The 57,671-nt window shown below is 70.5% G+C and carries 49 protein-coding genes, 1 pseudogene and 1 riboswitch (2 of these 51 running past the window's edge); of the genes and pseudogenes, 16 read left to right on the top strand and 34 right to left on the bottom strand.

Features of this window, described 5'->3' with window-relative positions; translation table 11 throughout:
* The 5 genes from AAFF41_RS34855 to AAFF41_RS34835 all read right to left on the bottom strand — a co-directional run.
* Positions 1-2,390, bottom strand: the 5' end (the start) of a protein-coding gene (locus AAFF41_RS34855; protein ID WP_343325170.1) for an amino acid adenylation domain-containing protein. The gene continues 5,407 nt to the left of window position 1, outside the view; 2,390 of the gene's 7,797 nt are visible here — the first part of the coding sequence; the start codon lies at positions 2,388-2,390; the stop codon falls past the left edge of the window.
* Positions 2,391-2,649: 259 nt separating this feature from the next.
* Positions 2,650-2,988 (bottom strand): antibiotic biosynthesis monooxygenase family protein, encoded by a 339-nt coding sequence (locus AAFF41_RS34850; protein WP_319748485.1) that lies wholly within the window; start codon positions 2,986-2,988, stop codon positions 2,650-2,652.
* Positions 2,979-4,355 carry an FAD-dependent oxidoreductase gene (locus tag AAFF41_RS34845; protein WP_319748484.1) on the bottom strand — a complete coding sequence of 459 codons (1,377 nt, stop codon included), beginning with the start codon at positions 4,353-4,355 and terminating at the stop codon, positions 2,979-2,981. The genes AAFF41_RS34850 and AAFF41_RS34845 overlap by 10 nt, the downstream gene beginning before the upstream one ends.
* 66 nt (positions 4,356-4,421) lie before the next feature.
* Complete coding sequence (locus AAFF41_RS34840) at positions 4,422-5,456, bottom strand: isocitrate/isopropylmalate dehydrogenase family protein (protein ID WP_343325169.1); 1,035 nt, start codon at positions 5,454-5,456, stop codon at positions 4,422-4,424.
* 7 nt (positions 5,457-5,463) lie between these two features.
* Positions 5,464-6,138, bottom strand: coding sequence for a thioesterase II family protein (locus AAFF41_RS34835; RefSeq protein ID WP_343325168.1), 675 nt, complete (start codon positions 6,136-6,138; stop codon positions 5,464-5,466).
* A gap of 432 nt (positions 6,139-6,570) precedes the next feature.
* Here AAFF41_RS34835 and AAFF41_RS34830 point away from each other — a divergent pair, with 432 nt between their 5' ends.
* Entirely contained in the window at positions 6,571-8,157 is a 1,587-nt protein-coding gene (locus AAFF41_RS34830) for a (2,3-dihydroxybenzoyl)adenylate synthase (RefSeq protein WP_343325167.1), read from the top strand.
* A 118-nt stretch (positions 8,158-8,275) separates the two neighbouring features.
* Here the strand turns inward: AAFF41_RS34830 and AAFF41_RS34825 are convergent, their stop codons facing one another.
* Together AAFF41_RS34825 and AAFF41_RS34820 are read right to left on the bottom strand one after the other, a co-directional pair.
* Positions 8,276-9,604, bottom strand: a complete 1,329-nt coding sequence (locus AAFF41_RS34825) for a class I SAM-dependent RNA methyltransferase (protein WP_343325166.1) — start codon at positions 9,602-9,604, stop codon at positions 8,276-8,278.
* Positions 9,605-9,743: 139 nt separating this feature from the next.
* Positions 9,744-11,795 carry an APC family permease gene (locus tag AAFF41_RS34820; RefSeq protein ID WP_319748479.1) on the bottom strand — a complete coding sequence of 684 codons (2,052 nt, stop codon included), beginning with the start codon at positions 11,793-11,795 and terminating at the stop codon, positions 9,744-9,746.
* A 382-nt stretch (positions 11,796-12,177) separates the two neighbouring features.
* On the opposite strand from AAFF41_RS34820, the gene AAFF41_RS34815 reads away from it, so the two are divergent.
* Complete coding sequence (locus tag AAFF41_RS34815; protein ID WP_319748478.1) at positions 12,178-12,849, top strand: potassium channel family protein; 672 nt, start codon at positions 12,178-12,180, stop codon at positions 12,847-12,849.
* The gene (locus tag AAFF41_RS34810) at positions 12,849-13,526 is read left to right on the top strand and encodes a potassium channel family protein (protein ID WP_054237132.1); all 678 of its coding nucleotides are present in this window, start codon (positions 12,849-12,851) and stop codon (positions 13,524-13,526) included. Before AAFF41_RS34815 ends, AAFF41_RS34810 begins: the two co-directional genes overlap by 1 nt.
* A gap of 111 nt (positions 13,527-13,637) precedes the next feature.
* Here the strand turns inward: AAFF41_RS34810 and AAFF41_RS34805 are convergent, their stop codons facing one another.
* From AAFF41_RS34805 to AAFF41_RS34765, 9 genes are all read right to left on the bottom strand, one after another.
* Complete coding sequence (locus AAFF41_RS34805; protein WP_319748477.1) at positions 13,638-14,405, bottom strand: DUF3159 domain-containing protein; 768 nt, start codon at positions 14,403-14,405, stop codon at positions 13,638-13,640.
* Positions 14,406-14,408: 3 nt separating this feature from the next.
* Positions 14,409-14,807: an OB-fold nucleic acid binding domain-containing protein gene (locus AAFF41_RS34800; RefSeq protein WP_079090087.1), complete on the bottom strand. Its 399-nt coding sequence runs from the start codon at positions 14,805-14,807 to the stop codon at positions 14,409-14,411.
* A gap of 117 nt (positions 14,808-14,924) precedes the next feature.
* Entirely contained in the window at positions 14,925-15,608 is a 684-nt protein-coding gene (locus AAFF41_RS34795) for a response regulator (RefSeq protein WP_319748476.1), read from the bottom strand.
* Entirely contained in the window at positions 15,605-18,142 is a 2,538-nt protein-coding gene (locus tag AAFF41_RS34790) for a DUF4118 domain-containing protein (protein WP_343325165.1), read from the bottom strand. Before AAFF41_RS34790 ends, AAFF41_RS34795 begins: the two co-directional genes overlap by 4 nt.
* 171 nt (positions 18,143-18,313) lie before the next feature.
* Positions 18,314-19,012, bottom strand: a complete 699-nt coding sequence (locus tag AAFF41_RS34785; RefSeq protein ID WP_319748474.1) for an ABC transporter ATP-binding protein — start codon at positions 19,010-19,012, stop codon at positions 18,314-18,316.
* Between the two features lie 86 nt (positions 19,013-19,098).
* Positions 19,099-20,277, bottom strand: coding sequence for an alginate lyase family protein (locus AAFF41_RS34780; protein ID WP_319748473.1), 1,179 nt, complete (start codon positions 20,275-20,277; stop codon positions 19,099-19,101).
* A gap of 220 nt (positions 20,278-20,497) precedes the next feature.
* Positions 20,498-21,259, bottom strand: coding sequence for a DUF3710 domain-containing protein (locus AAFF41_RS34775; protein ID WP_054229932.1), 762 nt, complete (start codon positions 21,257-21,259; stop codon positions 20,498-20,500).
* A 1-nt stretch (position 21,260) separates the two neighbouring features.
* Entirely contained in the window at positions 21,261-21,785 is a 525-nt protein-coding gene (gene dut, locus AAFF41_RS34770) for a dUTP diphosphatase (protein ID WP_343325164.1), read from the bottom strand.
* Positions 21,782-22,366 carry a PaaI family thioesterase gene (locus tag AAFF41_RS34765; protein ID WP_319748472.1) on the bottom strand — a complete coding sequence of 195 codons (585 nt, stop codon included), beginning with the start codon at positions 22,364-22,366 and terminating at the stop codon, positions 21,782-21,784. Before AAFF41_RS34765 ends, dut begins: the two co-directional genes overlap by 4 nt.
* Positions 22,367-22,424: 58 nt before the next feature.
* Between AAFF41_RS34765 and AAFF41_RS34760 the strand changes: the two genes are divergently transcribed.
* Positions 22,425-22,886, top strand: coding sequence for a DUF3093 domain-containing protein (locus AAFF41_RS34760; RefSeq protein ID WP_054229929.1), 462 nt, complete (start codon positions 22,425-22,427; stop codon positions 22,884-22,886).
* A 191-nt stretch (positions 22,887-23,077) separates the two neighbouring features.
* On the opposite strand, the gene AAFF41_RS34755 is transcribed toward AAFF41_RS34760, so the two are convergent.
* From AAFF41_RS34755 to AAFF41_RS34740, 4 genes and pseudogenes are all read right to left on the bottom strand, one after another.
* On the bottom strand, positions 23,078-24,049 hold the full coding sequence (locus AAFF41_RS34755) for a hypothetical protein (RefSeq protein ID WP_343325163.1): 972 nt from the start codon (positions 24,047-24,049) through the stop codon (positions 23,078-23,080).
* Positions 24,050-24,062: 13 nt separating this feature from the next.
* Complete coding sequence (locus AAFF41_RS34750; protein ID WP_003997302.1) at positions 24,063-24,359, bottom strand: DUF4193 domain-containing protein; 297 nt, start codon at positions 24,357-24,359, stop codon at positions 24,063-24,065.
* Positions 24,360-24,751: 392 nt separating this feature from the next.
* A pseudogene (locus AAFF41_RS34745) lies at positions 24,752-25,998 on the bottom strand (sensor histidine kinase).
* A gap of 6 nt (positions 25,999-26,004) precedes the next feature.
* Positions 26,005-26,658 carry a response regulator transcription factor gene (locus AAFF41_RS34740; RefSeq protein ID WP_010983842.1) on the bottom strand — a complete coding sequence of 218 codons (654 nt, stop codon included), beginning with the start codon at positions 26,656-26,658 and terminating at the stop codon, positions 26,005-26,007.
* 416 nt (positions 26,659-27,074) lie between these two features.
* On the opposite strand from AAFF41_RS34740, the gene AAFF41_RS34735 reads away from it, so the two are divergent.
* Positions 27,075-27,248, top strand: a complete 174-nt coding sequence (locus AAFF41_RS34735) for a hypothetical protein (RefSeq protein ID WP_165854003.1) — start codon at positions 27,075-27,077, stop codon at positions 27,246-27,248.
* A 128-nt stretch (positions 27,249-27,376) separates the two neighbouring features.
* Here AAFF41_RS34735 and AAFF41_RS34730 read toward each other — a convergent pair whose 3' ends face one another.
* Complete coding sequence (locus tag AAFF41_RS34730; protein WP_343325162.1) at positions 27,377-28,192, bottom strand: inositol monophosphatase family protein; 816 nt, start codon at positions 28,190-28,192, stop codon at positions 27,377-27,379.
* Between the two features lie 8 nt (positions 28,193-28,200).
* The gene (locus tag AAFF41_RS34725) at positions 28,201-29,328 is read right to left on the bottom strand and encodes a ferrochelatase (RefSeq protein ID WP_319748468.1); all 1,128 of its coding nucleotides are present in this window, start codon (positions 29,326-29,328) and stop codon (positions 28,201-28,203) included.
* Between the two features lie 188 nt (positions 29,329-29,516).
* Here AAFF41_RS34725 and AAFF41_RS34720 point away from each other — a divergent pair, with 188 nt between their 5' ends.
* Both AAFF41_RS34720 and AAFF41_RS34715 read left to right on the top strand, forming a co-directional pair.
* Entirely contained in the window at positions 29,517-30,755 is a 1,239-nt protein-coding gene (locus AAFF41_RS34720; protein ID WP_343325161.1) for an MFS transporter, read from the top strand.
* A complete protein-coding gene (locus AAFF41_RS34715; RefSeq protein WP_319748466.1) occupies positions 30,715-32,034 on the top strand; it encodes a D-arabinono-1,4-lactone oxidase in 1,320 nt (439 codons plus the stop codon). Before AAFF41_RS34720 ends, AAFF41_RS34715 begins: the two co-directional genes overlap by 41 nt.
* Here the strand turns inward: AAFF41_RS34715 and AAFF41_RS34710 are convergent.
* Entirely contained in the window at positions 31,958-32,734 is a 777-nt protein-coding gene (locus tag AAFF41_RS34710) for a hypothetical protein (protein WP_319748465.1), read from the bottom strand. The two genes, AAFF41_RS34715 and AAFF41_RS34710, sit on opposite strands and share 77 nt — an antisense overlap.
* Before the next feature lie 471 nt (positions 32,735-33,205).
* On the opposite strand from AAFF41_RS34710, the gene sepH reads away from it, so the two are divergent.
* A complete protein-coding gene (sepH, locus tag AAFF41_RS34705) occupies positions 33,206-34,261 on the top strand; it encodes a septation protein SepH (protein ID WP_097224578.1) in 1,056 nt (351 codons plus the stop codon).
* Positions 34,262-34,373: 112 nt separating this feature from the next.
* On the opposite strand, the gene AAFF41_RS34700 is transcribed toward sepH, so the two are convergent.
* A complete protein-coding gene (locus tag AAFF41_RS34700; protein WP_343325160.1) occupies positions 34,374-35,225 on the bottom strand; it encodes a sulfurtransferase in 852 nt (283 codons plus the stop codon).
* 324 nt (positions 35,226-35,549) lie between these two features.
* Here AAFF41_RS34700 and AAFF41_RS34695 point away from each other — a divergent pair, with 324 nt between their 5' ends.
* A complete protein-coding gene (locus tag AAFF41_RS34695) occupies positions 35,550-36,353 on the top strand; it encodes a VOC family protein (RefSeq protein WP_319748462.1) in 804 nt (267 codons plus the stop codon).
* 20 nt (positions 36,354-36,373) lie between these two features.
* Here the strand turns inward: AAFF41_RS34695 and AAFF41_RS34690 are convergent, their stop codons facing one another.
* From AAFF41_RS34690 to AAFF41_RS34675, 4 genes are all read right to left on the bottom strand, one after another.
* Positions 36,374-37,021: a thymidine kinase gene (locus AAFF41_RS34690; protein ID WP_319748461.1), complete on the bottom strand. Its 648-nt coding sequence runs from the start codon at positions 37,019-37,021 to the stop codon at positions 36,374-36,376.
* Between the two features lie 61 nt (positions 37,022-37,082).
* The gene (locus AAFF41_RS34685; protein ID WP_343325159.1) at positions 37,083-38,270 is read right to left on the bottom strand and encodes an alkaline phosphatase family protein; all 1,188 of its coding nucleotides are present in this window, start codon (positions 38,268-38,270) and stop codon (positions 37,083-37,085) included.
* Positions 38,270-38,857, bottom strand: a complete 588-nt coding sequence (locus AAFF41_RS34680; RefSeq protein ID WP_054229916.1) for a DUF5998 family protein — start codon at positions 38,855-38,857, stop codon at positions 38,270-38,272. The genes AAFF41_RS34685 and AAFF41_RS34680 overlap by 1 nt, the downstream gene beginning before the upstream one ends.
* Positions 38,858-39,006: 149 nt before the next feature.
* Positions 39,007-41,826, bottom strand: a complete 2,820-nt coding sequence (locus tag AAFF41_RS34675) for a bifunctional acetate--CoA ligase family protein/GNAT family N-acetyltransferase (RefSeq protein WP_319748459.1) — start codon at positions 41,824-41,826, stop codon at positions 39,007-39,009.
* A gap of 178 nt (positions 41,827-42,004) precedes the next feature.
* Here AAFF41_RS34675 and AAFF41_RS34670 point away from each other — a divergent pair, with 178 nt between their 5' ends.
* On the top strand, positions 42,005-42,286 hold the full coding sequence (locus tag AAFF41_RS34670; protein WP_054229914.1) for an HPr family phosphocarrier protein: 282 nt from the start codon (positions 42,005-42,007) through the stop codon (positions 42,284-42,286).
* Positions 42,287-42,468: 182 nt separating this feature from the next.
* On the opposite strand, the gene AAFF41_RS34665 is transcribed toward AAFF41_RS34670, so the two are convergent.
* From AAFF41_RS34665 to AAFF41_RS34650, 4 genes are all read right to left on the bottom strand, one after another.
* Entirely contained in the window at positions 42,469-43,164 is a 696-nt protein-coding gene (locus AAFF41_RS34665) for a GntR family transcriptional regulator (RefSeq protein ID WP_060901134.1), read from the bottom strand.
* Positions 43,165-43,376: 212 nt separating this feature from the next.
* On the bottom strand, positions 43,377-44,141 hold the full coding sequence (locus tag AAFF41_RS34660; RefSeq protein WP_319748458.1) for a M23 family metallopeptidase: 765 nt from the start codon (positions 44,139-44,141) through the stop codon (positions 43,377-43,379).
* A 12-nt stretch (positions 44,142-44,153) separates the two neighbouring features.
* A riboswitch (cyclic di-AMP (ydaO/yuaA leader) is annotated at positions 44,154-44,314 on the bottom strand.
* 307 nt (positions 44,315-44,621) lie between these two features.
* Positions 44,622-46,010 carry a M16 family metallopeptidase gene (locus AAFF41_RS34655; protein WP_319748457.1) on the bottom strand — a complete coding sequence of 463 codons (1,389 nt, stop codon included), beginning with the start codon at positions 46,008-46,010 and terminating at the stop codon, positions 44,622-44,624.
* Entirely contained in the window at positions 46,007-47,347 is a 1,341-nt protein-coding gene (locus AAFF41_RS34650; protein WP_063818518.1) for a M16 family metallopeptidase, read from the bottom strand. Before AAFF41_RS34650 ends, AAFF41_RS34655 begins: the two co-directional genes overlap by 4 nt.
* Before the next feature lie 279 nt (positions 47,348-47,626).
* On the opposite strand from AAFF41_RS34650, the gene AAFF41_RS34645 reads away from it, so the two are divergent.
* The gene (locus AAFF41_RS34645; RefSeq protein WP_319748456.1) at positions 47,627-50,086 is read left to right on the top strand and encodes a DNA gyrase/topoisomerase IV subunit A; all 2,460 of its coding nucleotides are present in this window, start codon (positions 47,627-47,629) and stop codon (positions 50,084-50,086) included.
* Position 50,087: 1 nt separating this feature from the next.
* Here the strand turns inward: AAFF41_RS34645 and AAFF41_RS34640 are convergent, their stop codons facing one another.
* The gene (locus tag AAFF41_RS34640) at positions 50,088-51,242 is read right to left on the bottom strand and encodes a CobW family GTP-binding protein (protein WP_343326395.1); all 1,155 of its coding nucleotides are present in this window, start codon (positions 51,240-51,242) and stop codon (positions 50,088-50,090) included.
* 518 nt (positions 51,243-51,760) lie between these two features.
* Here AAFF41_RS34640 and AAFF41_RS34635 point away from each other — a divergent pair.
* Entirely contained in the window at positions 51,761-52,267 is a 507-nt protein-coding gene (locus AAFF41_RS34635) for a DUF6082 family protein (protein WP_319748455.1), read from the top strand.
* A 672-nt stretch (positions 52,268-52,939) separates the two neighbouring features.
* Complete coding sequence (locus tag AAFF41_RS34630; protein WP_054229908.1) at positions 52,940-53,176, top strand: hypothetical protein; 237 nt, start codon at positions 52,940-52,942, stop codon at positions 53,174-53,176.
* A gap of 150 nt (positions 53,177-53,326) precedes the next feature.
* Here the strand turns inward: AAFF41_RS34630 and AAFF41_RS34625 are convergent, their stop codons facing one another.
* Positions 53,327-54,523 (bottom strand): citrate synthase/methylcitrate synthase, encoded by a 1,197-nt coding sequence (locus AAFF41_RS34625; RefSeq protein ID WP_343325158.1) that lies wholly within the window; start codon positions 54,521-54,523, stop codon positions 53,327-53,329.
* Between the two features lie 98 nt (positions 54,524-54,621).
* Here AAFF41_RS34625 and AAFF41_RS34620 point away from each other — a divergent pair, with 98 nt between their 5' ends.
* From AAFF41_RS34620 to AAFF41_RS34610, 3 genes are all read left to right on the top strand, one after another.
* Complete coding sequence (locus tag AAFF41_RS34620) at positions 54,622-55,926, top strand: citrate synthase (RefSeq protein ID WP_319748453.1); 1,305 nt, start codon at positions 54,622-54,624, stop codon at positions 55,924-55,926.
* A 100-nt stretch (positions 55,927-56,026) separates the two neighbouring features.
* Complete coding sequence (locus AAFF41_RS34615) at positions 56,027-56,971, top strand: ferredoxin family protein (protein WP_343325157.1); 945 nt, start codon at positions 56,027-56,029, stop codon at positions 56,969-56,971.
* A 119-nt stretch (positions 56,972-57,090) separates the two neighbouring features.
* Positions 57,091-57,671: the beginning of a sensor histidine kinase gene (locus AAFF41_RS34610; protein WP_319748451.1), read on the top strand. It continues 1,225 nt past the right edge of the window; the window shows 581 of its 1,806 coding nt (coding positions 1-581); its start codon is at positions 57,091-57,093; the stop codon falls past the right edge of the window.

The following is a 57,671-nucleotide window of genomic DNA, read 5'->3' as shown; positions in this document are numbered from 1 at the left end:
AGCGGTCGCAGCCGGCTGTCGAGGACGTAGAGCGCGGTGTTCCAGATCGGGGTGCCGATCGGTATCGTCCGCGCCCCGGGCCGGTACTGCCACGCGGTGACGTCCACGGCTGCCTCGGTCGGCCCGTACAGGTTGTGCAGCGGCACGCCGAAGGTCCGGTGGAACCGCGCGGCCAGCTCGGCCGGCAGCGCCTCTCCGCTGCACACGACGCGGCGCAGACCGGTGCACGCGGCAGCCGTCTCCTCGGTGACGAACTCGGCCAGCATCGACGGGACGAAGTGCGCGGTCGTGACGCCGGCCCGCTGGATCACCTCGGCCAGGTAGTCCGGGTCGCGGTGCCCGTCCGGCCGGGCGACCACCAGGGTGGCGCCGGTGATCAGCGGCCAGAAGAACTCCCAGACGGACACGTCGAACGAGGCGGACGTCTTCTGCAGGACCCGGTCGGAACCGTCGAGCCGGAAGCGATCCTGCATCCAGAGCAGCCGGTTGACGATCGCCGCGTGCGTGACGACGGCGCCCTTGGGCCGTCCGGTCGATCCCGACGTGTAGATCATGTATGCGGGGTGGTCGACCCGGTGCGGGGCGGACCTGACGGGCTCTTCGGTGAGCGGGGCGTCGTCGACCATGACCACGGGGACGTCCGTCCGGGGCAGCCGGTCCGCGGTGTCCTTGACCGTCAGCAGCAGCGCGGGCCCGGCGTCGGCGAGCATGAACTCGACCCGCGCGGCCGGGTAGTCAGGGTCGACGGGGACGTAGGCGGCGCCCGCCCTGAGCACCGCGACCAGGGCGACGACCAGTTCCAGGGAGCGGGGCACGGCGACCGCGACGAACCGCTCGGGCCCGGCGCCGCGCTCGGTCAGCAGGCGGGCCAGCCGGCCAGACCGCTCGGCCAGTTCCCGGTAGGTCACCCGGGTGTCCTCGAAGGTCACCGCGACCGCGTCCGGGGTGGCGCGGGCCTGTCGGTCCAGCAGTTCGGTCAGGGTCGTCGGCGGTGAGGTCACCGTGGGTCCGGCGTACTCGGTGAGCAGCGCGCGGCGTTCGGCGGGGTGCAGCGCGGAGACGGTCCCGACCGGGGCGTGCGGGTTGGCGAGGGCCCCGCGCAGGAACGTCACGAACCGCTCGGCGAGCCCGGCGATGTCCTGGTCGTCGTACTCCGCGCGCGGCGCGTCGAAGCGGACGTACAGGTCGCTGTCGGCCCTTCCGTCGGTGTAGACGCAGACCATCACCTCGTCGATCACGCCGAAGGTGCCACCGGCGAAGTGGGCTGTGGCGCCCGCCAGGTCGAGTGCTTCGACGGAGGGGAGCACGTTGACGACCGCGCCGAACGGGCTGCGCGCGTCGCCGGCGTGGCCGGTGGCCCGTTTGATCAGGGATATGTCGTGCCGGGCGTGGCGCAGGACACGGCGCCGCTCCCGGCCGAGCGCCTCAGCCAGTTCCACGAAGTCGGCCGCGGGGTCCACCCGCGAGCGCAGCGGCACCCGGTTGGAGAGGAGGCCGAGCGAGCGGCGCAGTGCGCCGACGCGGTGATTGACGGTGATGGTCAGCAGCTGCTCGGACAGACCGCACATGTGCCGCAGGAACGCGGTGGCGGCCGAGGCGATCAGGTCGGGCACCGAGGTACCCGCCGCGGCGGAGGCGTGTTCCCAGGCGGCGAGTTCGACGGCCGGGACCGTCGCGGTGCGGGTGGCCATCCCCTGCGGTGCGGTGAGGCCGTCCCAGTAGCCGGGCCCCCCGGTGGGGGCGTCGGTGCCCGGACGGACACCGGCGGGCAGACGGGCGGCGGGCAGGTCTTCGGCGAGGTAGTCGCGCCAGAACCGCTCGGCGTCGGCGAACCGCTGCGAGTCCCGGTAGACGGCGTCCTTCGCCGCGGCGTCCCCCGCCGGGTTCGGGGCGCCCTCCGGCAACGCGGAGCCGGCGCGCAGCGCGCGGTAGATCTCGGCGATCCGCCGGGACAGCAGGGTGAGAACGCCGAACGCGTCGGTGAGGATGTGGTGGAAGACGAGCACGAGCAGGTGGCGGCCGGGGCCCAGCCGGATCGAGCCGATCCGCAGCAGCGCGTCCTCGGTCAGGTCGAAGGGCCGGCGCACGAGATCGGCGACGACGGCGCGGGCCGCGTCGGCGGGGTCGGCGGCGTCGCCGACATCGAGGCGGAACGGCTCCCACGCCCCGAGGTCCCGGGCGACCGGCCGCAGCCCGTGGTCGTCGCGGCGGAAGTTCACCTTCAGCGCGTCGGCTTCCGCCACCGCCGCCCCCAGGGCCGCGGCGAGCAGGACGGTGTCCAGGTCACCGTCGATGTCCCAGAGAGTCGCCACGTTGTTCGGTACGTCCGGAGTGAATTCCTGCGCGAGCCACATGGCTTCCTGCGCGGATGTGACGCCGGTACAACCCATCCAGATGCCCCCAGCAAAGTGGTTTCCTGGTCAATGGCCTCGCCGTGCCGATACTTGTCGCGGCCCATGCGCTCGAACAACTGGCATGAAAGATGTTCGCCAGAGATCGAAAAGGAATAGGCCAACACCCGAAACAACTCCGCCACACCGCCCCGGCCAACGTCCGTCCGGCCCGCTTCAGACTGCCCTCGGACATCTTTCGGTCACAGGTCCGCGCGTTCCACGCGTTCCACGCGTTCCAACGGCCGTAGTCCGCCTGCTAGCGCGGCCCCTCCGCCGCCGCGGCCGGGCTTTCGTTGCCGTGCGCGCTGGTCCGGACCACCTCGGCGACGGTCAGCTCGTAGGCGGCGTACCAGTGTTTCCTGCCCAGTCGCTGCGCCACCTGGTGCTCGGGGTCGCAGCGCCACTTGTCCAGCGTCTCCCCGTCCCGCCACATCATGACGGCGAGACGTTCGCCGTCCTCCCCGGTGTAGTGCTTGACCTCCACCGGGTCGGACCCGGCAATGGCGCGGACCCGCTCCTGCATCCGCTCCTCGGTGGCGTAGTAGTCCTCGCCGGCCTGCTCGGACAGGCGCGACTTGAACAGGATCACGAACATACGGAGTCCTCCGGGGTGGCGGTGGTCGGGGTGGGGGAAGGGATGCAGGCGCGCAGTCGGTCGTCGGACGCCGAGACCAGCTCGGTGCCGTACCGGGCCAACAGATCCGCCAGGAGCCGGTCCAGACGCTGGTCGTCACGCAGTACGGAGGCGTAGCTCTCCTCGGTGAAGGCGCACCGCTCGTACAGCGGAACGAACCGGTCGGGGAACAGCACCGTCAGCCGCCCGCGCAGCACCTCCGCAGCGGTCTCCTCGCGCGGTGGGCCGGCCATCGTGAAGTAGTGCCGGTAGGAGAGCCGGGAGATCGCGTCGGCGTCCTCGATCCGCGACTTCTCGTAGGCTGCCAGGCCCGCCGCCCGGTCCGCGGCGGCGTCGAGGCAGTCGACGAGGACCCGGGCGTCCTCGAAACCGCAGTTCATGCCGTGCCCCATGAAGGGCGCCATCGCATGACAGGAATCACCGAGCAGCGCGAAGGTGTCTCGCCAGACCCATCGGTCGCAGCGGACGGCCGTGAGGGTCGAGACGGCCTTGGTGGCGAGCTGTTCCGCGATGTCGGGGATGATCCCGGTCAGCTCGGGGAAGTGGGCGGCGAACGTCTCGTACAGGTCCTGGCCGCCGCGGGCCGCCGCGTAGGACGGGGCGGGGCCGTCGAGGCGCATGAACAAGGAGCCCGATAGCTTCCCCGACGGCAGGGGGTGCGCGGCGAACATCGCCTTCCCGGAGGGCCAGTAGTGCGTGATGGTCGGGTCCAGCCGGCCTGCCGGTACGTCGATCTCCTGGTAGGCCAGGTCCAGCGTGCGCACCTCGGCCCGGGTGCCGCGCGCCTCCAGGGCGGCCCGGGCGGCGGAGTGCGCGCCGTCGCAGCCGAGGACCCGGCGGCACGTCAGCCGGTGCGAGCCGTGCCGGTCCTCCACCACCACCGCGGGTTCGTCCAGGTCCACCGAGCCCACGCGCTGCCCGAAGCGGAGGCGCACACCGGGGGTCGCCTCGGCGGCGTCCAGCAGGATGTGGTGCAGCCGCCGGCGCTCCACCGCCCAGATGGGCTGTCCGTCCCGGCTGTAGGGGGTCATGCGCGTCCGGCCGTCGGGCAGGTGCCCGCAGCGTCCGTGCAGGGGGACGCATATGCGGCGCACGGCGTCCGCGACTCCCAGGTCCGACAGGGCGCGCCAGCCGCGCGCCGACAGCATCACGACCAGTGACCGGCGTTGTCCACCGGAGTTCCGCCTGGGGTCCGCCCGTTTCTCCAGCAGGGTGACCGGTCCGAAGCGGGGCGCCAGGTAGAGAGCCGTGACCACGCCCACCAGACCGGCCCCCACGATGACGGTCTCCGGGTTCCCGTCCGTGCGGTCCGTGTCGTTCGCGTTCATACCGTCCTTGCCCCTCGTCCGTTGCTCCGCCGGCGGTTGTCGGGTCGTGTCCGCGTCCGCACCTCGCTACGGCCGCCGCAGTTCCGTCAGGACCGCGGTGCCGGCCTCTTTCGTACTCAGGGACCCGCCGAGATCGGGGGTGACGCGGCCCGCCGCGACGGCCGCGGCGACCGCCCGGCGGACCGCGTCCGCCTCCTCGGTCCGGCCCAGGTGCTCGACCAGCAGGGCCACGGAGAGGATCGCGCCGAACGGGTTGGCGGTGCGGGTACCCGCGATGTCCGGGGCGCTGCCGTGCACGGGCTCGAAGAGCCCTTGTCCGGTCACGGGGTTGAGGTTCGCCGACGCCGCCACGCCGAGGCCGCCGGCCAGCGCGGCCGTGAGGTCGCTCAGGATGTCGCCGTAGGAGTTGTTGGTGACGACGACGTCGAAGGCGGTCGGATCGGTGGCCAGTCGCAGGGCGGCGGTGTCCACGTAGAGGTGGGACGTCTCGACGTGCGGGTGCCGTGCGATGGCCTCGCTCCAGCACCGCTGCCACAGCTGTCCGCCGTTGCGGACGGCGTTGGCCTTGTCGACGAGGCACACCGACCTGCGCGCCACGGAGAACGCGAACTCCAGCACCCGTGAGACGCCTTGGTGGGTACTGAGGTCCACGTCGATGGCGATCTCCTGGGGGGTACCGGTGCGCGTACCGCCGCCGATGCCGCTGTAGAGCCCCTCGATGTTCTCCCTGACGATCACGCAGTCGATCGGCCGGCGGGCCGGGTCGCGCAGCGGACTGAGCCTGTCGTGCAGGAGCCTGGCGGGCCGGTAGTTGACGTAGAGGTCGAGTTCGAGGCGCAGGGTGGTGAGGACCGTACGCACGTACGCGGTGTCGCTGAGCCGGGGGTCCCCGACCGCGCCGAGGAGCGCCGCCTGGCTGGACCTGATCCGGTCGAGGTCGGCTCCGGTCAGCGCGGTTCCGGTGCGCAGGTAGGTCTCCGCGTTGACGTGGTCCAGGACGTCCGTACGCGTCCCGAGGCGGAGGGCGTCGAGGACGTCCAGCGCCGGCTCGATCACCTCGGGACCGATGCCGTCACCGGGGATCACGGCGATGGTGGTCAAGGCCGCCTCACCTCGGGCCCTGGCTCAGCACGTCCGCGACGAGTTCCGCGACGTCGGTCGTCACGTGGAAGTGCCCGCCCGGCCGCACGGTCCCCGAAAAGCCGCCGGAGGTGACGCTCGCCCACCCCGCCAGCTGGTCCTGCTCCACCAGCGGGTCGCCCGCGCCGTGGTAGCTGCGCACGGGACAGGACAGCGGACGGGTGCCGGGGCGGGGCCGGTAGGTCGCGTGGGCCCGCAGGTCCGAGCGGATGACGGGCAGGAGGAGGTCGCGCAGCTCGGCGTTCTCGGCGACCGCGGGCTCGATGCCGCCCAGCGCGCACAGGGTCGACCAGAACTCGTCGTCGGGCGCCAGGTGGACACCCCTGTTGGTCATGGATCCGGGCGGCAGTGCGGCGGACACGCAGAGCGCCCGGGGTTCCTCACCGGCGTCCCGCAGCAGCAGGGCGGTCTCGTAGGCGACCAGCGCCCCGAGACTGTGCCCGAACAGCACGTGGTCGCCCGGCGGCAACCGCAGCAGCTCCGCCGCCACGCAGCCGGCCATCGCGGCCACGTCGTCCACGGGCTCTTCTCCGAAGCGGTCGCCGCGGCCCGGGTACTGGACGGCCATCAGCGACACACCGGGCGGCACCGCGGCGGACCACTCGCCGAAGGCGACTCCCGATCCCCCGAGTGCGGGAAGCACACCACCCGGACGCCGGCAGGGTCACCGGCGATCATCGACCGCACCCAGCCGCGTTCCCGTATCCGGCTCATCCACTCCGCCTTCCTGGCCGGCCGTCGTTCCGTCCGCACCATGTTTTCCACTCGCCGCCGATTCGCGGGGCCCTCGACAGATGTCGGCAAGAGATCGGGGCGCGGTGGAACGCGCCGCCGACGATGCCAAGGAACACAAGGACCGCGGGCACGCCGCCGCACGGCACCGGGCTCACCTCGCACGCGGACGCAGCACACCACCACACCGGACACCGCCCGCCACCGTGAGAAGGCACGCGCCCTCCACCCCGCGTCCGCCGTCCCGCGGCCCGGACGGACGGAGCGCACCCGCGGCTCCACCCGGACCTTCGCGCCCCCCTCGATCCACGCTTCGACCGACCCGCCGAAAGGGAACGCGATCATGCTTGACGGTTTTGTGCACTGGCCTGAACAGCTCGCGGCGGACCTGCGCCGGACAGGGGTCTGGCTCGGCCGGCCGATCGGTGACTTGTTGCACGAGTCGTGCGAACGGAACGCCGATCGCGTGGCCGTGGTGTGCGGCGAACGCCGGATGACCTACGCGGAGCTGTCCCGGCGGGCGGACCGGTTGGCGGGCGGCCTGATCGGACTGGGCATCAGGCCCCTGGATCGGGTGGTGGTGCACCTCCCCAACATCCCGGAGTTCGTCGTCCTGGTCTTCGCGCTGCTGCGGGCCGGAGCGATCCCGGTGCTGGCGCTGCCCGGTCACCGCAGGGCCGAGATCGCGCATCTGTGCGCTCACTCCGGGGCTGTCGCCTATGTGGTGAAGGACGAGTTCGGCGGGTTCGACTTCCGTACGATCGCCCGGGAGATCCCGTCGGTCCCGCACGTGATCGTCAGCGGCGACGGCCAGGAGTTCGTTTCGCTGGAGTCGCTGGACGCCCAGGACGTCGCGCTGCCCAGGGTGGACGCGTCCGACCCCGCGCTGTTCCTGCTCTCCGGGGGCACCACCGGACTGCCGAAGCTGATTCCCCGGACCCACGACGACTACACGTACGTCATGCGGGCCAGCGCGGAGGCGATGCGGGTGGGTCCGGAGGTGGTGTACCTCGCCGTCAACCCGGTCGCGCACCAGGCGGCCCTCGCCTGTCCGGGCGTGTTCGGCAGTCTCCTGATGGGAGGGAAGGCGGTACTCACGTCGAGCGTACGGCCCGACGACGTCTTCTCGCTGATCCGCCGCGAGGCAGTCACCGTGACCACGGTCGTGCCCTCGGTGCTGCGGCTGTGGGCCGATTCCGGACGACCGCCCGGCGAACCGTCCCGCCTGCTGATCCAGGTGGGCAGTGCCCCGCTCGACCCGGCCCTGGCGCGCCGCGCGGCCCAGGAGCTGGGCTGCCGGATCCAGCGGTGGTACGGCATCAGCGAGGGGCTGCTGACCCACACCCGGCTCGACGACCCGGAGGAGGTGGCCGTGAACACGGACGGCCGCCCGATGTCACCGGGCGACGAGGTCCGGATCGTCGACGAGTCCGGGAACCCGGTGCCCGACGGGGAGGCCGGCGAGATGCAGGTGCGCGGTCCGTACACGATCCGCGGGTACTACCGGGCTCCCGAGGAGAACGCCCGGTCGTTCACACCGGACGGTTTCTTCCGCACCGGCGACCTCGTCCGGCGCAGGCCGGACGGCAACATCATGATCGTCGGCAGGATCAAGGACGTCATCAACCGGGCCGGCGAGAAGGTCTCCGCGGAGGAGGTGGAGCGGCAACTGCGCACCCACCCCGCCGTGCAGGACGCGGCCGTGATCGGCGTGGCGGACACCGTGCTCGGCGAGCGGACGTACGCCTTCGTCGTCCTCAACGAGGCGGACGTCCGCCCGTCCGCCATGAAGGAGTTCCTCAGAGGCCGCGGCCTGGCGACCTACAAGATCCCCGACCGGCTGATTCCGATGCCGCAGCTTCCGCGCACACCGATGGGGAAGGTCGACAAGAAGGCACTGCGCGCACGGATCGCCGCGTCACGACGCTGACGGTGCCGGGGTGCGGGACGGATTCCGCGTCCGCTCCGCGCCTGCCTCGGTGGACTTCGAAGAACAGGTCGAGCATCCCCGGCCCGCCACGCCTCGGCGGTTCAGGACGACCAGCAGGTCAGTCGTCCTTCTTCACCGGCTCCAGGATCGCCACGCACTCCACGTGCGACGTCATCGGGAAGAGATCGAACGCCCGCAACGTCCGCACCTTGTACCCGCCGTCGCGGAAGTACCCGAGGTCGCGGGCGAGCGCCGCCGGGTCGCAGGCGACGTAGGCGATGCGGCGGGCGCCCAGGGAGGAGAGGTGCTCGACCGTCTTCTTGCCGGCGCCGGCGCGAGGCGGGTCGAGGACGATGAGGTCGACCTCGGTGATGCCGGTGCGCGGGAGGACCGACTCGACCTTGCCCTGTTCGATGCGGACCCGGTCGAAGGCGGTGAGGTTGTGCCGGGCGTCCTCGACCGCGCGCTTGCCGGCCTCGATGCCGAGGACCGCGCCCTTGTCGCCGAGGCGGTCCGCGAGGGCGCCCGCGAAGAGGCCGACGCCGCAGTACAGGTCGAGCGCCATCTCGCCCTTGCGCGGCATCAGGCCCTGCATGACGGCCTTGACCAGGGTGTCGGCCGCCATCGGGTGGACCTGCCAGAAGCCGCCGCTGCCGACACGGTACGTACGGCCGTCGGCCCGCTCGCGCACGAACGCGCGGCCGTGGACGCGGTGGATGCCACCGTCGTGCTCCTCGACGCGCATCACGGAAACGGGCTTGTCGAGTTCCACGAGGGGCAGGCGGGCGCCGGGGCGGGGCTCCAGGATGACCATGCGGTCCTGGGAGCCGGTCGCGGCGATCGCGTCGACCGAGGCCATGCCGGACCAGTCGCGCTCCTCGATGCCGAGTTCACTCACGCCCGGCGCCGCGATCATGCAGTGTTCGATGGGCTCGACCTCGTGCGAGCGGTGGCGGCGCAGTCCGGCGTTGCCGTCCGCGTCCACGGCGTATTGGACGCGCGTGCGCCAGGCCGGGACCTCGCCGGCGGGCAGCTTGTCGCCCTCGGCGGGCATCACCGTGCCGTCCCAGCCCGCCTCCTCGGGCGTGAGGCCCGCGAGCCGCTGCAGCTGCTCGGCGATGACCTCCCCCTTGAGGCGGCGCTGCGCGCCCGGCTTGGCGTGCTGCCAGTCGCAGCCGCCGCAGCGGCCGGGGCCGGCGTAGGGGCAGGGGGCTTCGACGCGGTCCTTGGAGGCCGAGAGGATCGTCACCGCGTCCGCGCGCAGGTAGCGCGCGCCCTCCTCGCCCTCCGTGACACGCGCGACGACGTGCTCGCCGGGCAGGGCGTGCCGGACGAAGAGGACCTGGCCCTCGGCCGTACGGGCGATGCAGTGCCCGCCATGGGCCACGGGGCCGATCTCGACCTCGTACTCCTCCCCCACCAGCGATTTCTTCGGTTCTGCCTGCATGGCGGGGTGACTCCAGATGCGAAAGGGGATGAGGAAGGGGTCGCGGAACCGCGAACGGCCGGACAACAGCCCACCAGTCTACGTGGACGTTGCCCGGCCGCTCACCACAAAGCTGTCAGCCCCTGCGGTGGCAGGGCCGTCAGCCCTTGGTGTTCGAGGACTCCTTCGGGCGCTCCTCCGCGGGACCCCGGCGCACCGCACCCGGCGCGTTCCACTCCTGCCGCTTGCGGGCCCGGTTCCTCGCGACCTCCGAGGACTCCAGCTGGTAGGGCACTGAGGTGACCATCACACCGGGCGTGAACAGCAGCCGGCCCTTGAGCCGCAGCGCGCTCTGGTTGTGCAGCAGATGCTCGTACCAGTGGCCGACCACGTACTCGGGGATGATGACCGAGACCGCGTCGCGCGGGGACTCCCGGCGCAGGCCCTTCACGTACTCGATGACGGGCCGGGTGATCTCGCGGTACGGCGAGTCGAGGACCTTCAGCGGTACGTCGATGCCGCGCCGCTCCCACTCCTCGCGCAGGGCCTTGGTCTCGGCCGGGTCGACGTTGACGCTGAGCGCTTCCAGGGTGTCGGAGCGCATCAGTTTGGCGTAGGCGAGGGCACGCAGGGTCGGGCGGTGGATCTTGGAGATCAGCACGACGGAGTGGACGCGGGAGGGGCGGACGCTGTCGTCGGAGGGGCCCTCGGGTGCGGCGATCTCCTCGGCGACGCGGTCGTAGTGCTTACGGATCGCGCTCATCGTCGCGTAGAAGATCACCATGCCGAGCAGGGCGACCCAGGCGCCGTGCGTGAACTTGGTGACGAGGACGACGACCAGCACAAGGCCGGTGAAGAAGGCGCCGAAGGCGTTGATCGCGCGGGAGCGGATCATGTGGCTGCGCTTGGCCGGGTCCTTCTCGGTGCGCAGGTGGCGGTTCCAGTGCCGGACCATGCCGGTCTGGCTGAGCGTGAAGGAGACGAAGACGCCGACGATGTAGAGCTGGATCAGCCGGGTCGAGTCGGCGCCGTAGATGACGACCAGGAGTGTGGCGGCGCCCGCGAGCAGGACGATGCCGTTCGAGAAGGCGAGGCGGTCGCCGCGGGTGTGCAGCTGGCGCGGCAGATAGCGGTCCTGGGCGAGGATCGAGCCGAGCAGCGGGAAGCCGTTGTACGCGGTGTTGGCCGCGAGGAACAGGACCAGCGCGGTGGCGGCCGCGAGCACGATGAACAGGAAGCTGCCCTTGCCGAAGACGGCCTCGGCGACCTGCGAGATCACCGGGTTCTGGACGTAGCCGGAGCCGATCGGGACGCCGTTGTGGATCAGGTCGGTGGCCGGGTTCTCGGCCATCCGAACCTTGGTCGACATGGCCAGGGCGATGATGCCGCAGAACATGGTGACGGCGAGCAGGCCCATCGCCGCGAGCGTGGTCGCGGCGTTCTTCGACTTGGGCTTGCGGAAGGCGGGGACACCGTTGGAGATCGCCTCGACGCCGGTGAGCGCCGCGCAGCCGGACGAGAAGGCGCGCAGCAGCAGGAAGACGAGCGCGAAGCCCGCGAGCCCCTGGTGCTCGGCCTTGATGTGGTAGCCGGCGGTCGGCGCGCGCATGGTGTCGTTCAGGACGAGCCCGCGGAAGGCGCCCCACGCGATCATGATGAAGACGCCCGCGACGAAGACGTACGTCGGAATCGCGAAGAGCTTTCCGGACTCCTTGACTCCGCGCAGGTTCATCAGCGTGAGCAGCACGATGACGACGACGGCGCACAGCACCTTGTGCTCGACCACGAAGGGGATGGCGGAGCCGAGGTTCTCGATGCCGGACGAGATCGACACGGCGACGGTGAGGACGTAGTCGACGAGCAGCGCGCTGGCGACGGTGAGGCCGGCCCTGGGGCCGAGGTTGGTGGTGGCCACCTCGTAGTCGCCGCCACCACTGGGGTAGGCGTGCACGTTCTGCCGGTAGGAAGCGACCACCGTGAACATCAGCACGACGACCGCGAGCGCGATCCAGGGGCTGAAGTGGTAGGCCGACACGCCCGCGATGGAGAGAACCAGAAGCACTTCCCCGGGTGCGTAGGCCACGGAGGAGAGCGGGTCGGATGCGAAGACGGGGAGTGCGATGCGCTTCGGCAGCAGGGTTTCCCCAAGCCGGTCACTGCGCAGTGCGCGCCCGATCAAGATCCGTTTGGGCACGTCGGTCAGTTTGGACACGCAGAGGATCGTAAGCGTTCGAACGGGGGGTCGCCCACCCGCCGCTCGACATCTGCTCTCCGAGTGAAAACGGGGAGGGGCCCCGTTGCGGATTCCGCGGCCTCACACTTCCGCATGCCTATATGACAAAGCCCCTGTTTGTCCCACTATGGAGGTTCCATGCACGTGACCGCTGAGCTCATCGGCGCCACCGCAGGACTCGTCGGCCTCGGAATCCTGACTCTTCTCAGCGTGCGCAGCTTCCATCGCCACTGATCCCCGAGAACGCACAGGCGAACGTGCACAAGAGGTGCCCCTGATCGACCGCGCGTGTGTAGCTTGGGCGGCGGTCTGAGACCCTGTTTAGCCTGAGCCGTAACCATTTACATTCGGAAGGACGGTCGTGCACATCGTCATCATGGGCTGCGGAAGAGTGGGTTCCGCTCTGGCCCAGACCCTGGAGCAACAGGGGCACACGGTCGCTGTGATCGATCAGGACCCCACCGCCTTCCGACGCCTGGGCTCCGGCTTCGGCGGCCGTCGTGTCACGGGAGTCGGCTTCGACCAGGACACCCTGCGCGAAGCGGGCATCGAGGAGGCAGGCGCCTTCGCCGCCGTCTCCAGCGGTGACAACTCGAACATCATCGCCGCCCGGGTGGCCCGGGAGATGTTCGGCATCGAGAACGTCGCGGCGCGCATCTACGACCCGCGCCGCGCCGAGGTCTACCAGCGCCTGGGCATCCCGACCGTCGCCACCGTCCGCTGGACGGCCGACCAGATGCTGCGGCGGCTTCTCCCCTCGGGTGCCGAGCCGCTGTGGCGCGACCCCACCGGCGGGGTGCAGCTCGCCGAGGTGCACGCCTCCGCCGCCTGGGTCGGCCACAAGATCAGCCGCCTCCAGGACGAAACCGGGGTGCGTGTGGCGTTCCTCACGCGGCTGGGCGAGGCGATCCTGCCCACCTCTCAGACGGTGCTGCAGGAGGGCGACCTGGTGCACGTGATGATGAGCACGGACGACGTCGAGAAGGTCGAGGCGTCGTTCGCCGAGGGCCCCGAAGAGGAGAGCGGTCACTGATGAGGGTCGCCATTGCCGGTGCCGGTGCCGTCGGTCGCTCCATCGCGGGCGAGCTCCTGGAGAACGGGCACGAGATTCTGCTGATCGACAAGGCGCCGACCGCCATCTCGGTCGAGCGCGTCCCGCAGGCGGAGTGGCTGCTCGCCGACGCCTGCGAGATCACCTCGCTGGACGAGGCGGCGCTGCAGCGCTGCAACGTGGTCATCGCGGCCACCGGTGACGACAAGGTCAACCTGGTCGTCTCACTGCTCGCGAAGACCGAGTACGGCGTCCCGCGCGTCGTCGCCCGCGTGAACAACCCGAAGAACGAGTGGCTGTTCAACGAGGCCTGGGGCGTGGACGTGGCGGTCTCCACCCCGCGTCTGATGTCGGCCCTGGTCGAGGAGGCCGTGAGCGTCGGCGACCTGGTCCGGCTGCTGCGCTTCAGCCACGGCGACGCGAACCTGGTCGAGCTGACCCTCCCGCCGGAGTCGGCCCTGGCCGGCACGCAGGTCGGCGACGTGGAGTGGCCCGAGGACACGTCCCTGGTCACGATCATCCGCGGCACCCGCGTCCTCACGCCCTCCCAGGAGGACTCCCTGGAGGCGGGCGACGAACTTCTCTTCGTCGCCGCCCAGGCCCGCGAGGAACAGCTCGAGGACCTGCTCTCGGTCCGCCGCGACGACGCGACGAGCTAGTCGGCTCCGACAGCTCCGATACGACGTCGGGGGCGCCCGGAGATCTCCGGGCGCCCCCGACGTCGTACGGGGAACTACGTGGTGCGGGGAACTACGTCGTACGGGGAACCCCTACGCGTCGCGGCGGTGACGGCCGGCCGTGGCCTCGTCACCGGACTCGTTCCCGAGGGCGGCCTTGCGCTCCTTCTCGGCCTGCTCCTCCGCCTCCATCTCGGCGAACACGTCGATGGGGGCGGGGGCCTTGGCCAGGAACACCCAGGTCAGCCAGACGGCGAGGAGGAAGGGCGGGATCTTCAGCGTGATCAGGACCCAGCCCAGTTGTGCCGTGTTGGCCCACCAGTAGAGCGGGAAGAGGATCGCGCACTTGGCGAGCAGGATCAGACCCCAGGCCCAACTGGCCTTCGCGTACGCCTTCTTGCGGCCGGGGTTGCGGGTGCGCCAGGAGAGGTTCTCCTTGAACACCGGACCGAGGATCAGACCGATCAGAGGCATGCCCGCGAGGGTCGTGACGATGTAGGCGATGGCCAGGCCGAGCGTGTAGAGCATGCCCGGCAGATAGAAGTCCTTGGCGTTGCCCGTCATCATCGCGAAGACCACACCGAAGGCGACGCCGAAGACGCCGCTGAAGGCGTGCTTGACGGTGCCCCGCATCGCGAGGCGGACCACGACCAGCAGCAGGGACACCCCGAGGGCGGCGATCGCCGACCAGTGCAGGTTCTTGTTGATCGTGAAGATGGTGACGAAGAGCAGGCCGGGCACCACCGTCTCGACCATGCCCCGCACGCCGCCGAACGCCTCGAAGAGTGCGGCCTCGGTCACCGCCCGCGCATCCTGCTGGGCGGCCTGGGCGTCTTCGGTCGGCTTGTCGAGCGACGTCACCGGCTACTCCCGTCCAAGGGGTCTGAGTTCGTACTTCGGATTGAACAGCACCCTACGGCCCCGGCTCATCGAGATCCGGCCCGAGGCGATCAACTTGCGTCCCGGCTCTATGCCCACGATGGAGCGTCTGCCGAGCCACACCACGTCCAGGGCGGCCGAACCGTCGAACAGCTCGGCCTCCAGGGCCGGGACTCCGGCCCGTGGGCGCAGAGTGACCGTGCGCAACGTACCAGTAACCGTGACGATCTGCCGGTCGTGGCAGTCACCGATCCGGGTACAGCCCGCGGTCTCGGAGTCCTCGCGCAGCTCCTCGGACTCCAGGTCCTCCTGGGACGAGGAGAGCCGGTCGATCATGCGCCGGAACCGGCCCGCCGGCTTTTCGGAACGAGGAACAGCACTCATACCGAAAGCGTACCGGGGAGCACTGACGTCGGATGAACGCGTGCGCCCACGAGTGCTCTTCCGCGCACCTGTACCCTTCCTGCACCCCTACCCACTGTGTACCCCTTCCCGCGGGGACTACTTCTCGAACCGGTATCCCATCCCCGGCTCCGTGACGAAGTGCCGAGGATGCGAGGGGTCCACCTCCAGCTTGCGGCGCAGCTGTGCCATGTAGACCCGCAGGTAGTTCGTCTCGGTGCCGTACGACGGTCCCCACACCTCCTGGAGCAGCTGCTTCTGGCTGACCAGGCGGCCGGTGTTGCGCACCAGCACCTCCAGCAGGTGCCACTCCGTGGGGGTGAGCCGTACGTCCCGTCCCTCCCGGTTGACCTTCTTGGCGGCCAGGTCGACCGTGAAGTCCTCGGTGTCGACGACGACGTCGTCCTCGCCGCCCCCGGTCGGCTCCGCGCGGCGCACGGCGGCCCGCAACCGGGCCAGCAGTTCGTCCATGCCGAAGGGCTTGGTGACGTAGTCGTCGGCGCCCGCGTCGAGCGCCTCGACCTTCTCGTCCGAGGAGTGCCGGGCCGAGAGCACCAGGATCGGCACCCGGGTCCAGCCGCGCAGCCCCTTGATCACCTCTACGCCGTCCATGTCGGGCAGCCCGAGGTCGAGAACGACGACATCGGGATGGCGGGCGGCGGCGAGCTGGAGCGCGCCGGCGCCGTCGGCGGCCGCGTCGACCTCGTAGTGCCGTGCCTTCAGGTTGATCACGAGGGCACGTACGATCTGCGGCTCGTCGTCGACCACGAGCACCCTGGTCATGAAGCCTGCCTTTCTGCTGTTGCCGTGGCCAGGTCGGGCAGGCTGTCCACCGCCCGGACCGTGAGCACCATGGTGAGTCCGCCGCCAGGCGTGTCCTCGGCGTTCAGTGTGCCGCCCATCGCCTCGGCGAAGCCGCGGGCGACCGCGAGGCCGAGGCCGACGCCCGCGCCGCGGGGAGCGTCGCCGTAGCGCTGGAAGGGCGCGAAGATGCGGTCCTTGGCCTCGTCGGGGACGCCGGGGCCACGGTCCACCACCCGTACTTCCACCCGGTTCGCCATGGCGCTCGCGGACACCAGGACCGGTTCGTCGATGGGGCTGTACTTGACGGCGTTCTCGACGAGGTTGGCGACCGCGCGCTCCAGCAGACCGGGGTCGACGGCGACCATGGGGAGCGTCTCGGGGATGTCCAGCTCGGCACTGCCCTCCGGTACGCCGCCCAGCGCCATCGGGACCACCTCGTCCAGGTCGATCTCGCGGATCAGCGGGGTGACCGTGCCGGTCTGCAGGCGGGACATGTCGAGCAGGTTGCCCACGAGGTGGTCGAGCCGGTCGGCGCCCTCCTCGATCGCCTCCAGGAGCTCCGCCCGGTCCTCCTCCGACCAGGCCACGTCGTCGGACCGCAGCGAGGACACGGCGGCCTTGATCGCGGCCAGCGGGGTCCGCAGGTCGTGGCTCACCGCGGCGAGCAGCGCGGTGCGGATGCGATTGCCCTCGGCCAGCTCCTTGGCCTGGTCGGCCTCGTGCTGGAGGCGCTGGCGGTCCAGGACGACCGCGGCCTGGGCGGCGAAGGCGGCGAGCACCCGACGGTCGGAGGCGGGCAGGACGCGTCCGGAGAGGGCGAGCGCCATGTGGTCGCCGACCGGCATGTCCACGTCCGCGTCCTCGGGCCGCTTCGGCGACCGGGGGCCCACGCTGCCCGCGCACGTCCACGGGTCGACGTCGCCGGCCCGCTCCAGCAGGGCGACGGACTCCATGCCGAAGGTCTCCCGGACCCGCTCCAGCAGGGCCTCCAGGCTGGTCTCGCCGCGCAGCACGCTGCCCGCGAGGAAGGAGAGGATCTCCGACTCGGCGCGCAGCCGGGCCGCCTGGTGCGTACGCCGGGCGGCGAGGTCCACGACGGAGGCCACGGAGACGGCGACCCCGACGAAGATCGCGATGGCGACGATGTTCTTCGGGTCGGCGATCGTCAGCCGGTGCAGTGGCGGCGTGTAGAAGTAGTTCAGCAGCAGCGATCCGAAGGCCGCCGAGGCGAGGGCCGGGAAGAGCCCGCCGAGCAGCGCCGCCGCGACCGTCACCGTCAGGAACAGCAGCATGTCGTTGGCGAGGCCGAGGTCGATGGTGTTCAGCAGCAGGGCCAGCGCCACCGGGCCGCCCACGCCGACCACCCAGCCCCAGATGATCCGGGAGCGGCCGAGCCGCGCGCCCCGGGCGACCGGTAGCCCGCGCCCCTTGGCGACCTCCTCGTGGGTGACGATGTGGACGTCCAGGTCGGGGCCCGACTCCCGGGCGACGGTGGCGCCGACGCCGGGCCCGAAGACGTACTGCCAGGTCTTGCGGCGCGAGGAGCCCAGCACGATCTGGGTGGCGTTCACCCCGCGCGCGAAGTCGAGCAGCGCGACCGGTATGTCGTCGCCGACGACGTGGTGGAAGGTGCCGCCCAGGTCCTCCACCAGTGTGCGTTGGACCGCCAGTTCCTTGGGCGAGGCGGAGGTCAGTCCGTCGCTGCGGGCTATGTAGACGGCCATGACCTCGCCGCCCGCGCCCTTCTCCGCGAGCCGCGCGGCCCGGCGGATCAGTGTGCGCCCCTCGGGACCACCGGTCAGCCCGACCACGATCCGCTCCCGCGAACCCCAGATCTTCGAGACCCGGTGCTCACTGCGGTACTCGGTCAGGTACTCGTCGACCCGGTCGGCCACCCACAGCAGCGCCAGCTCGCGCAGCGCGGTCAGGTTGCCGGGCCGGAAGTAGTTGGACAGCGCCGCGTCGACCTTGTCCGGCTTGTAGATGTTGCCGTGCGCCATACGACGGCGCAGCGCGGGCGGCGACATGTCGACCAGCTCGATCTGGTCCGCCCGCCGTACGACCTCGTCCGGCACCGTCTCGCGCTGCCGTACGCCCGTGATGGACTCCACGACGTCGCCCAGTGACTCCAGGTGCTGGATGTTGACGGTGGAGACGACGTCGATCCCGGCGGCGAGCAGCTCTTCCACGTCCTGCCAGCGCTTGGCGTTGCGGGAACCGGGGACATTGGTGTGCGCGAGTTCGTCCACCAGGGCGACGGCCGGGGCGCGGAGCAGTACGGCGTCCACGTCCATCTCGGTGAAGGCGGAGCCGCGGTAGTCGAGATGCTTGCGCGGAATCTGCTCCAGGCCGTGCAGCATCACCTCGGTGCGCGGCCGGTGGTGGTGTTCCACGAAGGCGACGACGCAGTCGGTGCCCCGCTCCACCCGGCGGTGCGCCTCGGAGAGCATCGCGTACGTCTTGCCGACGCCCGGTGCCGCACCGAGGTAGATCCGAAGCTTGCCGCGTCCCATGGCCCCATTGTCTTCCTGTCACCGCTGTATACGCAGCGTCGACCTTACGGCCAACAATCTCGACAAATGGGGTGGGGAGTCGGCGGACGGCCGTCTTTGACGCAACCCTGATGCGTCGCTCGACACCACCCGGATGCGCTGGTCCGGGCCCTGCTCGGCCCCGCACTCGACTCAGTGCTCGACGATCTCTCCGTCGCAGAGCTCCAGGACCCGATCGGCCAGGTCGAGCGGGGTCGCCCGGGAGGGGGCGACCAGCGCCGTCACCTGTTCGCCGTGGACGAGTGTGCGCAGCAGCTCCATCAGGGCACGGCCGGTCGCCGCGTCGAGTCCGGCCGCGAACTCGTCGGCGACGAGAAGCGCGGGGTCGCCCGCGAGGGCGCGCGCGATCGCCACGCGCTGTTGCTGCCCCGGAGTGAGCTCCCCGGGTCGGCGCGCCGCGTGGTCGGTGAGCCCGACGAGGGAGAGCAGTCGCGTGATCCGCTCCTCGCGCGCGTGCTCCCCGACCCCGCGCAGCCGCAGCGGCACACCGACGTTCTCGGCGACGGTGAGCAGCGGGATGAGCCCGAGGGGCTGGAAGACGAAGCCGATCCGGTCCCGGCGCAGTTCCAGCAGGCCGTCCTCGCCGAGCCCCTCCAGTGCCAGCCCGTCGACGGTGATCCGCCCCGCGTCCGGTTCGTCGAGCCCGCCCACCAGGTTGAGGAGTGTGGTCCTGCCGGACCCGGGGCGGCCGGTGAGGGCGACGAGTTCGCCACGTGGCACGTCGAAGGAGACTCCGCGCAGGGCGGGTACGACGTCGGCTCCACCGCCGTACCAGCGATGCACGTTCTCGACGCGCACCATGGTCTTCGTGGCGACCTCGACCTGGCTCATGTCCCTCCCCGGTCAGCCGGGCGATTGTCTCCCCCGCCGTGCGGGCGCCCCGGTGACGGCACCGGGGCGCCCGGCCGGAGAGGGCGTCAGTTGGGGTTGTCCCCGTCGGTGAGAGTCTCCCAGGCGACGAAGAGGTTGTTGCTGCCGGACGGCCGGTTCTGCTCGGTCAGCTTCTGGGTGTTGGTCATGGCGATGCCCAGGCGGTTGTGCAGGGCGTTGTAGCCGGTCTCGGTCACCGGACCCAGCCCGAGGGTGAGGGAACCACCACACAGCCAGCTCGGCACCGCCTCACCCAGCTGGTACTTCGACTGGAATCCGAGCGCCTGCCGCAGCCGCTCGCCGACATCGGTGCCGTACAGGTCCTCCCCCTGGATCCGGCTGGTCTCGGCGATGTGCGAGATGGCCGAGATGCCGTACCCGGTGTGCGTGAAGTCGCGGCAGGTCTCCTGAGTGAGGCCCGTGACGAAGGTGGACTGCCCCTGCCAGTAGTTGACGATCTTCGCGGTGGTGTCGAGGTTCTGGCTCGGCACGGTCTTGGGCAGCGCGCCGTCGGAGGAGAGGTAGACGTACGCGGCCGTACGGGTCCGGAACTTCGCGATGGCCTTGTCGTACGACGTCCGGTCCTCGAGGAAGACGGAGATGCCGACGGCGGCCTCCATCATCGACAGTTCCCAGTTCCCGTTGGAGTTGGAGCCGTTGATGACCTCGGGGAGGTAGACGGTGCGCAGCATGGTCGCGAAGCGGCCGGAGTTGGCCCAGGTACCGGTGTAGGTGTACTTGATGAGCTCGGCGGCCTTGGGCCAGGAGGAGCCGGCCCAGCCGGTCTGCAGGGGCGCGTTGCTGTTGGTGTGCTCCTTGATCACGGCCGACCAGGCGTCCATCAGGGCGATCGACTTCTTCGCGTACCGGTCGTCGCGGGTGATGTACCAGGCGAGGGCGTCGGTGTACGCGGCCATCGCGTCCTCGCGCTCGTCCGTGCAGCCGTAGTTGGGGTTGGAGTAGGAGCCGCACTCCACGGTCGCGCGGGGCTTCGGGACGCGGTTCAGGTCGGCGTACTTGCTCGCCATCATCTGGTCGTACGCGGCCTTCCAGGGCTGGGCCCCGGCGTTGACCTGGGTGCGGGCGAAGTCCAGCTGGCTCTTGGAGACCGTGACTCCGGGGTGCGCGAAGGTGACGGGGGCGGCGTCGGCCTGTCGGGCGGCGGGCCAGACGAGGGCGCCCGCGACGAGGGCGGTGACGGTGACGAGGAGTGCGGTACGGCGCATGGTGGGGGGCCATCCGTTCTCGTATGTGAACGATGAACGCCTGCATGAACATAGGCGCTGGGCCGAGACCATAGGTACAGACCAACTGTCCGTCAAGGGATCTCGCACGAGAACCCGCCGAAGGGTCCGCGCACACGAAGGGGCCGCATCCCTCGTCGAGGGATGCGGCCCTTTGAAGCCGTGTGGCTGTTCTGCCCGCGGAGTGTCCGGCGGACAGGCTCTAGCGGACCTCGGTGATCTCCGGTCCGCGCTGCAGTTGTCCCATGCCTCCGGAGAAGCGGGAACCGCTCTGCTCCTCCTGCTGGACACCCTCGGGCACCATCTGCGCGTCGTTCGGCAGCTTCAGGACGATCGGGTCGCGCGGGGCCATCGGACCCTCGCCGCGTACGACGACCGTGTCCCGGAAGATCTGCTCCAGCAGGCCCGCGGCCTGCGGCTGCACGGCGCCCTGCCCGGAGATCACTCCACGCAGGAACCAGCGGGGCCCGTCCACGCCGACGAACCGCACGACCTGGAAACCACCCGTGCCGTCCGGCAGCTGCACCGGCACCTGCGCCCGCAGCTCCCAGCCCAGGGGGCCCTCGACCTCGTCGATGACACCCCCCTGCTGGGTGATGCCGGTGGCGATCTCCTCGCGCACCTCGCCCCAGATGCCCTCACGCTTGGGGGCGGCGAAGGCCTGCAACTGGATGGCGCTGTCCTTGAGGACGACGGTGGCCGCGACGATCGCGTCGCCCGCGACCTCGACCCGCAGCTCCATGCCGTCGACTCCGGGCACGAAGAGACCACCCAGGTCCACGCGGCCCTCGGCGGGGTCCCGCACCTCCGAGTCGTCCCAGGGTCCGTCGGGCCGCGGCTCCGGCTCGAGCCTCACGCGCTCCCGCTCCGCCTCGTCCGCCTCAGTGTCGACACTGTCGACGACCTGCTCGGCCTCGCCCGCCGCGTCCTCGGCGGCACTGCCCTTCTTGCGACGTCCGAACACGTCACTGTCCTTCCCGGTCGGATACGACCGAAGCGTATCGATTCCCACCCGTTGTGCCGCCCACAGCGACATGACCGCCAGTGGACCCGAAGCCCCCTGCGGCCCGCGCCGAGTCGGGGAGTTCCGCGACCTCCTGGAAGCGGACCTTCTCGACCTGCTGGACGACCAGTTGAGCAATCCGGTCGAAGCGCTCGAACCGCACCGACTCGCGCGGGTCGAGATTCACCACGATCACCTTGATCTCCCCACGGTACCCGGCATCAACCGTCCCCGGGGCATTCACGAGGGCGACACCGCAGCGGGCGGCCAGCCCGGAACGCGGGTGCACGAAGGCCGCGTACCCCTCGGGCAGCGCGATGGACACACCCGTGGGCAGTACGGCGCGCTCGCCCGGCTTCAGTTCACGACTCTCGGTGGTCCGCAGATCGGCTCCCGCGTCACCGGGCTGCGCGTACTCGGGAAGCGGTACGTCCGGGTCGACGCGGCGGATCAGCACGGCGAGTTCTTGACGGGGCTCGCGGGTCACGGGTTCACCTCGAAGGCACGGACACGGCGGATCTGGTCCGGTTCGTTCATGGCGGCCCGGATCTCCGCCGGGCGGCCGTTGTCGATGAAGTGGTCGACCTTGACCTCGACGAAGAGGGCGTCCGCGCGAACGGCGACGGGGCCGTCCGGGCCACCGATCCGACCAGTGGCGGTCGAGTAGATCTTGCGGCCGGCCACCGCCGTGACCTCGGCCTCCAGGTACAGCACCGTGTCCACGGGAACAGGCAGGGCGAAGTCGGTCTCCAGGCGGCCGGTGACCGCGATGGTGCGCAGCAGCCAGTTCAGCGAGCCGAGCGTCTCGTCGAGCGCGGTGGCGAGCACCCCGCCGTGCGCGAGCCCCGGGGCGCCCTGGTGGGCGGGCCGTACCGTGAACTCCGCCGTGACGGTGACGCCCTCCCCCGCGCGAGCCTCCAGGTGCAGTCCGTGCGACTGCTCCCCGCCACACCCGAAGCACTCTTCGTAGTGGGCGCCGAGGAGCTCGCCGGGGGCGGGCGCGTCGGGGTGCCGCACCGGCGCGGCGGCGTCGGCGGGAGGCTGCAGAGCTGCGGAAGTACGACTCACAGCCGCAGACCTTACCCGCGCGTCCACCAAGTCTTCGCACCGTGCCAAGCTTGGCTTCATGCAGCTCTCCGCCTCCCCGTACGAAGAACGCCTCACCGCCCCCCGCAGCTGGTGGGCGATCTGCTTCCTGATCGGGATAGCGATGGCCCTGGTCTTCCTCCCCTTCGGCACGCTGCCGCTGCTGGGCGCGCTGGTCGGCGGCACCGCGGTCTCGGCCGTCGTGGCGAGTGCGTACGGGTCGATCCGCATCCGGGTCGTCGGTGACTCCCTGATCGCGGGCGAGGCGAAGATCCCGGTCGCGGCCCTGGGCGACGCGGAGATCATGGACCAGGAGGAGGCGCGCGCCTGGCGCACGTACAAGGCGGACCCGCGCGCCTTCATGCTCCTGCGGGCATACATCCCCACGGCCCTCCGCGTCCAGGTCACCGACCCGGCCGACCCCACGCCGTACCTGTACCTGTCGACGAGGGAGCCGGAGCGCCTGATCGCGGCACTCGATGCGGCTCGGGCCACGGCATAGCCCCAGAAGAAGTCGCGCCCCGCACCACCACGGCGCGCGACGGTGCGCTTTCGTGGAGCGGTTACGCACCGGCGCACGCCGCTCCACGGGCAGTGCGCCTTCGCATCCATTGCTCCCGGCCCACCACGAGCCGGTGACCCCTGCCCCACCGCTGGTCCCGACAGGCGCGGACGGGCGGTGCCGGGCGGGGCTCAGTGCCCCAGTTCCTTGGGGATCTCCCCCAACCGCAGGGGATCCGCCGGCTTCTCCAGGGGCGGCAGCTCCGCGAGCGCGTCCCACGGCACCTGGGACTTGCGCAGGTCCTTGCGGATACGCGCCGCCAGGCGTTTGGTGTCCCGGCGGTTCATGACCGCCCCCACCGCCGCGCCCACCATGAACGGCATCAGGTTCGGCAGATCCCGGACCATGCGTTTCATGATCTGCTGGCGCAGCTCGCGCTTCATCTGGCCGCCCAACGCGGCGTTGACCGTCGACGGTTTGGTCACGTCGATCCCGCGCTCGGAGGACCAGGAGTTCAGATACCCGGTACTGCGCTGTTTGAGGTTGCCCGGCGGCCGCAGGCCGTAGACCTCGTGGAGCTCGGCGATCAGTTTCAGCTCGATCGCGGCGACGCCGGTGATCTCCGCGGCCAGCTCGGTCGGCATCGCGGGCGGCACCGGCAGCATCGCGGCGGCACCGATCCCGGCGCCCACCGTGGACGTCGCGTTGGCCGCACCCGCGACGAGCTTGTCCGCGAGCTGTTCGGGGGTGAGTCCCGGGAACTGCCTGCGGAGGGTCGCGAGGTCCCGTACGGGGACACGCGGCGCGATCTCGATGATCCGGTCGGCGAGGTGGACCAGGCCCGCCCTGGCTCTGCTGCCGCCCTTCTGGACGCCCTTTCTGACCCCGTCCCGAAGGCCGGCCGCACGGCGGCCGGTGGCGGGAACGGCGACGTCCGCCGGAACCGAACCGTCGGACGGTTCCGGATCGTCGGCCGGCTTCACCTCGCCGGCCCGCTCGAAGGCGCCTGTCGGCGCTGTGGCGGGCGCCCGCTCGAGCGAGGCTGATCCTGGTCGGGATGAGCCCCGCTCGTCGTCACGCACGCCTTCAGGGCCGTCTGAGGGCCCTTCGTCCGCTGCCCGTGAGAGGAAGCGGCGCTTCCAAGGTGGGGTCGAGCCAGTCACGGCCGACCCTGCCTCAGTCGCAGTCGCGGCAGATCGGCTGACCGTTCTTCTCGCGGGCCAGCTGGCTGCGGTGGTGCACCAGGAAGCAGCTCATGCAAGTGAACTCGTCCTGCTGCTTGGGCAGCACCCGGACGGCCAGCTCCTCGTTCGAGAGGTCGGCTCCGGGCAGCTCCAGGCCTTCTGCGGCCTCGAACTCGTCTACGTCGACCGACGACGTCGACTTGTCGTTCCGGCGAGCCTTCAGTTCTTCAAGGCTGTCCGAGTCGACGTCGTCGTCGGTCTTGCGTGGGGTGTCGTAATCCGTTGCCATGTCGCTCTCCCCCTCTGGGTGTCTGCGGTGTCTCAGCGCACGTAACGCGTGAGAGGCCGGACTTGTGCCCGACCTGAGGCGGAGATTTTGCCTCACATCAAGGTCTGTTACTCAATCGACACCCAACCGGACTCCTCATGAGTGATCGGCTTGGATGGCGATGCGGACCGTACACGGTCCGAAGGGCCCACTTCAAAGGCGTCCCACCGTGTACTTCCCGTGATCTAGACCCTCGAAAACCCGGATTTTCCCGGCTTTACGACAGCCTGCGTGACCACGGAGAGTAGAAGGCCAGAAATTCGCCCTTGTGATCGATCACACATGAGTCTCCCGGATGGGCGACCAGAAAATTCCGCGCAAAGCGAACATCGCCGCGTGTCCGCGACATGGTCTCAGATCGGCAGGGTGACACGCATCACGAGCCCTCCCCCTCGCGCGGCTCTGCCGCGATATGGCCCCCGTGTGCGCGGGCCACCGACCGGGCGATGGAAAGGCCGAGGCCCACGCCCTTGTCGCTGCCCGTGCGCTCCGTGCGCAGCCGCCGGAAAGGCTCAAAAAGGTTGTCGATCTCGTACGCGGGAACCACCGGACCCGTGTTCGTGACCACCAGTACCGCCTGGCCGTGCTGGACCTGCGTCGTGACCTCGACCCAGCCGCCCTCCGGCACGTTGTACCGCACCGCGTTCTGGACGAGGTTCAGGGCGATCCGCTCCAGCAGGACGCCGTTGCCCTGGACGACCGCCGCGGCGCGCTCCCCGCGGATCGCCACACCCTTGGCCGCGGCCTCGGCGTGCACCTGGTCGACGGCCTGTGTGGCGACCTCGGCGAGGTCCACGGGCTTGCGCTCGACGATCTGGTTGTCGCTGCGGGCGAGCAGCAACAGGCCCTCGACGAGCTGCTCGCTGCGCTCGTTGGTGGCGAGCAGCGTCTTGCCGAGCTGCTGGAGCTCCACCGGGGCTCCGGGGTCGGACAGGTGCACTTCGAGGAGCGTGCGGTTGATCGCGAGCGGAGTGCGCAGTTCGTGCGAGGCGTTGCCGACGAACCGCTGTTGGGCGGTGAAGGCCCGCTGCAGCCGCTCCAGCATGTCGTCGAAGGTGTCGGCCAGCTCCTTCAGCTCGTCGTCGGGGCCGTCCAGCTCGATCCGCCGGGAGAGGTCCGAGCCCGCCACCGCGCGTGCGGTGCGGGTGATCCGGCCGAGCGGCGACAGGACGCGGCCCGCCATCGCGTAACCGAAGGCGAAGGCGATGATCGCGAGGCCGAGCAGGGCGAGCAGGGAGCGGCTGAGCAGGTCGTCCAGGGCCGTCTGACGCTGGTGGTCGATGCAGTTGCTGATCGCGACGTTGAACTCGTCGAGTGACAGGTTGCCCGCCTGGACGGCGGGGCAATTGTCGCTGCTCACCTTGATCGACGTACCGCTGACGATCTTGAAGAGCGGCTCGGCGCCCGTGTTCAGGGCCTGCGCCGCGAGCAGATAGATGATCGACAGCAGCATGATGCCGGCGATCAGGAACATGCCGCCGTACAGCAGCGTGAGCCGTATGCGGATGGTCGGGCGCAGCCAGGGGAACGGGGGCTCCGCCCTTCGGGGGTCCCAGGTGGGCTTCGGAGGCGCCGTGGGGGGCGCGGGCGTCGTGGCCACCGCGGATCAGATCCGGTAGCCGGAGCCGGGCACCGTGACGATGACCGGGGGTTCCCCGAGCTTGCGGCGCAAGGTCATGACAGTGACACGGACGACGTTGGTGAAGGGGTCCGTGTTCTCGTCCCAGGCCTTCTCCAGGAGCTGCTCGGCGGAGACGACGGCGCCCTCGCTGCGCAGCAGCACCTCCAGGACGGCGAACTCCTTGGGCGCGAGCTGGACCTCCTTGCCGTCGCGGAAGACCTCGCGCCGGTTGGGGTCGAGCTTGATCCCGGCGCGCTCCAGGACGGGCGGCAGCGGCACGCTCGTACGACGCCCGAGAGCACGCACGCGTGCCGTCAGCTCGCTGAACGCGAACGGCTTGGGGAGGTAGTCGTCGGCGCCGATCTCCAGGCCCTCGACACGGTCGCTGACGTCGCCGGAGGCGGTGAGCATCAGCACGCGCGTGGGCATGCCGAGCTCGACGATCTTGCGGCAGACGTCGTCGCCGTGCACGAGCGGGAGGTCGCGGTCGAGGACGACCACGTCGTAGTCGTTGACGCCGATGCGCTCCAGGGCGGCCGCACCGTCGTACACGACGTCGACGGCCATGGCCTCCCGGCGCAGTCCGGTGGCCACCGCATCGGCGAGCAGCTGCTCGTCCTCGACGACGAGTACGCGCACGTCGCTTGTCCTTCCTCTGTCCACCCGCGTAGCGCCTCTTCGGCACACGTGGGCAGGGGGGTCCAGCATGGGTAAGGCTTCCATCCTGCCCTTTTCGGCCGTAAACCGGCTGTAAGACGGGTGACAGGCGCCCGGTACGACGGTCTCGGGGCCCGGGAATGCGAGATTTTCTCGTCGGGTTGAGGTTTCTACGGAAGGGAGCGGGGGGAGGACGGCTTTACACCCCGCGATCACGCTCTGCATGTGGCAAGCCACCTTGTGGTACGTCCAACCGCTTCCGCAGAGCGGGCGTGGGTGTCCGGCACCGTCGCCGCCCAGCCCGGGCAGCGCTGGGCACCCTCTGGAGACGTGATCGCCCCTTCCCAACGGCACACCCCCGTGCCACCGACCCACGACCCAGGACGAGGGGGCGCAGCATGGACGCATTCACCGCAGGACTTCTGCAGCGCATAAGGGCGACCGAGTCCGACCTGACGCGGGCTCGCGAAACAGGCGACGACTTCCTCGCGGAGGTCGAGCAGGCCGAGCTCGAGGACCTGCGCCGCCTTGCCGCCGAGCACGGTGTGGAGGTCGGCGCGTCGCGCGTCTGAGCAGTTCGTACGAGAGCGGGGCCCCGGCATCGATCCAGTGCCGGGGCCCCGCTCCGTTGTTGTGCGTACCGAATTCCGTAGCCGCTGCACGCACAGGGTGCCGTACGCGGCGGGAACGGTGGGTGTCCTCAGTCGTGCCAGGCGCCGAACTCCTCCAGAAGCCGCTGGAGGGGCTCGAAGACGCCCGGGGAGGCCGCGACCGCCAGATCGCCTCCGGGGCGCTCTCCGGGGCGTCCACCGGTCAGGGCGCCCGCCTCACGGGCGATCAGGTCGCCCGCCGCGAGGTCCCAGGGGTGCAGACCGCGCTCGTAGTAGCCGTCGAGGCGGCCCGCGGCGACGTCGCACAGGTCGACGGCCGCCGAACCGCTGCGCCGGATGTCGCGCAGGAGGGGGATCAGCCGGTGGGCGACCTCGGCCTGGTGGACCTTGACCCCGGTCACGTAGTTGAAACCGGTCGAGACCAGGGCCTGGTCCAGGGGCGGCGACGGGCGGCAGGCCAGCCGGCGCTCGCCGACCCAGGCCCCGGTGGCCCGGGCGCCCCTGCCTCGCACGGCGCTGTAGGTCTCGCCGCGCATCGGTGCCGCGACGACACCGACGACGGTCTCGCCGTTCTGTTCGGCCGCGATGGACACCGCCCAGGTCGGCAGCCCGTAGAGGTAGTTCACCGTGCCGTCGAGCGGGTCGACGACCCAGCGGATGCCGCTGGTGCCCTCGCTGGAGGCGCCCTCCTCGCCGAGGAAGCCGTCGTGGGGGCGGTGCTGGGAGATCAGGTCGGTGATCAGCTTCTCGGCGGCGATGTCCATCTCGGTGACGACGTCGATCGGGCTGGACTTGGTGGCGGCGACCGTGAGGTCCGCCGGGCGGCCGTCCCGCAGCAGCTCACCGGCGCGGCGGGCGGCGTCGTGGGCGAGCTGGAGCAGTTCGGTGTGCAAGGGCTCGATCACGGGGCTCCTCAGGCGTACGGGCTGTCGGCGCCCGCGGCGGCGGGCTTGGGGGCGCGGGCCGGGCAGCAGCCCACAGGGCACAGGCCGTGGCTCGCGCCGAGCGCGCCCAGGGCGCAGGGTGTCACCTGCAGCCCGTTCTCCGTCGCGGCGCGCTCCAGGACGAGGTCGCGGATCGCCGCGGCGAAGCGGGGGTCGGCGCCCACGGTGGCCGAGCGGCGCACGGGCAGACCCAGCTCCTCCGCCTTGGCCGTCGCCTCCGTGTCGAGGTCGTACAGCACCTCCATGTGGTCCGAGACGAACCCGATGGGGGCCATCACGACGGCCGGTACCCCGGCCCCGTGCAGCTCCTCCAGGTGGTCGCAGATGTCGGGTTCGAGCCACGGGATGTGCGGGGCTCCGGAGCGCGACTGGTACACGAGCTGCCAGGGGTGCTCGATCCCGGTCTCCTCGCGCACCGCGTCGGCGATCAGCTTCGCCACGTCCAGGTGCTGCTTGACGTAGGCGCCGCCGTCGCCGTGGTCCTCGGCCGGGCCGGAGGTGTCGGCGGCGGCGGTGGGGATGGAGTGCGTGGTGAAGGCGAGGTGCGCGCCCGCCCGTACGTCCTCGGGGAGCTCGGCGAGGGACTGCAGGACGCCCTCGATCATGGGCTCCACGAAGCCGGGGTGGTTGAAGTAGTGCCGCAGTTTGTCGATCTTCGGCAGCTCCAGACCCTCGGCCTCGAGGGCCGCCAGGGCGCCGGCGAGGTCCTCGCGGTACTGCCGGCAGCCCGAGTACGAGGCGTACGCGCTGGTGGCGAGGACGAGGACGCGGCGGCGGCCGTCGGCGACCATCTCGCGCAGGGTGTCGGTCAGGTACGGCGCCCAGTTGCGGTTGCCCCAGTACACGGGCAGGTCCAGGCCGTGGTCCGCGAAATCCTTGCGGAGGGCGTCCAGCAGGGCACGGTTCTGGTTGTTGATCGGGCTGACCCCGCCGAACAGGAAGTAGTGCTGCCCCACTTCCTTCAGCCGTTCCTTGGGGATGCCTCTCCCCCGCGTCACGTTCTCCAGGAACGGAACCACGTCGTCCGGGCCCTCGGGGCCGCCGAACGAGAGCAGGAGCAGGGCGTCGTAGGGGGAGGCGTCGAGCACATCTGGCATGTGTCCGATCCTGCCATCCGTCGCTGACAGCCGGACAACAGCCACATGACAAGCGGAATCGGGGAGTACGCGAAGGAGTGCGTTAGGGCCACCTAACCCGTAAGCTGTATCGGCCATCTACACGCCTTACCGGCGTCCGACCGCACGCGGTGACCGTGCGGCCGGGCCGAGCCCACCGGAGACCCTTCGTGCCCAGCCCGTACCGCGCCCTGTTCGCCTCCCCCGGCTCCAAGGGCTTCTCCGCCGCGGGCTTCCTCGGCCGGATGCCCCTGTCGATGATGGGCATCGGCGTGGTGACGATGATCTCCCAGCTCACCGGGCGCTACGGGCTCGCGGGCGCGCTGTCGGCGACCACGGCGCTCGCCGCCGCGGTGATGGGCCCACAGGTCTCCCGGATGGTGGACCGGCACGGCCAGCGGCGGGTGCTGCGCCCCGTCACCCTGTTCGCGCTCGCGGCGGCCGCCGGGCTGCTGCTGGCCGCGCGCTTCGAGTGGCCGGACTGGGCGCTGTTCCTCTGCGCGGCCGGGATCGGCTGCGTCCCGAGCATCGGCGCGATGATCCGGGCCCGCTGGGCGACCCTCTACGGAGGCACCCCGCAGTTGCACACCGCGTACTCGTTCGAGTCCGTGGTGGACGAGATCTGCTTCATCTTCGGGCCGATCCTCTCCATCGGCCTGTCCACGGTGTGGTTCCCGGAGGCCGGACCACTGCTCGCCGCCTGCTTCCTGGCGGTGGGCGTCTTCTGGCTGACCTCCCAGCGCGCGACCGAGCCCGTGCCGCACCCGCGTGAGCACCACACCAGCGGTTCGGCGCTGCGCGCGGCCGGACTCCAGGTCCTGGTGGCCACGTTCGTGGCGACCGGAGCCATCTTCGGGGCCGTGGACGTGGTCACCGTGGCCTTCGCGGAGGAACAGGGCCACAAGGGCGCCGCGAGCGTGGTCCTGGCCCTCTATGCGGCGGGTTCCTGCGCGGCGGGAGCCGTGTTCGGACTGCTGCACTTCAAGGGGGCGCCCGAACGTCGGTGGCTGCTGGGCATATGCGCCATGGCCGTGAGTATGATCCCCCTGCTACTGGTCGGAAACTTGCCGTTTCTGGCCGTGGCGCTGTTCGTTGCGGGCCTGTCCATCGCTCCCACGATGATCACGACGATGTCCCTCATCGAACAGCACGTACCACGCGCGAAACTGACCGAGGGCATGACCTGGGTGAGCACCGGACTCGCGGTCGGGGTCGCGCTCGGCTCCTCCGTTGCCGGCTGGGTGATCGACGCCGCCGGCGCGAAGGCCGGGTACGGGGTTCCGGCGGTGTCCGGAGCCGTCGCGGTCGCGGTCGGATTCCTCGGGTATCGCCGGCTGAGCAGGCCGGTTCCGCAGCGGGAGGGGACCCATGAGCACCACAGTGAGCGGGAAGAGCGGCACGTGGCGTAACTGGGCGGGGAACGTCACCGCCCGTCCCGTACGGGAGGTCGCCCCCGCTTCGGTCGAGGAGCTCTCCGCGGCCGTACGCAAGGCGGCCGACGACGGTCTGAGGGTCAAGGCCGTCGGCACCGGGCACTCCTTCACCGCCGCCGCCGCGACCGACGGCGTGTTGATCCGCCCTCAACTGTTGACCGGCATCCGCAACATCGACCGCGGGGCCGGGACCGTCACCGTTGAGGCGGGCACCCCGCTCAAGCGTCTCAATGTGGCTCTCGCGCGCGAGGGGCTGTCGCTCACGAACATGGGCGACATCATGGAGCAGACGGTCTCGGGCGCGACCAGCACCGGAACGCACGGCACGGGCCGCGACTCGGCCTCGATCGCCGCGCAGATCAAGGGACTTGAGCTGGTCACCGCGGACGGTTCGCTCCTCAGCTGCTCCGAGGAGGAGAACCCCGATGTCTTCGCGGCGGCCCGGGTGGGCATCGGCGCCCTGGGGATCGTCACCGCGATCACCTTCTCCGTAGAGCCCATTTTTCTGCTCACGGCCCGCGAGGAGCCGATGACCTTCGACAAGGTCACCGCCGACTTCGACGAACTCTTCACCGAGAACGAGCACTTCGAGTTCTACTGGTTCCCGCACACCGGCAACTGCAACACCAAGCGCAACAACCGCAGCGCCGGCCCCGAGAGGCCGATCGGGCAGATCGCCGGCTGGATCGAGGACGAGTTCCTCTCCAACGGGGTCTTCCAGGTGGCCAATCTGGTCGGCCGCGCCGCGCCCACCACCATCCCGACGATCGCCAAGATCTCCAGCCGGGCCCTGTCCGCGCGGACCTACACCGACATTCCCTACAAGGTCTTCACCTCTCCGCGCCGGGTGCGCTTCGTGGAGATGGAGTACGCCGTTCCGCGCGAGGCGCTCGTCGAGACGCTGCGCGAGCTGAAGACGATGGTCGACCGCTCGTCCCTGCGGGTCAGCTTCCCCGTCGAGGTGCGCACGGCCCCCGCGGACGACATCGCGCTCTCCACCGCGTCCGGGCGGGAGAGCGCCTACATCGCCGTCCACATGTTCAGGGGTACGCCCTATCAGGCGTACTTCACCGCGGCCGAGCGGATCTTCACGGCGCACGAGGGCCGCCCGCACTGGGGCAAGGTGCACACCCGCGACGCGGAGTACTTCTCGAAGGTGTATCCGCGCTTCGGCGAGTTCACGGCGCTGCGGGACCGCCTTGACCCGGATCGCCGCTTTGGGAACGACTACCTGCGCCGGGTGCTGGGCTCGTAGACGAACCGTCCGTGGGCGCCGGGGAGTCGGCCGGCGCCTGCGAAGCGGCACTGGAACTCGGCGTCGGCGTAGGGGACGCGGCACGGCCGTCACCCTGAGTGGCGCCGGTGCCGAAGCCGTCTCCGGTGCCGGGAGTGCTGTCGGTGACCGACGGCTCCCTGGACGAGGAACCGCTCGAAGGACTCGAAGGTGTCGTACCGGGCGTCGAGTGGGAGCCGGAGCCACCGCTCTTGAGGGCGTCACCGACAGTGGTGCTCGTGCCGTCGCCGCTGAAGCTCTGCCCCGACACCAGCTCGTACGTCGTGATCCCCGCCATCGTGACGCCGAAGACGAGCGCCGCCGCGACCACCGGACGCTTCCAGCTCTTGACCCGGGCGCGATAGACGGTGCCCTCGGTGAACGCCCCCGGTACCGGAGCCTGCTCGGGCCTCGGTTTCGCCTGGACCGTGACATCGCGGAGCTGTTCGCCGGTGCGCTTGAAGAAGTGCTGGAAGACGGTGCCCCCACAGGTGGCGATCGCGCTGACCACTCCGGCGCCCAGGATCGTCCCGTACACCCCGAAGTAGGAGGCGAATTTGGCCGCCACCACCGCGGCCACGGCGCTGCCCGCCACTTGCGGAAGGCTCAGGTCCACCCGCTTCCTCCTCGGCGCCCCTTCCTTCGCCCCCGGTTCCTCGCCGGTATCCGACTTCTCGTGCATCCCCGGACCTTGCCTGCCTTTCCCGTACTTCTCGACCGCTTGCACGAGAAAGGGACGGACAGGCGAAACGTTTAGTTCCGTTTCTGGCGATTACGTGAAGTACGACACGTTTCAAGGTCACTCATACGGCACAGCGGACGGCCAACTAGCACCCCTCACTAGAAGTTGGGCGGCGTGCCGATCCACGCACATGGCCCGAATGGAGTACTGTTGCGAGCCCTGGGTCCGGACTCCCGCCAGGGTGTCCGGGGCCTGACAGGACCGCCGGGAGGGGGCTCGTTGCACAGGGTGATGGAGTTCGTCACTTAGCGTTGCGAATAGGTAACCGTGCCATAACGGCGACCCCGGGCCCGTGCCCGACACGCCGGGCAACTCGGCAAGGTTGTGGCAGGCTGCACCCGGGCAGGCCACACTCGACTAGCGGAAGCAGCGACGCACGTGACGTCGGCAGGCACCACCCGGGAGGTCCCCATGCCCGAACTGCGTGTCGTGGCCGTCTCTAACGACGGCACACGGCTGGTGCTGAAGGCTGCGGACAGCACGGAGTACACGCTTCCGATTGACGAGCGTCTGCGCGCCGCTGTTCGCGGCGACCGTCCCCGCCTCGGCCAGATCGAGATCGAGGTGGAGAGCCATCTCCGCCCCCGAGACATCCAGGCACGGATACGTGCCGGCGCCTCCGCGGAGGAAGTCGCCCAGCTCGCGGGAATCCCCGTCGACCGGGTGCGTCGCTTCGAGGGCCCCGTGCTCGCCGAGCGTGCGTTCATGGCCGAGCGGGCCCGGAAGACTCCTGTCCGCCGCCCCGGTGAGAACGCCGGACCCCAACTCGGTGAGGCCGTCCAGGAACGGCTGCTGATCCGGGGCGCGGAGAAGGACACCGTCCAGTGGGACTCGTGGCGTCGTGACGACGGCACGTGGGAAGTGCTGTTGGTCTACCGGGTCGCGGGCGAGCCGCACTCGGCGAGCTGGACGTACGACCCGCCCCGGCGGCTCGTCCAGGCCGTCGACGACGAGGCGCGCTCGCTGATCGGCGAGTCCGACGACCTCGCGGCGCCCGAGCCGAGCTTCCCGTTCGTCCCGCGTATCGCACGGCTACCGCGCGACCGCCCGCTGGACCGTGCCCTGGACCGGCAGATGGAGCGCCCGAGCCTGCCCGGACCCTCTCCCGAGCCGATCGAGGAGAGTGTGAGCGACCGCGACTCGCTCACCAGCCTCCTGGAAGCGGTGCCCAGTTTCCGGGGCGACATGGTGGTGCCCGAGCGGCCCGCCACCGCGGAGCTCCCGGCGACGGAGGAGCCACCCACCGAGCCCGAGGCGGAGGAGCCCCCGGCCCCCGCGGCCTCGGCCGGTGCCGGGTCCGCCTACGCGGACGTGCTCATGCCGCGCTCGGTCGGCAGCCACCGCGACCGTCTCGTCGGCGCGACCGACCGCCAGGCCGAGGCCGACGGCGTCCGCCCGGGCCGCAGAGCGGCGGTCCCGAGCTGGGACGAGATCGTCTTCGGGACGCGACGAAAGAAGCAGGACTAGTCAGTTGTACGGCAAAGGGGCCCGCGCCACGCTGGAGCGGGCCCCTTTGCCGTTACTCGGGGTCGGGGTCCACCGCGAGTTGCCGTTACTCGGGGCCGGCCGCGAGTTGCCGTTACTGGGGGTCGGGGCCCACCGCGATCGGACGGCCGCCGTCCCGCGACCACTCCGACCAGGAACCCACATACAGCGCGGCCGGGATGCCCGCGACGGCGAGCGCCAGTACCTCGTGGGCGGCGGACACGCCCGAGCCGCAGTAGACGCCGACCTCCGAAGTGCCGGTCACACCGAGGGACTTGAAGCGCTCCGCGAGCTCGCTCGATGGCCGCAACTCGCCGGTCTCCGTGACGTTCTCCGTGGTCGGCGCCGAGACCGCGCCCGGGATGTGCCCGCCCACGGGGTCGATCGGCTCGACCTCGCCCCGATAGCGCTCACCGGCCCGGGCGTCGAGCAGCAGCCCCGTACGGGCGAGCGCGGCGGCCCCGTCCGCGTCCAGCAGCGGCCGGGCGCCCGCGACCGGCTCGAAGGTTCCGCGGGCGGGCTCGGGGACCTCCGAGGACACCGGCCCGCTCCAGACGGCCAGCCCGCCGTCAAGCACGCGCACCGACGGATGCCCCGTCCAGCCCAGCAGCCACCAGGCCCGCGCGGCGGCCCACCCCACGCCCCCGTCGTACACGACGACATCCCGGTCCTCGGACACCCCGGCGGCCCGCATCGCCTCGCCGAAGACCTCCAGGTCGGGCAGCGGATGGCGGCCGCCCTCGCCCGGCTCCCCGGCCAGTTCGGCGTCCAGGTCGACGAAGACCGCGCCGGGGATGTGCCCTGCCGCGTAGGCGGCTCGGCCGTCGAAGGGGGCGGCCCCGGCGGCCGTCGCCGTGGAGAGCTGCCAGCGGATGTCGAGCACGACCGGCGGGTTCGGTCCCACCAGGTCGCTCGCGAGTTCGGATGCGGAGATGATGGCGTTCATGGCCACCATCCTTGCGTACGGGGTGGCCCCGGCGTCCAGGTCCGGCTACTCTGCTCGGCCGGACAGGTCCGATCACCCGGCGTACGGGATCGGGCACATGCTGTACAACCGATGGACACTCCCCGGCAATCGCGCGGAAACGGATGGGAAACGGCTCATCGGGCATTCTCCGGCAGTGGACCACTACACGATGGCGCCGCCGGGGCGCGCAGGGTGACGGGTGGTGCGAGCATCGGCACGGGGCGTGCACGCGCGCGATTGCGATACGCGTGTTGGTAGGCGGAAGGTGAACGGCCACCGCGAGGGGCCGAGGAGAGAGTGACGATGACCGAGGCACGGGAGTCGGCCGGCCCGAACGGCACCACGAACGCTCGGCACGCACCCGGCGTGCCCTGCTGGGTGAGCCTGATGGTGCACGGGATGGCCACGACCCAGGAGTTCTACGGAGGGCTGTTCGGCTGGGAGTTCCAACCGGGCCCACGGCAGCTCGGCCCGTACGCGCGGGCCCTGCTCGACGGCCACGAGGTGGCGGGAATCGGCCAGATGCCACCCGACCGGCATCTGCCGATCGCCTGGACGCCGTACTTCGCCTCGGAGGACGTGAACCACACCGCCGAGTCGGTACGGCACTGCGGCGGCACCGTGGGCGTGGGTCCCCTGGACGCCGGAGAGGCCGGGCGGCTGCTGATCGCCTCGGACCCCACGGGCGCCGTCTTCGGGGTCTGGCAGGCGGCGGCCCATCTGGGCACGGCGCTCCACGGGGTGCACGGCACCCCCGCCTGGATCGAGTTGGTGACCCGCGACACCGAGAGCGTCGTCAAGTTCTACCAGGGGGTCTTCGGACACGAGCCGGAGCCGGTGGTCTCGGCCGACTTCGACTACATGACCCTGCGCATCGACGGCCGCCCGGTGGCAGGCATTCACGGCGTGGGCCACGGCCTGCCCCGCGACCGCGGCGCGCACTGGCTGACGTACTTCGAGGTCGCGGACGTGGACGAGGCCGTCGCCCAGGCCACCGACCTCGGCGGACACCTCCTCAAGGCGGCCCACGACTCGCCCTACGGACGGGTGGCCACGGTGGCGGACCCGGAGGGCGCGGTGTTCTCGGTGATCCGCACCGAGCGATGACCCACGCTGCGCGCTGAGAGTCAGGCGGAGGCGATCGGCAGTACGTCGGGCGAGAGGGCGCCCGCGCGGGCCGTCGACGCCGTCATCCGGCGCCGGTGGTGTCGACGGCACAGGACCTCGTAACCGATGTCCTCCGCCTGATTGACGTCGCCGACGACCACCTGGGCGCCCTCGACGACCATTTCGCCGCCTATCGTGCGGGCGTTGTGGGTGGCACGGGCGCCGCACCAGCACAGGGCCTCGACCTGGAGGACCTCGACCCGGTCGGCGAGCTCCACGAGCCGCTGGGAGCCGGGGAAGAGCTTGGAGCGGAAGTCGGTGGTGATGCCGAACGCGAAGACGTCGACCCCCAGGTCGTCGACCACCCGGGCCAGTTGGTCTATCTGGCCGGGGGCCAGGAACTGCGCCTCGTCCGCGATCACGTAGTCCGCCCGGCCGCCCTGGGAGAGATGGTGGACGAGGTGCGCGTACAGGTCCTGGTCGTCCGCGACCTCCACGGCGTCCGTGACCAGGCCGAGGCGCGAGGAGAGCTTGCCCTCCCCCGCGCGGTCGTCACGCGTGAAGATCATGCCCTGCAGGCCCCGGGCCGAGCGGTTGTGCTCGATCTGGAGAGCCAGCGTCGACTTCCCGCAGTCCATCGTTCCGGAGAAGAACACCAGCTCGGGCATGGGGAGTTGAGACCTTTCGACAAGAAGGGAGGCGGGCGGAGGAGCGACGGCCGGGGAGGGGTCAGGTACGTACTTCCAGGAGCGGAACGTGCTGCTCCACCGGTGCCATCGAACCGTGGTTGCCGACCATCGCCGACTCCTTCGGCTCCCGCTCGGTCGCGACGATCAGGACGTCGTCGCAGGCCGCCGCCACGACGTCGCCGATCCGGGCGTACACCCGTTCGTCGACCTGCGGCCCGAACCAGCCCGCCGCGATCGCCTCGTCGCGTGAAGCCACCCAGAACTGCTCGCCGAGGACCTCTCGCCAACAGGTCAGGACGTCCGCCTCGGCACCAGGGACGGCGTACACATGCCGGGCCCGGGCCTCGCCGCCCAGCAGGGCGACTCCCGCGCGCAGCTCCCAGTCCTCGTCGAAGTCGATGCGGTGCTGCTCGTCGAAGGGGATGTCGATCATGCCGTGGTCGGCGGTGACGTACAGCGCCGCGCGCGGCGGCAGTTGCTCCGCGAGGCGCTGGACCAGGCGGTCGACGTACATCAGCTGGCCGCGCCAGGGGTCCGAGTCGACGCCGAAGCGGTGGCCCTTGCCGTCCACCTCGGCGTAGTAGGTGTACACCAACGAGCGGTCGCCGGCGGCCAGTTGTTCGGCCGCGAGGTCCATGCGCTCCTCGCCGGACAGCCGCCCGTGGAACGTTCCGCCGCTCAGGGCGATCTTCGTGAGCGGGGTGTTCTGGAAGGTCGGGGACGAGACCTGGGCCGTGTGCACGCCCGCCGCGTCCGCGAGCTGGAAGACGGTGGGGTACGGCTGCCAGGCGCGGGGTTCCGTCCAGGGGCTCCAGCGCAGCTGGTTCATCAGCTCGCCGGTCCTCGGGTTGCGCACGGTGTAGCCGGGCAGGCCGTGCGCGCCGGGCGGCAGACCCGTGCCGACGGAGGCCAGGGAACTCGCGGTGGTCGCCGGGTAGCCGGCCGTGATCGGGCGGCCGGTGCCGCCGCGTGAGCTTCCGAGGAGGGAGCTCATGAAGGGGGCCTCGTCCGGGTGCGCCTTCAGCTGCTCCCAGCCGAGACCGTCGATCAGGAAGATGCAGTTCCGGTCGGCCTCGGTCAGTTCCGGTATGGCCGTGTTCATACCGGGGACGCCCATGCCGGCGGCGAGCGTGGGCAGCAGATCGGCGAGCGAGCCCGCGCCGTACTCGGGGACGGGCGCGGAATCGATGGCCAGCGGTTCCGGGTGGTCCCAGGTGGGCAGCGCCATCAGCGGGTGATGTCCGCGGTCGCCTCGGAGAGGGACTGCGCGAAGGCGAGGGCCTGGCGCACCGTCTCCGGGCCGTCCCCGGCCTCGCTGACGCGCAGGCTCAGGTCGTCCGCCGTCGAGTTGCCCGTGTAGCCGTGGTCCGCCTCGCAGTTGGGGTCGCCGCAGGCCGCGGGCTCCAGGTCGATGCGGGAGACCGCGCCCCAGCCGATGGTCAGGACGACCTCGCGGGGCAGCGTGCCCGGCGTGTACGACTCGGGGTTGGCGACGACCCGGCTGACGACGACCGACGAGATCCGGCCGAGTTTCACGGACTCGGTCGAGGTCGTGGCGTACGGCGTCGGTGAGGTCGTGTCCGCGTTCTGCTCGTCGGTGTGGCTCACGATGAAGCGGTTACCGGTGAGGACGAGCACGGTCACGTGCCGGCGCACCTCGTTGGCGTCGAACGTCGTCTCCTGGTGGACCAGGTACGACCGGATGGTGTCGCCGCCGATCGCGGCCTCCACCGCCTCGGCCACGAGGGCCGGGTAGTAGCCGCTGCGCTCGATCGCCGCTCGCAGCCCCTGGGTCGTCGTACTGGTCTTGGCCATGACGTCCATCCTACGGTGGCCCACTGACTGCGAGGCACCGCTCGCGGGTGTCTGTCGTGGACGGATCAGAACGAATCCTCGACGGCGGCGGGCGCCGGCACGGCTCGGACGACGGACCGGCACGGCTCAGACCACGGGACCGGTACGGCTCAGACCACGGGAAGCGTGCGGGGGCCGAGGTCGTCGCGGACGGGGGCGCGGGCCAGCCGCACGGTGGCGCCGAGCACGCTCAGGCCGCGCGGGGCGACCACCACCGGCTCCAGGGAGACGGCGACGACCTCCGGGTGGTCGTCGACCAGCCGCGAGACACGCAGCATCAGCTCTTCGAGGGCCACGGTGTCGACCGGCGCCGAGCCACGCCAGCCGAACAGGAGCGGCGCCGTCCGGATCGACCGGACCAGCGAGCTCGCGTCCCGGTCGGTGACCGGAACCAGCCGGTGTGCGGTGTCCCCGAGCAGCTCCGACGCGGCTCCGGCCAGGCCGAACGAGAGCACCGCTCCGGCGGCCGGGTCGATGACGGCCCGTACGACCGTGTCGACCCCGCGCGGCGCCATGCCCTGCACGACCGGGCGCAGCACCTCCGGCGTTCCGAAGAGGTCGGTCAACTCCGTGTACGCCCTCCTCAGTTGCGCCTCGTCCGTCAGATCCAGGCGTACGCCGCCCAGGTCGGCGCGGTGTCTCAGGTGCGGTGCGGTGGTCTTGAGGGCCACGGGGTAACCGAGGGTGCGCGCGGCCGCCGCGGCCTCGTCGGGTGTCGGCGCGGGCAGTGCCCGGTGTACGTCGATGCCGTACCGCCCGAGCAGCACGCAGGCGTCCTCGGGGGCGAGCGTCAGTCCCGAGCCCCGGGAGAGCACCTCGTCGATCTGCTCGGCGGCGCCCTTCTCGTCGATGTCCTCGTACTCGGGGACCTTGCCGGGGTCGGCCACCTCGCGCCGCCACTGGGCGTACTTCACGGCCTCGCCGAGGGCGCGGACGGCGCGCTCCGCGGCGGGGTAGGCGGGGATGAGCCGGGGGCTCGCCTCCGAGGGGCCGCTGACCGCGGAGGCCGGGCGTTCGGCGGGACGGGGCGCCTGGCCCGTGCCGGGTGCCGTGGACGCCGCCTGTGGTGCGGTGCTGGCCGCCGCCGACAGGGCCTCCGCGAGGCCGCCGAGCTCGACGTGCACCACGAGCACCGGCTTCGCCGGGGCCGAGGCCGAGGCCGATCGCAGGGCCTTTGCCAGGGCCGCGTCCTGGGCCGACGTCTCCCCCACGGCCGGTATGGCGGTCACCACCACGGCGTCGCACCTGTCATCGGCGAGGGCTTTCGTCAGCGCCCGGTGGAAGTCCTCCGCCGAGGCCGCCGTGGTGAGATCCAGCGGAGGAAGCGGTCGTAGTCCTTCGGCGAGGCACGCGTCGAACGTCAGCAGCCCCAGGGACTCCGAGTTGCCGAGGATCGCCACCCGGGGTCCGGCGGGGAGCGGCTGGCGGGCCAGCAGAAGCCCCGCGTCGACCAGCTCGGTGATCGTGTCGACCCGGATCACCCCGGCCTGCCGCAGCAGCGCGGACACGGTGGCGTGCGGCAGCCGGGTGGCCCGTACGGCATGCCCCTGGGGAGCGGCGGCGTGCCGCGCGCCCTGGACCACGACCAGCGGCTTGGCGGCCGCCGTCCGCCGGGCGAGCCGGGTGAACTTGCGCGGGTTGCCGATGGATTCGAGATACATCAGGACGACGTCGGTGTCCGGGTCGTCGTACCAGTACTGGAGTACGTCGTTGCCGGACACGTCCGCCCGGTTCCCGGAGGAGACGAAGGTGGACACTCCGGTCACGCCGGTGACGCCGCCGCCGCGCCGGTGCAGCCGGGAGAGCAGTGCGATCCCGATCGCGCCGGACTGGGCGAACAGGCCTATCCGCCCGGGGCGCGGCATCTCGGGCGCGAGCGAGGCGTTGAGGCGCACCTCGGGAGAGGTGTTGATGACCCCGAAGGCGTTCGGTCCGATGATGCGCATCCCGTACGTACGCGCCTGGCGGACGAGTGCGCGCTGGCGCTCGCGTCCGGCGGGGCCGCTCTCGGCGTATCCGGCGGAGACGACCACGAGGCCCTGCACCCCGTGCTCGCCGCACTCCGCGACGACTTCGGGGACGTACGGCGCGGGCACGGCGACGACCGCGAGGTCGACGGGCTCGGCGATGTCGCGGACGGATCGGTGGGCCGGGACGCCGTCGAGCTCCTTCTCCTGGAGTGCCTTGTTCACGGCGTACAGCCGCCCGGTGAAACCGGCCGCGCGCAGGTTGTCGAGGACGCTGCGTCCCACCCCGCCGGGGGTGCGGCCCGCTCCTATGACGGCGACCGAGCCGGGCGCGAGCAGTCGCTGCACGGACCGCGCCTCGGCGCGCTGTTCCCGCGCGCGCTGCACGGCGAGCGAGCGGTCGGTGGGTTCGAGGTCGAACTCCAGGTGTACGACACCGTCCTCGAAGTGCCGCTTCTGCTGGTACCCGGCGTCCGTGAACACCTTGATCATCTTGGTGTTGGCGGGGAGCACCTCGGCGGTGAAACGGCGGATGTCCCGCTCTCTGGCGACGGCCGCGATGTGCTCCAGGAGGGCCGAGGCGACGCCACGGCCCTGGTGGGCGTCCTGCACGAGGAAGGCGACCTCGGCCTCGTCCGCGGGTACCGAGGCGGGCCGACCATCGGCATTAATACGGTCATAGCGTACGGTGGCGATGAACTCGCCGCCGACCGTGGCCGCGAGTCCCACCCTGTCCACAAAGTCGTGGTGCGTGAAGCGGTGGACATCCTTGGCGGACAGGCGCGGGTAGGGCGCGAAGAAGCGGTAGTACTTCGACTCGTCCGAGACCTGCTCGTAGAAGCTCACCAGCCGCTCGGCGTCGTCGACGGTGATGGGCCTGATGCGGGCGGTGCCGCCGTCGCGCAGCACCACGTCGGCCTCCCAGTGGGAGGGGTACTCGTGCCGGTCCGACGAGGTCTGCATGGGCCCCAGAGTACGGCTCGCGTCCGACAGCGGCGCGAGGCAGGCTAGGGACACCGAAGTCGGATCCAGGCCGGGATCCGACGCGGAGTTCGGGACGGGAACAACTCCCTTCCCGGACTCGCTTCACGTTGTGGAACACTGGTCTAGACAACCCTGAACACCTGAAGGGCAGCATCACATGGCTGAGCGCCGCGTCAACGTCGGCTGGGCCGAGGGCCTCCACGCCCGTCCCGCCTCCATCTTCGTCCGGGCGGCCACGGCCTCCGGTATCCCCGTGACGATCGCCAAGGCGGAGGGCAACCCCGTCAACGCGGCCTCCATGCTGGCGGTCCTCGGCCTGGGCGCCCAGGGCGGCGAGGAGATCGTCCTCGCCTCGGACGCCGAGGGCGCGGACGCCGCGCTCGACCGGCTGGCGAAGCTGGTGGCGGAGGGTCTCGAGGAGCTCCCCGAGACCGTCTGAGAAAGAGCCCCCGAGCGGGGTTCCTCAATTGATGGCGGGAGTGGTCTTCGCACCAAAAGACCCCGCCCCGCACACATTCGAAGGGCTCGCCTGAAAACATCGGGCGAGCCCTTCGCTTTTCCAATTGCGGGCAGCAGAAATAATCCCCCGCGAATTACCCCTCTTTGTATACGGCGCCGGTGTTAATGACGCACGCCCGTCATGTTTACGGGATGTTGCGAAGTTCTCACACGCTCCGGACGATCTCCCCCGCCGGGAAAACGCAGCCGGTGTGCGACCGTCGCACGCTCGGCGTGCAGCGCCGTGACGGCCCGCGCCCGCTCGCTGTCGCCGCGCGCCACCGCGTCCACGATCCCGCCGTGCTCCGCCCAGGACTCCGCCGGATTGGCCGGCGCCTCGACCGCGTACATCCAGGCGATCTTGTGCCGCAGCTGGGCCAGCGTGGAGGTCAGCGCGGGGCTCCCGGAGGCCTGCGCGAGGGTCTCGTGGAACCAGCCGCCGAGCGAGCGCAGATCCTCGCTGTTCCCCCTCCTGGCCCGCTCCTGCCCCAGTCTGACCAGGCCTCGAAGCACCTTGAGGTGGGCCTCGGTGCGCCGCTGAGCGGCCCTCGCGGCGCCCAGCGGCTCCAGGAGCATGCGCATCTCGAGGAGGTCCGCGGCCTCCTGCTCGGTGGGCTCCGCGACGCACGCGCCCGCGTGCCGACGGGTGACGACGAAGCCCTCGGCCTCCAGCGTGCGCAGGGCCTCGCGCACGGGGACCCGCGAGACGCCATAGCGTCGCGCGAGCAGTTCCTCGGTGAGCCGGCTGCCGCGCTCGTAGACACCCGCGACGATGTCGTCACGGATCGCCGTGCATACCGAGTGCGCGGGAATGCGCATGACCGGACCTCCGCCTTAATCCCCGCGAAACGCGGTCGATTGACGCTTGTTCAGTGACTCTATTGCAGAGAACCGGAATTTCCGATGGCGGGCCGGAATCCATGGATATTTTTTGGACAGACTGTCGTTCGAAACGACGAAGCCCCGGCTGGGGGGAGCCGGGGCTTCGGAAGTGTTGACGCCGGTCGTCAGACGTTCGGGCTGTGCGAGCGTCAGACGTTCACGCCGTGCGAGCGGAGATAGGCGACCGGGTCCATGTCGGAGCCGTACTCCGCCGTCGTACGGGCCTCGAAGTGGAGGTGCGGCCCCGTGGTGTTCCCGGTCGAGCCGGACAGGCCGATCTGCTGGCCCGGGGTGACCGTCTGCCCCACGGAGACACCGATGGACGACAGGTGGCCGTACATCGTGTAGGTGCCGTCGTGCATCTTCAGGACGATCTGGTTGCCGTACGCGCCACCCCAGCCGGCCGTGACGACCGTGCCGGAGCCGACCGCGTGGACCGGGGTCCCGGAGGCGGCGTGGAAGTCGACGCCCGTGTGGCTGCCGGAGGACCAGAGGCTGCCGCCGGTCTTGTAGCCGGTGGAGATGTACGAGCCGGTGATCGGCAGGACGAAGGTGTTGAGGCGCTTGCGCTCGGCGGCGCGGGCGGCACGCTCCTTGGCCTCGCGTTCCTTCTTCGCCTCCTCGGCGGCCCTCTTGCGCGCGGCTTCCTCGGCCTTCTTGCGCGCGGCGGCCTCGTCGGCGGCGCGCTTCTGGGCGACGGCCTGCGCGTCGATCTGGGCGGCGACGTTGTCGCCGAGGGTGATGGCCTGGGTCAGCCCGGTCTGCTCGACGGAGGCGTCCGCGGCGAGTGCCGGGGCGGCCAGGGTTCCGATGACACCGGTCGTGGTGAGCGCGGCGACGCCGACGGCGTTCGTGGTGGAGCGCTTCACGCGGCTCGGACGGCGGTGTTTCCCGGGGCCACAGGTGAACGCCATGTAGGGGCTGATCCTTTCCTTCCCTCTCGCCTACCGGGTTAGCTGACGGGTTCGGAGCAGGAAGGTCTCCTACGGACCCCCTCCAGGGAGGGCGTCCGATTCACCCCAGGGACTACGTGTGGGTCCCCGGCTCCCCTGGCTCGCGCCGTACGGGGACTCGGCGATGACTGTCCGGTGCCGCGGGCGCGGCGCACTGCCTGACGAACAGCCGCACCGACGCTAGACGGAGCGTCTTTCCATCAACAAACGGATCACGGCTTTTGTAGTGCATGCCACAGGGCAGACGGGCAACCTCCCTACCAATACGGACATCTTGGGGATGAAGTCCGAGCGAGGACCCGAGCGGAAATCCGATCAAAAAAGGGGCCCGGGCGACTCTTCAGTCACCCGGGCCCTGCGGAGTCACGCTCTTCCGCTCCGCGTGCGGCTCGGCTTACAGCCGGCCCCCACTGAGCCGCTGAACCTCCACTCCGTGAACCTCTACTCCGCCGAAACGACGGTCACTTCACCGATTCCGAGGGCCTTGACGGGCTCCTGGATCTGCGCGGCGTCGCCGACGAGGACGGTCACCAGACGGTCCACCGGGAAGGCGCTCACGGCGGCCGCGGTGGCCTCCACGGTGCCCGTCGCGGCGAGTTGCTGGTACAGCGTCGCCTGGTAGTCGTCCGGCAGGTACTGCTCGACCTGGTCCGCGAGTGTGCCCGCGACGGCCGCCGCGGTCTCGAACTTGAGGGGCGCCACCCCCACCAGGTTCTGTACGGCGACGTCGCGCTCGGCGTCCGTCAGGCCCTCTGCGGCGAGGGTGCGCAGCACCTTCCAGAGGTCGTCGAGCGCAGGGCCGGTGTTCGGGGTGTCCACGGAGCCGCTGATGGCGAGCATCGCGATACCGGTTCCGTCCGGCGCGGCGCGCAGGACCTGGCCGAACGCCCGCACACCGTAGGTGTAGCCCTTTTCCTCGCGCAGGACGCGGTCCAGACGCGAGGTGAGAGTGCCGCCGAGGCAGTACGTGCCGAGCACCTGGGCGGGCCACACACGGTCGTGCCGGTCGGCGCCGACACGGCCGATGAGCAGCTGCGTCTGGACCGCGCCGGGGCGGTCCACGATGATCACACGGCCGGTGTCGTCGGCGGCCACCGGCGGCACGGGGCGCGGCTCGGCGGACGAACCGGTCCAGTCGCCGAGCGTCTCGGCGAGCAGCGCGTCGAGGTCGACGCCGGTCAGGTCGCCGACAATCACGGCGGTGGACGTGGCGGGACGTACGTGCTTGTCGAAGAAGGCGCGTACGGTCGTCGAGTCGATCTTCTGGACGGTCTCCTCGGTGCCCTGGCGCGGGCGCGACATGCGCGAGGTCGCCGGGAACAGCTCCTTGGAGAGCTCCTTGGCGGCACGCCGGGCCGGGTTCGCCGTCTCGTGCGGGATCTCGTCGAGCCGGTTGCGCACCAGGCGCTCGACCTCGCTCTCCGCGAACGCCGGTGCCCTCAGGGCGTCGGCGAGCAGCCCGAGCGCCTTGGGCAGGCGCGAGACGGGCACTTCGAGCGACAGCCGTACGCCGGGGTGATCGGCGTGCGCGTCGAGGGTGGCGCCGCAGCGCTCCAGCTCGGCGGCGAACTCCTCCGCGGAGAGCTTGTCGGTGCCCTCGGAGAAGGCGCGCGCCATGATCGTGGCGACGCCGTCGAGGCCCACGGGCTCGGCCTCCAGCGGCGCGGCGAGCAGCACCTCGACGGCGACGACTTGCTGGCCGGGGCGGTGGCAGCGCAGCACGGTCAGGCCGTTGTCCAGCGTGCCGCGCTCGGGCGCCGGGAAGGCCCAGGGCTTGGGCTGACCCGCCTGGGGCTGTGGGTGGAAGTCCATGGTGGCGAGCTCGGTCACTTCGCCGCCTCCTCGTCCTCTTCGGTGGTGTCGGCAGCGACCGGCTCGTACACGAGCACCGCGCGGTTGTCGGGGCGCAGACGGGCCTTGGCGACCTCCTGGACCTCCTCGGCCGTGATGTCCAGGACACGCTGTACGGCCGTCAGGGCGAGCTGCGGGTCGCCGAACAGGACGGCGTACCGGCACAGTTCGTCGGCGCGGCCGGCGACCGTACCGAGCCGGTCCAGCCACTCGCGCTCCAACTGGGCCTGGGCGCGCTCCATCTCCTCGTCCGTGGGGCCCTCCTCGGCGAACCGGGCGAGCTCCGCGTCGACGGCGGACTCGATCACCGGGACCTCGACGTCACCGGACGTCTTCACGTCCAGCCAGCCCAGGGAGGGCGCTCCGGCGAGCCGCAGCAGGCCGAACCCGGCCGCGACGGCGGTGCGGTCGCGGCGTACGAGCCGGTTGTAGAGCCGGGACGACTCGCCGCCGCCGAGGATGGTGAGCGCCACGTCGGCCGCGTCGGCCGCACGCGTGCCGTCCTCCGGGAGCCGGTAGGCGGCCATCAGGGCGCGCGCCGGGACCTCCTCCTCGACGACCTCGCGCAGTTGCTCACCGATGACCTCGGGCAGCGAGCCGTCGCGCGGGGCGGGCTTGCCGTCGTGCCCGGGGATGGAGCCGAAGTACTTCTCGATCCAGGCGAGTGTCTGCCGCGGGTCGATGTCCCCGACCACGGAGAGCACCGCGTTGTTCGGCGCGTAGTAGGTGCGGAAGAAGGCGCGGGCGTCCTCCAGGGTCGCCGCGTCCAGGTCCGCCATCGACCCGATCGGGGTGTGGTGGTAGGGGTGGCCCTCGGGGTAGGCGAGCGCGGTCAGCTTCTCGAAGGCGGTGCCGTAGGGCACGTTGTCGTAACGCTGGCGGCGCTCGTTCTTGACGACGTCCCGCTGGTTCTCCATGGACTCGTCGTCGAGCGCGGCCAGCAGCGAGCCCATGCGGTCGGCCTCCAGCCAGAGGGCGAGCTCCAGCTGGTGGGCGGGCATCGTCTCGAAGTAGTTGGTGCGCTCGAAGCTGGTCGTTCCGTTGAGGGAGCCGCCCGCGCCCTGCACCAGTTCGAAGTGGCCGTTGCCCTTCACCTGGCCGGAGCCCTGGAACATCAGGTGCTCGAAAAGGTGAGCAAGGCCGGTACGGCCCTTGACCTCGTGCCGAGAGCCGACGTCGTACCAGAGGCACACCGCCGCGACCGGGGTCAGATGGTCCTCGGAGAGCACCACGCGCAGGCCGTTGGCCAGGCGGTGCTCGGTCGCTGTCAGGCCGCCGGAGCCTGCCTCAGCTGTGGCCGTGTGACCCATGGGCATGTACGTCCCTTCGATCGCGGAAACTGCAGAATTCCTGCCGGTCCTGCCACTGTATGCAAGCGCGCCGACCGGTGGCGAAGTTCCCGCGCCTCGTACGCCGAGAGCGAGAATTCCTGAGGTGGGAGGCCGGACTTCCGTTCACCGTGAGCGAGCGGAACCGGGCTCCGCGGAGCCCCTATGGACGGGTCGCGGTCGGCGTTGTCAGTGCGGCGGTCCACAATGGTGCGCGTCAGAACCCGTTCATGCCCCGGCAGAGACTGTGAAGGAGCCGCAGCAGCGATGGCCCGCCGCAGCACGAAGACCCCGCCGCCCGACGACTCGTACGAGGAGAAGATCCTCGACATCGACGTCGTGGACGAGATGCAGGGCTCCTTCCTCGAATACGCGTACTCGGTCATCTATTCGCGAGCCCTGCCGGACGCCCGTGACGGCCTCAAGCCCGTGCACCGCCGCATCGTGTACCAGATGAACGAGATGGGGCTGCGCCCCGACCGCGGCTATGTGAAGTGCGCCCGCGTCGTCGGCGAGGTCATGGGTAAGCTCCACCCGCACGGCGACGCGTCGATCTACGACGCACTCGTGCGCCTGGCCCAGCCGTTCTCCATGCGCCTGCCGCTGGTCGACGGCCACGGCAACTTCGGTTCGCTCGGCAATGACGACCCGCCGGCCGCCATGCGTTACACCGAGTGCCGGATGGCCGACGCCACGTCACTGATGACCGAGTCCATCGACGAGGACACGGTCGATTTCACGCCGAACTACGACGGCCAGGAGCAGGAGCCCGACGTCCTCCCGGCGGCGTACCCGAACCTGCTGGTCAACGGCTCGTCCGGGATCGCCGTCGGTATGGCGACGAACATGCCGCCGCACAACCTCGGCGAGGTCATCGCGGCCGCCCGCCACCTGATCCGCTATCCGGGCGCCGACCTGGACACGCTGATGAAGTACGTGCCGGGCCCAGACCTGCCCACGGGCGGCCGGATCGTCGGCCTGACCGGGATCAGGGACGCCTACGAGTCGGGCCGCGGCACCTTCAAGATCCGCGCCACGGTGTCGGTGGAGGACGTCACGGCGCGCCGCAAGGGCCTCGTCGTCACCGAACTGCCCTTCACCGTCGGCCCGGAGAAGGTGATCAGCAAGATCAAGGACCTGGTCAACGCCAAGAAGCTCCAGGGCATCGCCGACGTCAAGGACCTCACCGACCGCTCGCACGGACTGCGCCTGGTCATCGAGATCAAGAACGGCTTCGTGCCGGAAGCGGTCCTGGAGCAGCTCTACAAGCTGACGCCGATGGAGGAGTCCTTCGGCATCAACAACGTGGCGTTGGTGGACGGTCAGCCGCTCACCCTGGGCCTCAAGGAACTCCTCGAGGTCTATCTCGACCACCGCTTCAACGTCGTGCGCCGCCGCAGTGAGTTCCGCCGCAGCAAGAAGCGCGACCGCCTCCACCTGGTCGAGGGCCTCCTCGTCGCCCTCCTGGACATCGACGAGGTCATCCGCCTCATCCGCTCCAGCGACAACTCGGCGCAGGCGAAGGAACGCCTGATCGAGCACTTCTCGCTCTCCGAGATCCAGACGCAGTACATCCTGGACACCCCGCTGCGCCGCCTGACCAGGTTCGACCGCATCGAGTTGGAGTCGGAGCGCGACCGGCTCAACGGCGAGATCGACGAGCTGACCGGCATCCTCGACTCGGACGCCGAGCTGCGCAAGCTGGTCTCCGGAGAACTGGCCGCGGTCGCCAAGAAGTTCGGCACCGACCGGCGCACGGTGCTCCTGGAGTCCGCGGGCACCCCCACCGCGACGGTCTCGCTCCAGGTGGCCGACGACCCGTGCCGGGTGCTCCTGTCCTCGACGGGCCTGCTGGCCCGTACGGCCAACGGCGACCCCTTCGAGGAGGCCGAGGACGCCAAGCGCACCAAGCACGACCTGATCGTCTCCGCGGTGCCGGCGACGGCCCGCGGCGAGATCGGGGCGGTCACGTCCTCGGGCCGCCTGCTCCGGCTGAGTGTGATCGACCTGCCACAGCTGCCGGAGACAGCGTCGGCGCCCAACCTCTCCGGAGGCGCTCCGATCGCGGAGTTCCTGTCCTCCCTGGAGCCGGACGAGACGGTGATCTGTCTGACGACGCTCGACGAGTCCTCGCCCGGCCTGGCGATCGGCACCGAACAGGGCGTCGTGAAGCGTGTGGTCCCCGACTACCCCTCGAACAAGGAGGAGTTGGAGGTCATCACCCTCAAGGACGGCGACCGGATCGTCGGCGCGGTCGAACTGCGCACCGGCGAAGAGGACCTGGTCTTCATCACCGACGACGCCCAGCTGCTGCGCTACCAGGCCTCGCAGGTCCGCCCGCAGGGCCGGGCGGCGGGCGGCATGACGGGCATCAAGCTCACCGAGGGCGCGAAGGTGATCTCCTTCACCGCGGTCGACCCGGCGGTGGACGCGGTGGTCTTCACGGTGGCGGGCTCGCGCGGCACGCTGGACGACTCCGTCCAGACCACGGCCAAGCTGACACCCTTCGACCAGTACCCGCGCAAGGGCCGCGCCACGGGTGGCGTGCGCTGCCAGCGGTTCCTGAAGGGCGAGGACTGCCTCTCGCTGGCCTGGGCGGGCGCGCTTCCGGCCCGGGCCGCGCAGAAGAACGGCACACCGGCCGAGCTCCCGGAGATCGACCCGCGCCGTGACGGCTCGGGAGTGTCGCTGGCGAAGACGGTGTCGGTGGTGGCGGGCCCGGTGTAGATCAACCGGTCTCTTCGAGACCGTCGGGCTCCTCGTCCTGAACGTGGCTGTCCTCCGGGTAGCTGTCCTGTACGTGGCTGTCCTGTACGTGGCTGTCCTGTACGTAGCGAAGGACGCCCCACATGCTGTGTTCGTCGGCGTGTGGGGCGTCCTTTTCGCACGCCTCCAACTCCTTGGCCAGAGCCGAGGTGTCGATGCCGGAGCCGATCAGCACGAGCTGGGTGAGGCGCGGCTCGGCAGAAGCCCAGGGCTCCGGGTAGAAGCGCAGAAACCGCCCGACGGCATGCACGGCGTACCGGTTGTCCCTGTCCTCGACGCCGAAATCGACGTAGCCCTTGATGCGGTAGAGCCCCTCGGGTCTGCTGTCGAGGAAGTCCATCAATTCCCGAGGACCGAGCGGCACTTCGGAGCTGAAGGAGAGGGTTTCGTAGGCGGAGTGCAGGTGGTCGTGGTGCCCCTGGAGACCGCTCTCGTCGTGCCGGTGGAGGTCGTCGAAGGACAGCTGCCCGATGCGCTCCTCACTCGGCCTGCAGTCGAAGAGGAACTCGGGATCGACGCGGCCGTAGGTGGCGGGCACGACGGCGGCCCGGTCGACAAGCCCGCGTACGGTGCGCAGCACGCGCTCGCCGTCCTCGGCTCGGTCGGTCTTGTTGACGACGACGAGGTCGGCGAGCGCGAGATGCCGGTCGATCTCGGGATGCTTCTCGCGCGTACCGTCGAACTCGGCCGCGTCGACCACCTCGACGAGCCCACCGTAGACGATCCGCGGATGCTCACTGGCCAGCACCATCCGCACGAGCTCCTGCGGCTCGGCGAGGCCGCTCGCCTCGATGACGATGACGTCGATACGGGCCGAGGGCCGGGTCAGCCGCCCGAGATACTCGTCGAGCTCACTGGCGTCGACGGCGCAGCACAGGCATCCGTTCCCCAGCGAGACGGTGGAGTCCCCCAGCGCCCCGGCCACGGCCATCGCATCGATCTCGATCGCCCCGAAGTCGTTGACGACGGCGCCGATGCGGCTGCCTCCGCTGCGGTGCAGGAGGTGGTTGAGCAGGGTGGTCTTGCCTGAGCCGAGAAAGCCGGCGAGGACGACGACCGGGATCTGCCGGGCGGAAGTTCCGTCGAGGTGGACCTGGTCACCGGCGGTCCGGTCGATGGGGACCTGACCTGATGTCCGATCGATCAGGACCCGACCTGAGGTCTGATCGATCGGGACCCGACCTGAGGTCTGATCGATCGGGACCCGACCTGAGGTCTGATCGATCGGGACCCGACCTGAGGTCTGATCGATCGGGACCTGCTGAGGGCTGGGCTGGCTCAACGGGCGACCTCTTTCACACCGACGCGTGCTCCGGCTCACGAACCGGCTCCTGGACGAGGACGGCTCGTAAACCGGCGCTCGTACGGGGACTGGCTGCCGACCAAGGATACGAGTGGGAGGAATCCCCGCGAAGTGAACGATTGTTAGCGGCGCTCACGGGGCACACGTTGGGCATGGCGCCGGGAAACGCGACCCGCACTTCCCTCCGTGCGCCTCCTCTCCGCCTCCCCGCCGATCAGAGCCGCTCGGCAAAACTGGGAGACGGCAAGCGCGCCGCCCACCGCTCGCCGGTCCGCTCCCTGTCGCCCCACAACCGACGACCGGCGGAACGGTCGCCTGATTCGGGGGTTGACATGGCCACACAGAATTCCGCGATACGGAGGCTTGGCTCAGGTGCCTGGGCCAAGCTCACCCTCGCGGCCAACGCCGTCGCGGAACGCAGCTCACGGCAGCCCAGGCGCGCCGTGCTCACCGAGCAGCACCGGCTCCATTTCGATCTGTTGTGCAAGGCCATGGACGATCCCGCCCTCGCCGCGGTCCTGAACACGTACGAGACGGAGATCAGCTCCGAAGAGCAGCGGCAATACCTCTTCGCCAACGCGCTCTACATCAACGCCCTGTATTTCCACCGGATCGGGGCCCTCACGCGTGCGGAGCTGCACGGCCACTTCCGCATCATGTGCCAGAACCAGATCTTCCGGGCGTACTGGGTGGCCACGGAGCACCACCGCAAGAGCCTGCCCGACTCCTCCAAGGAGGCCGAACTGGGCCGGATGATGGACAGCCTGATCCAGGATCAGACGGATTCCGACACCGACGAATGGTGGGTCGTGGGCGAGCCCGACGAAGAGACGCCGTGACCCCTGGCGCGCCCTGCACACGGCCATCGCGTGCCGCCAACGGAAGATGCCGACGTACACTCCGCTGCCCATGGTCACCTGGCGCACCGGGGGCAACAAAGAGCCGATGAGTTGTCGCCCGTCCGGACCTCCGGGCACTCCGACGAACACCCCTGCGCTCGGAGACACCTTGCCTCCGACGAACATCTCGGCTCGGAGTCAGCCACGCTCCCAGGACCCCACAACTCGGAGCCACCCATCACTCCGAGCCATGAGGTCGGTGCCACTCCGTGGAGATCACGACATACGCCGTGCCGGTCGGGGAAAAGGTGTTCCGGCGTCGGGCATGACGCCGCAGGTCACCACGCATCGATGGGCGACGTGAGCCAGACACGCCGCACGCGCGGGGTGTGTGCCGCCAGTGATCTCGATGCGTACGCATCACCCCAATGCTACTTTTCGTCAAGGGGAGATGCCGAAGTTCACTCGACTGCTTGGTTGCTTTGCGCACCATGGGCAACAAGAAGCGCTAAATTGTCGCCTGCCCGGTCTACGGGCACTCCGACGAACACCCTGCGCTCGGAGACAGATCCCTTGCCTCCGACGAACACCTCCGCTCGGAGTCAGTCACGCTCCGAGGACCCACGGCTCGGAGGCACCCATCAGTCCGAGCCATAAGGTTGGTACCACTCCGTGAAAATCGTGCGACGTGTCGGGGCTACACCACGCGAGCGCGGCAGCGCCACTGGCCAGTCGTGCCCCGACATCTTCGAACTCAGTGACGGCAGCTTCGCTGTCATTGGGCGCGAGGCCACCAAGGAACTCGACCCCGAGCTTCCGCCCGACGCCGCACGAGCCGACTACGAGCGGATCGTCATCATCACGCGCGAGACCCTGCTCCGCGCGAAGAAGGACATCCCTGATGCATGACGTCACCGCCGCCGGGAACTCTTCCAGGAATTGATCCAGGCACGGCCCCAGGAACCGATCACGGGCAACTGAAGGTCGGAGTTCCGCCCGGTACCCCTCGGGCCATGACGTCCAGGCCCGGCATCGACGTGATGCCGGGCCCTTCACATGTCACGACACTGGATCGCGCCGGCCGGCCACCGGCACCGCCACCGGTGGAACCGGCCCCACATACCGTGCCGCCGGACGGATGATCTTCGGGTCCTCGGCCTGTTCCAGGATGTTGGCGCTCCAACCGACGACGCGGGCCGCGGCGAAGGTGGGGGTGAACATCTCCCGGGGGAGGCCGCAGAGTTCCATGACCACGCCCGCGTAGAACTCCACGTTGGTGTGGAGTTCTCGGCCGGGCTTCAGCTCGGCCAGGATCGCCTCCACCCGATGTTCGACCTCGACGGCGAAATCGACCAGAGAACCGCCGAACTGCTGGGCGATACCGCGGAGCATGCGGGAGCGGGGGTCCTCGGTGCGGTACACCGCGTGCCCGAAGCCCATGATGCGATCGCCCGCGAGGACTCGTTCACGGATCCAGGAGTCGATGCGGTCGGATGTACCGATCGCGTCGAGGGTGTCCAGGGCTCGGCTCGGCGCACCACCGTGCAGCGGGCCCGACAGCGCCCCGACCGCGCCCACCAGGCACGCCGTCACGTCCGCCCCTGTCGACGCGATCACCCGCGCGGTGAAGGTTGACGCATTGAATCCGTGATCAATGGTTGATATCAAGTACTGCTCGACCGCCCGGGCCCGCGCCGGATCCGGCTCCGAGCCCGTCAGCATGTAAAGGTAGTTCGCTGCATACGGCAGGTCGTCACGCGGTTCCACCGGCTCCAGCCCCCGCCCGAGCCGATACAGCGCGGTGAGCAGCGTCGGCACGGCCGCGCACGCCGCGAGCGTGTCCGCGCGACGCCGGTCGACGTCGATGTCGTACACAGGCCGGAACCCCAACGACGCCCCGAGCAGCGACAACGCGGTCCGCAGCCCCGCGAGCGGTCCGGACGGTCCGGTCGCCGCGGCGATCGCCGGCAGCGCCACGCGCACCTCCTCCGGCAGCCCACGCAGTGCCGCGGTCCGCGCGGCGAAGGCGGCACCGCGCGCCACGTCCGGCAGTTCACCGTGGACCAGTAGATGCCAGACGTCCTCGAACCCGCGGGTCTGCGCGAGTTCGACCGCCGAATACTGGCGGTAGTGGTAGAAGCCCTCCCGCCCCCTGACGTCACCCAGTGCGGTATCGGTGACGACGACGCCCGAGAGTCCTCTCGGTACGTCGACAGGGGTCATGGACGGTGCGGCCACGGCCGGGTTGTTCGGCATGCATTCCTCCCTGAACTTGATTCGACTGTCCATGCTTGACTCAATCCGTGTCAATATTGATTGAATCAATATACCGATACACGGATACGGTGGCGTCCATGAGGGATCACGAAGCGGCAGGGTCGACGCACGAAGGACGCGAGGGACACGAAGGACCTGGAGGACACGGAGGCCACGAAGGCCGGCGGCTCAGCACCAGGGAGACCGCCGAGTTGCTCGGTGTGAAGCCCGAGACCGTGTACGCGTATGTGAGCCGCGGTCAGCTCGGTAGCCGACGCGACCCCGGAGGCCGGGGCAGCACCTTCGACGCCAAGGAGGTGGAGGCACTCGCCCGGCGCAACAGGCGCGACTCCAGCGGGAGTTCGAGCACCGGCGGCGAGCTGTCCGTCCGTACCCGCGTCACTCTCATCGACAAGGACCGGTACTACTACCGAGGCGTCGACGCGACCGAACTGGCCGCGCGTCACTCCTACGAAGAGATCGCCGAATGGCTGTGGACGGGACAGCTGCGCCCCGGCGTCACGTTCACCGCCCCGGAGGCGTCCGTCACCGCCGCCCGCCGCGCCGTGGACGCGCTGCCCGAGCACAGCGGCCCCACGGATCGGCTCCGAGTCGCCGCGATCGCCGCCTCGGCCGCCGATCCACTGCGCTTCGACCTCTCGGAGAGCGCCGTCCTCGGCACCGCGCGCACCCTCATCCCCACTCTCGTCGCCGCCCTCCCGTCCCTGCGTCACGACCATCGCGACGAAGGCCCGCTGGCCCACCGGCTGTGGGGACGCCTCACCGGCCGGACACCCGACGGAGCGTCACTGCGAGTGCTGGACACGGCACTCGGCCTGCTCGTCGACCACGATCTGGCCGCCTCGACGCTCGCGGTGCGGGTCGCCGCCTCGGCACGGGCGCACCCGTACGCCGCCGTCTCGGCGGGCCTCGGCGTGCTCGAAGGCCCCCTGCACGGCGCGGCCAGCGGCCTCGCCCACCGGCTGCTCCTCGACGTCCTCGACCAGGGCACCGCGGCCCCCGTGGTCGCCGACGAGCTGCGCGCCGGACGCCGTGTCCCCGGGCTCGGCCACCGGCTCTACCCCGGCGAGGACCCCCGCGCGCGTGCCCTGTTCGCCCTCCTGGAGGAGGTCCCGGGCGCAGCGCCCGCCCTGGCGGCGGCCCAGGACATCGTGACCACCACCGCCCGGCACACTCCCCTGCACGCCAATGTCGACCTGGCGCTGGCCGTCCTCACGGTCTCCTCCGGCATGTCCGCCTCCGCCGGGGAGACGGTTTTCGCCGTCGCCCGAACAGCGGGGTGGATCGCCCACACCCTGGAGGAGTACGAGGAACGCCCGCTGCGCATGCGCCCGAGCGGTCACTACGTAGGAGCTCGGCCGCCGCAGCCATTCCCCGAGTGAGCCCCGGCGCGCCCCCACAACGCTCCGAATGCACCCAAAGTGCGCCCCCATACTCGCGGTCGGAAGTCGCCCTGAGTGAAGTCAGGTTAGGCTCACCTCTGTGAGTACGTGCACGACCGTGTCCCGGGACCTCGACGAGCCCCTCGCGGGGACCGCGGCGACCGCGAGGACCTGGCTGCTCCTCGAACAGCCGGGCCCCTGGGGTGCCAAGGCGCTCACGTCGAGCCACCTGGACCCGGCGCTCGGCCGCGCGCTCGAAGCCGTGGCCCAGGACACCGGGGTGCGGATCGCACTCATCCGCCGCCCCGGACGGCACGCCGACTGCGGTGCGCACGCCGAGCGCCAGGTGTACGCGGCGCACACCACCCCGGGCAACGTGTGGCTGCACAGCGCCACCACCTGCGCTCCTGAGCGGCTGCTCGACCTGGACTTCACCGCGCTCGGCACCGGAAACCCGCGCACCTTCGACGCGACTCTCCAGGGTCGGCGCCACACGGGCGACCCGCTCGCGCTCGTCTGCACCAACGGCAAGCGCGACCGCTGCTGCGCGCTCCTGGGCCGCCCCCTCGCGGCGGAACTCGCCGCCTCGGGCGTGGCGGGCGCGTGGGAGGTCACCCATCTCGGGGGCCACCGCTTCTCGCCCACCCTGCTCGTCCTGCCGTACGGATACGCCTATGGGCGGGCCGAGGCCCACGCGGTCAAGGAGATCCTCCAAGGCGTCCGGGAGGGCCGCGTCGTCACGGAGGGCTGCCGTGGCAACTCTGCGTGGGAGCGGCCCGGGCAGGCGGCGGAGCTGGCCGTGCGCAGGGCCTGCGGAGAGCGCGCCGCGGAAGCCCTCGGCGTCGTCCGCACGGACGGTGCGGCGCCGCGCTGGGAGGTGACCGTCGCCCACACCGACGGGCGCCTGTGGCGCGTCATCGTCGCGCAGGGCGCCTCCCTGCCGCCCCGCCCGGAGAGCTGCGGCTCCGCGCTGGGTTCCCCGGCCCGGATGGACGTGGTGGCCGTACGGGAGATGCCCCGGGCCACGATCCCCGTAGCCTGCTGACCAGGAGTCCTGAGCAGGCCGGCCCCTACCCGCCGACCACAGCTTCCCCACGCGCCACTCGAGAGATCCACGCCACACTCCCTTCGGACCGGCGCGCGCTCCCCCGTACCGTCATGGGTATGACCCCCACTCCCCCCGCACGACGACTGCGCCTCGGTCTGCCGCGGCGGGCGTTCTCTCAGGTGCTGCTGATGCAGGTGGCGATAGCCGCCGGGGTCGCCGTACTCGCGACGGGGCTGTTCCTCGCCCCGCTCAGCGCCCAGCTCGACAACGAGGCCATGCACCGAGCACTCGCGATCGCGCAGACCACGGCGGCCCAGCCCCAGATCGCCAGGGACCTGCAGACGACCCTGCCGTCCGTGAACGGCCCCGTGCAGGTCGCCGCGGAACGGATCCGCAAGGCCAGCAAGGCCGAGTACGTCGTGGTGATGAACACGCACTGGGTGCGCTGGTCGCACAAGGACACCTCGCAGATCGGCAGGGTCGTCTCGACCTCCCCCAAGAAGGCCCTGGCCGGCGAGGACGTCATGGAGATCGACAGCGGCACGCTGGGGCGCTCGGCCCGCGGCAAGGTACCGCTGCGCGACGCCGACGGGCACATCATCGGCGCGGTCTCGGTGGGCATCGAGTACGACAGTGTGCGCGCCCGGCTGATCCACTCGATCCCGGGACTCCTCGCGTACGCGGGCGGGGCCCTGGC

It is taken from the genome of Streptomyces mirabilis (assembly GCF_039503195.1).
GTDB lineage: Bacteria > Actinomycetota > Actinomycetes > Streptomycetales > Streptomycetaceae > Streptomyces > Streptomyces mirabilis_D.
The sequence above is the reverse complement of the archived record's forward strand: the minus strand, read 5'-3'. Positions and strand labels throughout refer to the sequence as shown.

Coding starts and splice junctions, on each gene's coding strand:
- AAFF41_RS34800 (WP_079090087.1), bottom strand. CDS start 14,807: ATGAGTGCTGTTCCTCGTTCCGAAAAGCCGGCGGGCCGGTTCCGGCGC.
- AAFF41_RS34665 (WP_060901134.1), bottom strand. CDS start 43,164: ATGCGCATTCCCGCGCACTCGGTATGCACGGCGATCCGTGACGACATC.
- AAFF41_RS34635 (WP_319748455.1), top strand. CDS start 51,761: ATGGCCACACAGAATTCCGCGATACGGAGGCTTGGCTCAGGTGCCTGG.
- AAFF41_RS34675 (WP_319748459.1), bottom strand. CDS start 41,826: ATGCAGACCTCGTCGGACCGGCACGAGTACCCCTCCCACTGGGAGGCC.
- AAFF41_RS34715 (WP_319748466.1), top strand. CDS start 30,715: ATGAGCACCACAGTGAGCGGGAAGAGCGGCACGTGGCGTAACTGGGCG.
- AAFF41_RS34700 (WP_343325160.1), bottom strand. CDS start 35,225: ATGAACGCCATCATCTCCGCATCCGAACTCGCGAGCGACCTGGTGGGA.
- AAFF41_RS34645 (WP_319748456.1), top strand. CDS start 47,627: ATGGCCCGCCGCAGCACGAAGACCCCGCCGCCCGACGACTCGTACGAG.
- AAFF41_RS34725 (WP_319748468.1), bottom strand. CDS start 29,328: ATGCCAGATGTGCTCGACGCCTCCCCCTACGACGCCCTGCTCCTGCTC.
- AAFF41_RS34690 (WP_319748461.1), bottom strand. CDS start 37,021: ATGCCCGAGCTGGTGTTCTTCTCCGGAACGATGGACTGCGGGAAGTCG.
- AAFF41_RS34735 (WP_165854003.1), top strand. CDS start 27,075: ATGGACGCATTCACCGCAGGACTTCTGCAGCGCATAAGGGCGACCGAG.
- AAFF41_RS34625 (WP_343325158.1), bottom strand. CDS start 54,523: ATGCCGAACAACCCGGCCGTGGCCGCACCGTCCATGACCCCTGTCGAC.
- AAFF41_RS34710 (WP_319748465.1), bottom strand. CDS start 32,734: ATGCACGAGAAGTCGGATACCGGCGAGGAACCGGGGGCGAAGGAAGGG.
- AAFF41_RS34810 (WP_054237132.1), top strand. CDS start 12,849: ATGAGGGTCGCCATTGCCGGTGCCGGTGCCGTCGGTCGCTCCATCGCG.
- AAFF41_RS34680 (WP_054229916.1), bottom strand. CDS start 38,857: ATGGCCAAGACCAGTACGACGACCCAGGGGCTGCGAGCGGCGATCGAG.
- AAFF41_RS34795 (WP_319748476.1), bottom strand. CDS start 15,608: ATGACCAGGGTGCTCGTGGTCGACGACGAGCCGCAGATCGTACGTGCC.
- AAFF41_RS34650 (WP_063818518.1), bottom strand. CDS start 47,347: ATGCCCATGGGTCACACGGCCACAGCTGAGGCAGGCTCCGGCGGCCTG.
- AAFF41_RS34785 (WP_319748474.1), bottom strand. CDS start 19,012: ATGAGCCAGGTCGAGGTCGCCACGAAGACCATGGTGCGCGTCGAGAAC.
- AAFF41_RS34620 (WP_319748453.1), top strand. CDS start 54,622: ATGAGGGATCACGAAGCGGCAGGGTCGACGCACGAAGGACGCGAGGGA.
- AAFF41_RS34790 (WP_343325165.1), bottom strand. CDS start 18,142: ATGGGACGCGGCAAGCTTCGGATCTACCTCGGTGCGGCACCGGGCGTC.
- AAFF41_RS34845 (WP_319748484.1), bottom strand. CDS start 4,355: ATGAACGCGAACGACACGGACCGCACGGACGGGAACCCGGAGACCGTC.
- AAFF41_RS34780 (WP_319748473.1), bottom strand. CDS start 20,277: ATGCGCCGTACCGCACTCCTCGTCACCGTCACCGCCCTCGTCGCGGGC.
- AAFF41_RS34685 (WP_343325159.1), bottom strand. CDS start 38,270: ATGGCGCTGCCCACCTGGGACCACCCGGAACCGCTGGCCATCGATTCC.
- AAFF41_RS34660 (WP_319748458.1), bottom strand. CDS start 44,141: ATGGCGTTCACCTGTGGCCCCGGGAAACACCGCCGTCCGAGCCGCGTG.
- AAFF41_RS34830 (WP_343325167.1), top strand. CDS start 6,571: ATGCTTGACGGTTTTGTGCACTGGCCTGAACAGCTCGCGGCGGACCTG.
- sepH (WP_097224578.1), top strand. CDS start 33,206: ATGCCCGAACTGCGTGTCGTGGCCGTCTCTAACGACGGCACACGGCTG.
- AAFF41_RS34695 (WP_319748462.1), top strand. CDS start 35,550: ATGACCGAGGCACGGGAGTCGGCCGGCCCGAACGGCACCACGAACGCT.
- AAFF41_RS34850 (WP_319748485.1), bottom strand. CDS start 2,988: ATGTTCGTGATCCTGTTCAAGTCGCGCCTGTCCGAGCAGGCCGGCGAG.
- AAFF41_RS34670 (WP_054229914.1), top strand. CDS start 42,005: ATGGCTGAGCGCCGCGTCAACGTCGGCTGGGCCGAGGGCCTCCACGCC.
- AAFF41_RS34750 (WP_003997302.1), bottom strand. CDS start 24,359: ATGGCAACGGATTACGACACCCCACGCAAGACCGACGACGACGTCGAC.
- AAFF41_RS34760 (WP_054229929.1), top strand. CDS start 22,425: ATGCAGCTCTCCGCCTCCCCGTACGAAGAACGCCTCACCGCCCCCCGC.
- AAFF41_RS34825 (WP_343325166.1), bottom strand. CDS start 9,604: ATGCAGGCAGAACCGAAGAAATCGCTGGTGGGGGAGGAGTACGAGGTC.